The organism is Candidatus Zixiibacteriota bacterium (assembly GCA_017999435.1).
Taxonomy (GTDB): domain Bacteria; phylum Zixibacteria; class MSB-5A5; order GN15; family FEB-12; genus JAGNLV01.
This window is the reverse complement of the sequence record JAGNLV010000003.1, coordinates 173,015-230,685: the sequence shown is the minus strand read 5'-3', so window position 1 is coordinate 230,685 and position 57,671 is coordinate 173,015. Positions and strand designations below refer to the sequence as shown.

Sequence of the window (57,671 nt, the reverse complement as noted above, 5' to 3'; positions counted from 1 at the left end):
CTCGCCCGCGGCGTGAAGCGGGATCTCAACCTCTCCGACGAAGCCCACGTTCTCCTGCTCGCCGGCGTCGCGTACAACGCCGGGCCCGGCAGCGTCAAGCGCGCTACCGGCATCCCTGTGGTGGCGCAGAACGTCGAGTATGCGAACAAGCTGATGGCCTTCCAGCGGCTGTCGCTGTGAGGCGCGCGATCGAGCCCCCAGTTCGCCGTTGACACTGTCAGGGACGGCGCGGTACATTACCGCCATGGTCCACGAGGATCCCCGGCGGTTGACTCAACCGGCCGGCCGGTCCGAGGGCGCGCAGGTTTTGATTCAGGAGGTCGGACATGAAGCGCATGAGAGTACTGTGGCCGGCGGTCATCGGGTTGGTCTGCCTGGCCCTGGCCTGTTCGAAGAACGCCACCGATGACGGCGACAACGGCGGGGAGGACGACCTCACCGCCCCGGCGGCGATCACCGACCTGCGGGCGCTGACGGTCACCACCGGTTCAGTCGTGCTCGGGTGGACCGCGCCGGGGGACGACGGCCTGACGGGGATTGCGAATGCCTACGACCTGCGCGCGTCCGCCGACACCATCACCGACGCCACTTTCGTCTGGGCAGTCCCGCTGGCCGACATCGTATCTCCCGGCGTCGCCGGACAGCCGCAGACGGTGGTGGTGGACGATCTGCTCTCCGACAGCATCTACTACTTCGCGATGAAGACGATCGATGAGGCCGGCAACGCGAGCGGCCTATCGAATTGCTGCCGCGTGCACATTCCGGCCGAGCTTGTCGTCGCTTTCGAGGATACGGCCTTCGAGCGGGTCGTCCGCGAGCATATCCATAAGCCGACCGGGGACATTCACTCTTCCGACGTCGACACGATCGGCGAATTGAACGCCAATGAGCAGCACATCGCCGACATCACGGGGGTGGAATATTTCACCTCGCTCGCCTTTCTCCACCTCCTCGGCAACAACATCACGGACTTGTCGCCGGTGGCCGGACTGCCGGCGCTGGTCTCGCTGAACGCAGTCGGCAACGACATCAGCGATGTCAGCCCGCTGGCCGGGCTGACCGGTCTGCGGGATCTCGCGCTCTCGCAAAACCCTTTGGCGACTCTGGCGCCGCTGGCCGGACTCGGAAACCTGACGCAACTCAGCCTCGACTATGTGTCGGTCGCCGACCTCTCGCCGCTCTACGGTCTGGAGAAGCTGGAGCTTCTCCGTCTCGGCGGCAACAACCTGAGCGATATCGGCTTCCTCTCGGGCCGGTTCCCCCAGCTTCGCGATCTGACGCTGGCCAACAATTCGATCACAAACCTCGCGCCCCTGGCCGGCCACGCCGCGCTTCAGGATATCTACTTGCCGGGAAACAACATTGTCGACCTGTCGCCGCTGCGTAACCTGGCCAACCTCCGCATCATTCACTTGAACTACAATGCGATCACCGACCTCCAGCCGCTGGTCGACAACGGCGGCGTGGGGCAAGGGGATGCCGTCTATCTCAAATTCAATCCCATCCCCGACCCCTCCACCAACGGCCAGGTGCAGGCGCTGCGGGACCGGGGCGTGGAGGTTGACATTTAGACAACCTGAAATCGGCCCGGAGCGGTTTCGGTGCGGCCGCTGCTCCGGTCGAATACCCGGCCGTGGGCCGCGTAATATGTCACATGAGGAGATGACACGATGAAGCGAGTGCGGGCGTTCTGTGTCCTGGCGGCGCTGGCGTTTTGCCTGCCCGCGGCGGCCGCCGATGGCGGCGATCAGCTCACACCCGAGCAGCGCCGCCTGTGCGAGCAGTCGTTCGACCAGGTGTGGCAGATTGTCTACGACCGCCACTACGATACCACGTTCGGGGGCGTCGACTGGCCGGGCTTGAGGATCGAACTGCGGCCGAAGCTGGACACCTGCGAAACCATGGCCGATGTCCGGGTGCTGCTGGCGGAGATGATTCACCGCCTCGGGCTGAGCCATTTTGAAATTCTCCCGGGCGAGATTCTCTCCACCATGGACATCCCGGACAACCCGGTGGACCAGGCGGGGGTCACCGGAATGGTGGTCCGGGTGGTCGGCGGTGCGGCGCTGGTGGCGCGCGTGCGGCCGGAAACACCCGCCGCCGAGGCTGGGATCCGGCCGGGCTGGGAAGTGGTCACGGCCGGCGGCGACAAGGTGACGGAAGTGTTGGCGCCGCTGCAGGAGCAGTACGCGGACCATATCCGCTATCCCATCTATGCCGCCACCGCCGTGCTCAACCGCCTCGCCGGCAAGGTCGGCGACACGGTGACGGCGACCTTCCGCGATAGTTCCGGGAACCTCGTCACCGACAGCCTCGTCCTGGCGGAACGGGTCGGACAGCGCACCGTGTTTGGCAACCTCCCGCCGTTCTACCTGACCATTGACACGGCGACGCTTGAAGGGGGGATCGGCTACTTTGCCTTCAACTGCTTTTTCGACCCGGGAATGCTGATGGGGCGTTTCCAGGAATTTGTGGCCGCCCACCGCGACGCCCCGGGGTGGATTATTGATGTGCGAGGCAACCCCGGTGGCATTGGCGGGATCGCCATGGGTCTGGCCGGATTCATGGTCAGCGAAAAAAACCTGCTCATCGGCACTCTGACCACCCGCGAGTCAAACCTCAAGATGGTGATCAACCCCCGCGCAGAGACTTACGACGGCAGGGTCGCGGTGCTGATCGACGGGCTCTCGGGCTCGAGCGCGGAGTTCTTCTCGGGGGGCCTTCAGGCGATCGGGCGGGCGCGCGTGTTCGGCTCCCGGTCGATGGGGGCGGCGCTCTCGGCGATGACCGAAAAGCTCGCCAACGGCGATGCGCTCCTGTACGTGTTTGCGGATTTTCTATCGGCCGACGGCACCCGTCTCGAAGGGACGGGTGTAACGCCCGACGAGCCGGTCGAACTGACCCGCGAGAGCCTGCTGGCCGGGCGCGACCGGGTGATCGAGGCCGCCGCCGACTGGATACGGCAACAGGAAAAGTGAACGGCTGAACTAAAGGAGCTATCGATGATGAAACAGTTGGGATTTACCGTCGTTCTGGCCGGCGTGCTCTTGTGGGCCGGCCTCGGCCTCGCCGCCGCACAGGAGCCGGTTCCCCCGGCGCAGGCGGCGGCCCCCGCAGGCATTACTCCGGAAGCGGCCGCCCTCATGGACCGCATGGTTGAAGCCACCGGCGGTCTGGAAACGCTCGCCAAAATCAACAATCGCTACTCCAGGAGCACGCTCGAAATCGCCGGCATGGGACTCAGCCTGAGCATCGAAACCTATTCGGCGAAACCCAACCTCCAGTTTGCCGTGGCTACCTCGGAAGCGACCGGCTCCATCGAGAGCGGCTGCGACGGCGTCACCGCCTGGGAACGCTCGGTCATGACCGGCCCGCGCGTACTGGAGGGAGCGGAAGCCGCCGAGCGGCTGCGCGATGCCCACTTCGACAAGTACGCCGTCTGGCGCCAGATCTACCAGAGCGCCGAACTCGCCGGGGTCGACACGGTCAATGGCGAGGTGTGCGATGTGGTGGCGCTCACCGGCGAGGGCTCGCAGCCGGAAAAACTCTCGATCAGCCGCGACTCCGGCCTGCCCCTAAAAATGGTCATGACCGTCGAACACCAAATGGGGCAGATTCCCATCACCGTCTACATGACTGATTACCGCAATGTCGACGGGATGAAGATGCCCTTCCTGACGACCATGGATGTGATGGGGCAGACGCGTGCGATCAAGGTTGACAGCGTGGCGCACAATGTCGAGCTCAAACCGGGGCTGTTTGATCTTCCGGAGGACATCAAGGCCCTCATGACGAAAGAATAGACCGGCCGGCTGACCGGCGGGTGAAAGAAAAAGCGGCCGCGCGCGGAATCCCGGGCGCGGCCGCAGTTTTTCGGGCCCGAAAGGGAGAAGCTATCGGGGATCATCGGGAGCCGCCGCGAGCACGCGCACATCGTCGGGGAGGCTGAAGATGTCCGCAGGGGGGTCGCCGTTGAGGCTGACTTTGTCGACCTGCATCGTCCGGGTGCGGCCGGAAAACTCCATGAGCGAGCGCCAGGGGAGCACGGTCCCGCCCGTGGCGCGGTAGTCCGAGAGGTAGATATTCACGGCGACGAGACGGGCGCCCATGGCCCGCTCGGTCTTGATCATGACGGGGAGTCCCGCTGAGCGGCTGAGGTAGACGTCCTGGGCGCGGCCCTGGTCCGGGACGAGGCGCACAATGTCGCAGAGTTCGCCGAAAACGCTGTCGGCGCCGATCAGATCGGCGTTGAGGTAGAGGTCGCGCCAGAGGATAAACCGGCCGGGGTGGTACTCGAGAATCAGATCGCCCGCCTCCTCGCCGCTGATTATTCGCGGGCCGGTCTTGGGTTCTCTCTGCCAGCACACGCGGCCGTCAAAACCGCATTCCGCAGCGTCGCCGACAGGCGGCCGGGTCACCGCGCGGAACAGGTTCGGCTGTGCCCACCAGACTTCGATTGTGGCGGCGCGGTCGGAATTGGGCAGGCGGGAATGGCCGACGATGTGCGCCGTCCGGATGCCGCCGACCGACTCCGGCCCGCCCATCAGAGCCGCCATGCGGTTCATGATGTCGGCGACCGTGACGGTCGTGTCCGGGGGAAGCAGTTCCTGGGCCGAGGCCGCCGCCGCCGCCGCCCACAGCGCAATCACCATCACCAGAGATTTGGCGTTCACAGTCTCCTCCGTCGGGGCTTGTCGGGCTTGCCGCCCCTGCCCTTTCTATCGGCGTTCGCCGGGCAGGGCTGAAGGCCCGCCGGGGCGCGGAGGTGCGCTCAATAACTGCTCCGGTCGAGCCGCACTTTCCCCCGGAATACCCAGTAAATCGTGATCGTGTAGGTCAGCACCAGCGGGAGGCCGATGAGGGCGATGATCCCCATGATGCCGAGCGTCCGGTCGGAGGAGGCGGCGTTCCAGATGGTCAGGCTGTGCTCGGTAAGCGGGCTGGAGAGGATCAGGCGCGGGTACATGTCGACGCCGAACAGCACGAGCAGGAAGAACATCGCCGCCGCGCTCGAGAGAAAGGCGCGGAAATCGTGGCCGTGATGGATCTCGCGGGGGATGTTGGCGATCGCCAGCATGTTCAGGAGCGGCAGGACGAACAGGACCGGGTCGTTGCGGATGTTGTCGGTCATGTGCGGCACGAACAACAGCGTCGCCATGGTCGTCGTGGCGTAGCAGATGATGAAGAAAATGATCGTGTTGTTGATCCAGCCGCGCACCTTGTCATGAATCGCCCCCTCGGTCTTGAGCGTCAGGTAGATCGCCCCGTGCATCATGAACAGCGCGACCGTGGTGACCCCGACCAGCAGGGCGTAGGGATTGAGCAGATCCCAGAACGAACCCAGGTACTCGTAGCCGGGGCCGAGAGGGATGCCCCAGGCGATGTTGCCGAGCGCCACGCCGATCAGGAGGCTGCCGAGGAGCGAGGCGGCCGTAAAGCTGACGTCCCACGTCCGGCGCCAGGCGTGCGACGCCCGCTTGGAACGGAACTCGATGGCGACGGCGCGGAGAATGAGCGCAAAGAGCAGCAGCATGAACGGGACATAGAACCCGGAGAAGGCGGTCGCGTAGACCTCCGGAAAGGCGGCGAACAGAGCGCCGCCGCCGGTCACCAGCCAGACCTCGTTGCCGTCCCACACCGGCCCGATCGCGTTGATCATGACCCGCCGCTCCTCGTCGGTGTGCGTGAAGAGGTGCAGCGCGCCGACGCCGAGATCGAAACCGTCGAGGATGGCGTAGCCGATAAAGAGGAGCCCGACCAGGGCGAACCAGAGGCTGTTGAGATCGGTCATCATGCGCGGGGGCCCTCCTTCGCGATTACGGGTTCACTACCGGACGGGGCCGGCGGCTCCGCGCCGTCGGGACCGTGCTGAATCTTGTCGTTGAGCAGGTAGATGAACAGCGCGCCGAGCAGGATGTAGATCACGGCGAACATCACGAGCGACCCCCACACGTGGGCGCCGCCGATGCCGACGCTGGCCGCCGCGCTCGTCCGCAGCAGCCCGTACACGATCCACGGCTGGCGGCCGACCTCGGCGGAGAACCAGCCGAGCTGGTTGGCCAGCTCCGGGAGCACCACCGCGAGCACCAGGATCCACAGAAACCAGCGCTTCTCCCAGAGCGTGCCGCGGCGCCAGTACCACGCCGCGGCCAGGCTGATCGCAATGAGCGCCAAGCCGATCGCCACCATCAGGTGGAACGATTGGAAGGTGAGGTTGACCGGCGGACGGTCCTCGGGGGCGAAGGCGCGCAGGCCGGTCACCGGAGCGTCAAAATCCGAGTAGGCGAGGAACGACAGCAGGCCGGGAATCTTCGGTCCGTACACTATCTCGCCGGCTTCGTCGACCCAGCCGAAGAGGTAGGAATCGCCGGGAGCGGACTCGGGGTAATGGCCCTCGAAAGCCGCCAGCTTGGCCGGCTGGTGGCGGGCGACAACGTTCGCGGAGCTGTGGCCGCTCACCAACTGGGCGAGCGAGGCGACCGCTGCGATGACGACCGCAATCTTGATCGAACCCACCGCCGCCGCGCGGTGCCGCCGACGCAGGAGGTACCAGGCGCTGACGCTCAGGACGAGGAACGCCCCCGCCTGCCACGCCCCCATGAAGACGTGCGTGATGCGGTCGACAAACGACGGGTTGAAGATGACCTGCCAGAAATCGACCACCTCCGCCCGCATCCCCTGCGCGTGCGAGACGAGATGGTGGCCGGCCGGCGTCTGCTGCCAGGAATTCGCCACCACGATCCAGACCGCCGAGAAGTGTGCGCCGAGCGCGACCAAGAGGGTGGCGATGAAATGGGTGCGCGGCTTGACCCGATCCCATCCGAAAAGGAGGATCGCCAGGAAGCCCGACTCGAGGAAAAACGCGAAGATCCCTTCGGCCGCCAGGGCGCTGCCGAACACGTCGCCCACAAACCGCGAGTAGACCGACCAATTGGTGCCGAACTGGAATTCCATGACGATCCCGGTCGCTACCCCGAGGGCGAAAATGAGCCCGAAAATGCGCACCCAGAAGCGCGTGATGCTCTCCCAGAGCGGATCCCTCGACTTGAGGTAGATGCCCTCGGCGATCACCAGGAAGAGACCGAGACCGAGGCTCAGAACCGGGAAGATGTAGTGGAAACCGACGGTGAGGCCGAACTGGACTCGAGAGAGAAGGGTCACGTCATCCATGGCGTTCCTTTCATCAGATGCGGGTCTGGGAGGTAAGGTAGGCAGGGGCCGGGCGAGGTCAAGATTAAAGTGACCGCGCCCGCGGGTCCGTCGCCGCGGGAGGAAGGGGACGCTCGGGGGCGGGGCCGGGCCTACGGCTGCGTCAGGACGCGGCGGATGCGCGCGGCGAGCGTCGACGCCGCTTCGTCGATGTTCGCCATCACCGCCACCGTGTAGCCGTCGTCCCAGTACATTTCGAGCACGGCGTTGATGCCGGGGGCGCCGCCGGAGTGGCCCACGATGCGGTGACCGTTGGTCCTCATGTCGCCGAAGAGGTACGCGTACATCTCGTCCGCCTTGCGCGTGCTCACGGGACCGGGCTCCATGGCCACGCGGCCGGCGAGGACGGTGTCGGTGAAGGCCTGGTTCAGCAGCCGGTACGAGCGCAGCGCCCGGTCGAAAGCCAGCAGATCCTCGACGGTCGAGTAGCCGCCGCCGGCCGGGCCGCCTTTGACGGCATGCATGAAGTAGTTGGCGCGCCACACCGTGTCCCGGCGGCCGCTGTAGTCAAGGCGGGTGTAACCAATCGCCAGGTTGGGCGTCGGGACATCGACCTCGTAGCAGTCGGTGTTGATCATCCCCGCCGGCCGGAAGATGTGATCGCGCACGTAGTCGTAGTAGGACTGCCCGGTGATCCGCTCGATGATAACACCGAGGAGGATCGGACCGCCGTTGGAGTACCGGTACTGCGTGCCGGGCTCAAAACGCAGCGGCTTGTCCTTGATCAGTTGATAGTAACCGTCGACCGATTTGATCTCCCAGAAACTGGTGTCGAAGAGCTCCTCCCAGTAGTCGTCAACGCCGGCGGTGTGGGTGAGGAGCTGGTGGATCGTGACCTTCGCGGCCGCCTCGCGGTCGGGATAGTCGGGAAGGTACCTGATGAGCGGATCCTCGAAGGCCAGCTTTCCCTCCTGGGCGAGCCGGGCGATGGCCACGCCGGTGAACATCTTGTTCATTGAGCCGAGGTTGAATTTGGTGTCGAGGAGGTTGGGCGCGCCGCAGCAGCGGTCGGCCGGACCGACGGCGCGGGAGTAGAAGGGGACGCCGTCCTTGGCCAGGAGAATCGCGCCGGAAAACTGCCCGGCGGCGGCCATCGCCGTGACCACGCTGTCGACCCAGGCGGCGAGCTGCTCGTCGGATTCCATGCGCGGGGGCGGCGGGGCGAACGGGTCTTCATCGAGCATCTCGGCTTCCATCCGGACCCACCGGTGGGGAGGCTGGTCGGTGACGGTGAAGGCGAGACGGAGATAGCCGGAGGCCTGGACGGGGACGCGGCCGCGCAGGATGACGGAGAGAAAGTACTCCGACGATTCGAGAACCTTGACCGGGTCGAGCCCGCCGAAATCGCCGTGGACCGTCCGCATCAGCCCGAAACGGCGCTCCTGGACGGTGGCGCTGTCATTCGCATCCGCCGGCGGATGCTGGGCCAAAAAGGCAATCCACTGCGCGCTGTCGCTGCTGTTCAGTGCGGACACGAATTCGGCCAGACAGCGGCCGGCGGGAGTATCGGGCAGAGCCGTCGGAGCGGCGGGATCCGCGGACGCGACCGCGGGTGCGACGGCGCAGGCGAGCGCAAGAAGAACCACGAGCGGACGGTTCATATCTCCTCCGTCGAGCGGTTTCCGCCAGTATACGAAACGCGCGGGCCGGTTGTTGCAGAAAACGCGGCGGGGATGGGACCGACCGGGCCGCGAAAGAACAAAAACGGCGCCGGCGGATCGGCCGCCGGCGCCGGTGTCGGCTGTGTGAGCGTTCAGGCGCCGACGGCGGCCGCCTGCTGCGCCCGAGGAAAGAGGACGTTGTTCTCCTTGTGAATGTGCTGGTGGAGATCCAGCTCCAGCTCCTGGAGGGCGTCAAGCATCGCCCGGTAGGTGTTGCATCCCCACGCGGGGAGGGCGAAATCATCGGTGAGCGTGCGAATGGCGGCGAGCGCCTCGCCCGCCTCGTCGTGCTCCCGCATCATGACCATCACCGGACCGTCGATCACCAGGCCGCGCTCCCCGGCGTCGATGCGCCGGATCATGGGAAAGAGAATGTGCTCCTCCTTCACCATGTGCGACTGGAGTTCGGCGGCCAGGGCGCGCACGTGCTCGTCGACGCGCTTCAGGTCGGCGCCTTTGGGCGAGGCGGCGTGGGCCTGGGCGACTTTCGCGGCCAGTTGGTTCGCGCGCGGCAGCGCCTGGCGCAGGTAGGCGTGATGGGTGTCGACGATGTGATCGGCCAGCGCTGTGAGACTCATCGAACCATAGTCCGCGTCGGCGTCGGGGCGCCGCGCCGCATCGACCCGGGCGAGTTGAGCGAGAACGTTTTCAGGGTCGATCCCCTTCTCCGCGCAGGCCTCGGTCAGCGGCCGGTGCCCGCCGCAGCAGTAGTCGATGCCGAGATCCTCAAAGACCTTGGCGCGGCCGGGCTGTTCGGTGACCAGATCGCCGACCGTCCGGTCGGCAGAAACGGTATTCATAGTTGCTCCTTTCGTATTGTGCGGGTCGGGGACCGACGAGTGTTCGCCCACGCCGTGCTCCGGCCCGGCCTCGATTTTCTCGACCAGGCCGTGCACGTAGAGAATGAAGCGGACGTAGGCGTCGATCTTCTCCCGCCCCGCCTCCAGTGACTTGTCTCCCTCCTTCTTGGCGCGCATCGCCTCGGTGAAGAGGCTGCGGACATGTTCCTCCAGCGACGATTCGAGCAGCTCGATCACGGGCTCCACGTCGTCGGCGGCGTAGGCCTTGTCGGCCGCGGCCACTTCGGCGGGGGCGGGGAGGCCGGCGGGCTGCAGGCCGGTGTAGGGCATGCCTTCGGCCGCGCGGTGCAGGCGGACGGCGGTTTCGATAAACCAGCGGTCGGCCAGTTCGCGCGCCTCCTCGCTCTGGGACCGGACGGCGCGGGTTTGGTCGAATGCCCGGCGCAATTCATCGGTCTGCGCTTCGCCCACCCAGACGGCGATTTTGGTGAACTCGCCGCCGGCGAGCGCGGCGCGGGCGTCGTTGGCGACCGGACCGTCTTCCCGGTCGCAGTGAGCGGCGGCCGACGCCGCCACCAGCAGCATCACCGCCAGACTTATCGAGAACCCGGACTTGTAGCGCAACATGTGTGTCCCTCCATCGCCGGCGCGGTCGGGCGCTCCGGTCCGACCCCGCCGGCGGACATGTGAGATTTAAGGCCTCGTCACTTCTTCCGGCCGTTCGGGCGCCGCGCCGACCGGGCGATCAAGCTGCCCCGACACGGACCATCCGAATTTGAGCCCGAAGACGAAATAGCCGAGGGCGAAAACGCCCACGGCGAAAATCGTATCGCCGATCACGCGGAGCCAGCGAAACGTATCCATGAGGCCGGTCTGCATGAATTCGGCGGACCGCGCGAACCACATGCCGTGGGAAACACTCGCCCAGGTCTGCATGAGGCCGCGCGGCAGGTCGGACAAGAGCACCATCAGGGCGAGCCCGATGTTGATGCACCAGAAACCCACCGCCAGCCACGTGGTCTTCCACGCGTAGCGCGAGGCCAGCCCTTTCAGGCAGAAGAGGGTCAGACCGACCCCGAGCATGCCGTACACCCCGAAGAGGGCGGTGTGGCCGTGGACCGGCGTCGTGTTCAGTCCCTGCATATAGTACAGCGCGATCGGCGGGTTGATGAAGAACCCGAACAGGCCGGCGCCGACCAGGTTCCAGAAAGCGACCGCGACAAACGCGTAAATCGGCCACTTGTATGCCTGGAGCCAGGGTTTGGCGCGGCTGAGCGAGAGATTCTCATAGGCCTCGAAACCGATCAGCACCAGCGGCACCACCTCGAGCGCACTGAATGTCGCTCCCAGCGCGAGCACCGCCGTCGGCGTGCCCGTGAAATAGAGGTGGTGGAAGGTCCCGATGATTCCGCCGGCGAGGAAAATGGTCGTGGCGAACAGCACGCCGGCCGTGGCCGTCGCCGTCCGCAACAACCCCATGCGTGTGAACAGGAACGCAATCACCACCGTTGCAAACACCTCGAAGAATCCTTCCACCCACAGGTGGACCACCCACCAGCGCCAGTACTCGGCGATCGCGAGATTGGTCTGCCGTCCCCACATGAGGCCGGCGCCGTAGAATAGGGCGATCGCCGCGCTGGCGATAAAGAAGAGCACGAGCAGGTGGCGGTTGGGACCGGGTTTGCGCAGCGCCGGCCACAGGCCGCGGCCCATCAGCCCCAGCCAGACGAACAGCCCGACAAACAGGAAAATCTGCCAGAACCGGCCGAGGTCGACATACTCGTAGCCCTGGTGGCCGAACCAGAAGTTGGCCGTCAGACCCATCTGCTGGCGCGTGCCGTACCACGTGCCGAACATCGAACCGACCACGATAATGAGCAGGCAGACGAAGAGGAAATTGACGCCGGCGCGCTGGAACTTGGGCTCATAGCCGCTGACCGCCGGGGCGATAAAGAGCCCCGTCGCCAGCCAGGCGGTGGCGATCCAGAAAATGCCGAGCTGCGTGTGCCACGTGCGCGTGACCGCATAAGGGAGCCACTCGGCGAGCGGGAAGCCGTAGAACCCGGAGCCCTCGACGCCGTAATGGGCGGTGAGAATTCCCATGATGATCTGCACAATCATCAGGCCGATCACCACCCAGAAATACTTGAGCGTCGCTTTCATGGAGGGCGTCGGCTGGAGCGCCAGCAGCGGGTCCTGCTCCGGGAGCGCCACCTCCCCGACCGGCTTGTGCTTCAGCACCGCGTAGTACCAGGCGAGGGCGCCGATGCCCGCGAGCAGCAGGACGAAACTGATGACCGACCAGACGATGCTCGAGCTGGTCGGGCGGTTGCCGATGAGATCCTCCGGCGGCCAGTTCTGCGTGTAGGTGATGCTCTCGCCCGGCCGGTTGGTCGAACAGGCCCACGAGGCCCAGAAGAAGAAAGCGTTGAGCTTGGCCAGCCGCGCAGGATCCTTGACCGCGTTGCCGGGGATCGCATAGGCCTCGCGGAGCTTGCCGAGCGCCGGATCGCCGCCGAATAGACCCGCGTAGTGCCGTCCGACCGCCTCGATGGCGCGCGCCCGCACCGGGGAGACCACCAGGTCCCCGGTTTTCGGATCGAACGTGTTGGGGCGGATTTCCTCGCGCAGACGCTCCCGGAGAGCCGCCTGATCGGGGCCGCTCAGGGACGTGTAGGCCGACACGCCGTACTCGGTGCGCGCCCACTCATTGAGAATCCACTCCGATTCCCGGTGCAGCCAGTCAGCCGACCAGTCGGGGGCTACGTACGAGCCGTGTCCCCAGACCGTGCCCACCTGCTGGCCGCCGGTGGACTGCCAGACGTTCTGCCCATCCTTGATGTCGCTGCCGGTGAACAGCACCGCGCCGTCGGACGTGACGACCCGGTCGGGCACCGGCGGGGCCTGACGATAGATATCGCCGCCGAAATAACCGAGGACTGCGAAGGAGGCGACAATCACCACACCCATCGCGAGCCACAGTCGGAAGTAGTTCACACCAAAGCTCCTTTCATATATGAGACCTCGCCATGTCGGCTCAGCCGCCCCGGTGCGGGTTGATTCCCCGCACGTATTACGGAGCAGGCGGCGGACAGTTTGTCGCGGACGCCGGGCACGGGGGCCGGTACGCACCGCCGCGCGAAGTATCGACTGAATAGGCCTATGATAGCCTTGACATTAGTCAACGGCCAGTGTTTTTTGTGCGCGGACCCGGCGAACAGTTCGCCGGCGCATCCCTGAGAAAGGACCCGAATAATGAGGACTGCATTCATCTTCTGTGCGGCGCTGCTTTGGGCAACGGCGGCCGGCGCCGCGGTGCACACCGAAACCGTCGAGTACCGGCATGGCAAGGTCGTCCTCGAGGGATACCTGGCCTATGATTCCAGCCTGATCGGCACAGGACCGGTCCCCGGCGTGCTGGTGGTCCACGAGTGGACCGGGTTGGGCGACTACGTCAAGATACGCGCCCGGCGGCTGGCCGAACTCGGCTATGTGGCTTTCGCCGCCGACGTCTACGGCAAAGGGATCCGTGCGAAAAACGCCGACGAGGCGGCGAAACTGGCCCAGACCTACTACCAGGACCGCCGCCTTTTCCGTGACCGCGTTCAGGCGGCGCTCGCCGTGCTGCGCGGGCAGGAACTCTCCGATGATCGCCGGCTGGCCGCGATCGGATACTGCTTCGGCGGCTCCGCGGTGCTGGAGCTGGCGCGGGCGGGGGCCGACGTCCGCGGCGTGGTGAGTTTCCACGGCATTCTCTCGACAACTCAGCCGGCCGAGCCGGGGACGGTCAAGGCCAAAATCCTCGTGCTCGGCGGAGCCGATGATCCGTACGTACCGGATTCGCAGGTGGCCGCGTTCGAAGAGGAAATGCGCCGGGTCGGCGCCGACTGGCAACTGACTGAGTACGGCGGGGCGGTGCACAGCTTCACCAACCCGGACGCCGGCAACGACGCGTCGAGGGGCGCCGCGTATAACGAGGCGGCCGACCGGCGGTCGTGGGAGCAAATGAAGATGTTCTTTGAAGAGATCTTCCGGTAGCCCGCAGGACAGGCATACTCGGCGGCGCTCTGCCTGCTTCAGCGGCGCGAGAACCGATATGGGTCGGTTTTCGCGCCGCTTCTTCATTAATGGATGCGCTGCCCAGAGCGTTCTCGCTTAAGTAAATGGGGAATAATGGCTTGCCGATTGAGAACAAGGCCTGTTGATGAGCGGAGAGGTCTGAATCCACAAATTCTTACAATGAAAATCAATTCTCGTATTAACTTCTACGACTATTGATCGTATACAATATTAAATAACTGAAACAATGGGAAGACACATATGGCCCATGAATGGCAGGAATTGACCCGCCTCACCGGCGATAAAGAAGTGATCGTGGAGCGCGTGCGGCTGGTCGTCGAGGGCATTGCGCTGGAAGGGGAGTTCGAATTGCCGCCGTTGGCGAAACTTACGGCCGAGGATCAGCTGTTTGTCGCCGCTTTCGTGCGCAGCCACGGTTCGATCAAGAAGATGGAGGAGGTGTTCGGGATCAGCTATCCGACGGTCAAGAACCGGTTGAACCGGATCGGGGCCGCGCTGTCATTCGCCCAGGTGCAGGTCGAGCCCGGCGATCGCCGGGAAGAACTGCTCGACCGGCTCGAGCGGGGAGAAATCACGGTTCAGGACGCGTTGTCGCAATTGGAGAAGGAGCAGAATCATGAGTGAGGATCGTCGCCGCATTCTCAACATGCTGGCCGAAGGGAAAATCACGGCCGATGAGGCCGAGCGGCTGCTCGAGGCGCTCGGCCGGACGGCGGAGCGCACCGCTCCGGAGACGACGGGGAGGACGGCCGGCGCTCGGCCCAAATACCTCCGGGTAATCGTGCAGCCGAAACAGGGGCAGCGGGATCAGGTCAATATCCGGATCCCCCTCGCTCTGCTCCGGGCCGGGGTGAAACTCGGCGGCGTAGTGCCGGACAGCGTGAAGGGGCGGATCAACGAGGCACTGGCGGAGAAAGGGTTCACGGTCGACCTGGGCAAGCTGAACATGGAAGATCTCGAGCGGCTGATCGACGCGCTCGGGGAGATGAGTATCGACGTGGATGACGAGCGCGAGAGCGTCCGAGTCTGCTGCGAGTGAAGCGCCGCCGCTCCCGCCCTCTCCGGTGCGAGGAGCCCGGCGGCAGGGCCGGGCTCCGTTGCGCGAACCTGGAACAGAGTGCGGCTAGCGGCCGAAGTAGTAGTGCACGCCGACCGAGGCCGCGAGGACGCCCATCGACAGCGAGATGTCGTAGTCGGCGACCTCGATATCGACCAAATTCGTGCGATAGCCGAGCTCCCAGTCAACCGACATCTCGGGGATTCCGGCGAACGAGAACTCGGCGCCCATGAGCGGGCCGAGCGTGATCACGTCGAATCCCTCGGCCAGCGCGGCCGGAAGCCCCGGGGTCTCGACCTCGACCGACACATGGCCGTAACCGAGTTCCGCGCCGACATAGAACTTGCTCTGGCTGTGATTGGCTACCGCGTAGAGGAACTTGCCCGAAAAGTCCGTCAGCGTGCCGCTGATATCGTACTCGTCGTCTTCCTGCCCTTCCCCACCCTCCATTTTCACGTCCACGCCCACGTGGGCGTAGTAGAGGTTGGCCTCAAGGCCGACTTTGGGCGATGTCCAGATTCGGCCGCTCAGCCCCTGCAGGACGTCGCCGGCCAGAATTCCGTGGTAACCCAGACCAAGCGTCGGCTTTTCACTCTGCGCCTGCGCGGACAGCGCCGCGCCCAGGATCAGCAGGCAGACACAGGCGGCCACAAACGTTGCTTTCATAAGTCACTGCCTTTCGACTAAGTGGTGATTCCCCTGAACCGGCCCGACGAGATCTTCGAGTCGGCACGACGTCAGACCATGGAGCGAATTGGTTCGTTCCCCTCCTTTCCTCCGCTAGTGCGGCGCCCTCGACAAGAGCGGCACCCTTCGGTGATGAACGCTGGTGTTTTCGTCTATGGGTACCTGGTGTTGAGAGACGATGCCGAATACCCCTCTAACCGGGATGCCGGACCGACTGCCGCAGGCTGCCTTCGGACTCTGCCGCGGTAGAGGTACACGAATGAGGAAATTCTACCGTGCCGCGGCCCGGCTGTCAACATATTTTACCCGGTCGTCCATTTTAGTCGACGATTGGCGGGGGGAGCGGGCAGGGCTGGGAGTTCGCAGTTGATGAAGATAACCTGCGGCTGGACGCCGGCGAGCTGACTGCGGCACCGGTCCCCGCGGGGCGGAATCTGAGCCGCGGCGGCCACTTCTCCCATCTGTCGTTCGGCCGAGACGCTGACAGAAGGATAAGGTCAATGCCGCGATTTCGCCGAGCCTGATTGGAACGACAGCAGGCTTAGCGGCTTTCTGTCGGGCAGTTTGAATGGGCGATCCACGAGGCGCCCGTAGGGGAGAGGTCGCTGCCGTCCCGGTGAAGACACTCGCCGGCGATCTTGAACCTCTCACCCATGCGCTTCGCAATCGCTGTTGTTTTCAGACAAACCGTGGTAAGGTGCAGGTGCGGAGTCGTTGCGAGAGAGCCCAAGCCCACCTGCCGCTGCGGAGGTATCAAAAGAACCGGGCTCGAATTGCCAAGCCCGGTTCTCAGTGGACCTATCGTACAGGGAATCAGTTGCCAAAGAGGAACTTCACGCCCGCACGAATCGGCAAGTAGGAGATGGCATCTCCTTCGCTGGCGATATAGGTGTAGCGAACATCCACCCAGGCGCCGGCCTTTGGCGCGAACATGTAGTCAAAGCCCCCGCCGAAGTTAAACGAGAAATCGGTTTCGCTGGCATCGCCAAAAGGCAAATGAACTTCCTCTATGTCATCCTCGTCCTCAGCCGTAATGGTCGCATCCGTGGCCTTGATGTTCGCAAAGCCGAGCCCGGCGACTACGAATGGCTTGAACATCATATTCGCTTGATCAGACATGAAGATATACTTCATATCGGCTCCGAACTCAAGGGAGCGGAAGTCAAGCCCATCGACAGAGACTCCCGCCGGGGCATCCATGTCGTCCAGGAATTTGTCGGCGTCAAAGGGAAAAGTGTTGAAGGACACGCGACCGATGAGTTCAAGGTTAGGCTTGACTTGAATGCCCACGCCGCCGCCGAATCCATATCCCATCTTCCAGTAGTCTTTGAGCAAATCAGGCGACAGGAGCAAGTCAATTCCACCGCCCGCATACACCACCGGTTTTATCTGGTTTTGGGCCCACGTGGGCATGGATACGATCAGCAACAAGGCCAGAGTGAACATTGCAGCACGCTTAAACATGGAGCACCTCCTGAGTGTTGGGTAATGAACCTGACTATCCTTTTCCGGTTCTCGCCTATGGCCAGACTTCCGTGTCAAACTACTTTCAGTATTCAGTCAAAGCTACAAAAAAACCGGGCGCCGCGATCGGGGTTCTGAGGACAAACAAATATAACAAAGGGGCAGGATCGGATGACCCTGCCCGTGTCGTTTGCACTAATCACCTCAGCGAAGGGGACGGCCTACTTGAAGTAGAAGTGAAATGCGAAGAAGACATTGTCGGCTGAGAAGGTCACGATGCTGGTCTCGGTCTCGCCGCCAGCATCACCGTAGTAGTACTCGGCCGGGTCGCTTCCGGGGATTTTGTCGTCCGGGAACTTGAGCATCTGGATCTTGATCCCGTGGCCGGCCTCAATCGAGAAATTGTCGCTAATGAACCACTCAGCTGCGGGAGTAAGGCTGATAGTCATCTGGGTAAACTTGGCGTCGAGGCCGACATCGTCCATCCCCTGTTCCTCGAAGTCGTCATCTGCATCATAGACTTTCGAGTCGGGGCTGAAGATGCGGTCGTCCAACGAAGCGAATTGGAATCCCGGGCGAACCCAGAAGTTCACCTGATCCGTCGCAACGACCACATACGGGAATCCAACCTCGAACCAGAAGCTGCTAGCCGTCTCCTTGGAGTACACCGTTCTGTCTTCGGTTTCGTCGTACTCGCCGACCCAAGCCGCATCGGACTTGAACCCTACTCCGACATCGATACCCAGTTTGGGAGTGGCCCAATACCGGAAGCCGATTGGGGCGTCAGTTGTGAAATAGCCGAGGCCGTACTTGCCGGTCATGTCCTTGGCATTGGAGAACGCCGGCGCGACCAGCAGCGCGACCAGGGTGAGAAGCGTTAACCGTTTGATCACAAAGCACCTCCTTGATACGTTGGCAGAGAGTCCAGTTTCCGTTTTCTCTCCGCGTTGTTGGTCAATACGGGGCCAAATTACAGACAGGCACAAGTGGTTGTCACCAAAAAAAACGCCGCCTGGCGGAAAAAACAACAACGTCGAAAATACGGCCCCACCCGCACCTGCCAAGATCGACCCTCATAGTCCCCGCATCGACCATCCACGCGCCACTGCGGTTGTGGGAAAAAATTTCCTAGTGTTGCCGCGGAAGCGTCGTCGCCCCCTAATAGCCCCTCCGGGGATCCACCGGATTGGGTATCGGCCGCCCATCGGCCGCCGCCTTCAGCATCGCCGCCGGCTCCGCAATCTGCGCCGATGCGGGCAGATGATCCGCAGGATGGATTTCGAGGTCGGCGTCGCCGCCCGAGGGGACCTCGGGATCGCCGCGCCGACCGTCAGCTCGATGCGGCGGTCGAGCTGCCCGCGCAGGCACCGTACGTAATCGGCGCCGCGGTCTTGCAGGTAGCGTGCGGAGAGATGCCTCACACGTGGTTCCGGAGCATGAGCTCTTTCGGATGCGGGTTCAGATACACTTGGTCCTGGATGTAGGCGATGCGATGTTTGTCGACGTAGTGGCGCAGCAGCGTGAGCGGGACCACCAGCGGGATCAGCTCCCGATGATAGTCGGCGATGACGTTCAGGATATCCTGCTTCTCCTCGGGGCCGAGCCGGTGCTTGAGATACCCGAGGAGATGCTGGAGGACGTTGACGTTCTTGCGCGTGGTGGTCGGGACCGCGAGGGCTTCCATGAAAAGCCGGCGGTACTGCTCCCGCATGGCGGCGGGCGAGTGCCGGCTCACCGCGGCGACGAGCCGGCCGAGCTCCGCATAGTGCTTCGGGCTGTGCGCCATGAGGAGATACTTGTGGGCCGTGTGGAAGGCGACCAGACGCCCGCGGCTGAAACGCTCCCGGAACAGCGTCTGCAGGCGGTCGTAGGCGAAAACGCGGACGATGAAGTTCTCGCGCAGGCGATGGTCGTTGAGGCGGCCCTCCTCCTCGATCGGCAGCAGCGGGAACCGCTGCCGCAGGGCGGCGGCGAACAGCCCGGTCCCTTTGCGCTCGGCCATGCCGGAGGGGGGATACACTTTCACCCGCTCGAGCCCGCAACTGGGGGAGTCCTTCTTGAGGATGTAGCCGGAGATGTCGGCGAGATCGGGCCGGGCGGTGCGCTCGCGCGCATAGCGGTTCATCCGCTCCGTCCAGTCGGCGCCGCTCCGGGTACCGACCAGGCGCGGGGCGTCGGGCGCCCCCTCCAGCCGGACCGATTCGCGCGGGACGCCCATTCCCACCTCCAGCTCCGGGCACACCGGGACAAAGCGAAAGTAGCCGCCGAGGACGTCCGTGATGTAGCGATCGTGCTTGTGCCCGGCATCGAAACGGACCTTCTGGCCGAGCAGGCAGGTGCTGATACCCACCTTGATCGGGCGTTCGACAGGAGCGGAATCGGGCATGGGCGTCCTCTGATCTCGATGTGAACCGGCGGGTCCGGCGAACCGTCCGGAGCACGGCGCGCTTCTGCGGGCCTCCGGGAGGCAAGGGTCGCACGCCAAGGTAGCTTGCGCAGAGCCGCAACGCAAGCGGCGAGGAACGCCCGCCGGCGGCGCCGCCGGCTGTGAATCACGTCCGCCGGGCCCGCGCCGCCCGCGCCTCGTCGATCGCCGAATAGAGCACCGGCACCACGAAGACGGTGATGATGACCACGGTCATGCCGCCGAACGACGGAATCGCCATCGGCACCATGATGTCCGAGCCTTTGCCGCTTGACGTGAGCACCGGCAAAAGGGCGAGGATGGTCGTGGCGACCGTCATCAGAGCCGGCCGGATCCGGCGCTTGCCGGCGGCCACCACCGCCTCGCGCACCTCCGCGGCCGTCGTCGGGCGGGTCCGGTCGAGAACCTGGCTGATGTAGGTGCTGATGATCACGCCGTCGTCGGTCGCGATTCCGAACAGAGCGAGGAACCCGACCCACACCGCCACCGAGAGATTGTAGGGGTGGACCTGGAACACCTCGCGGAGGTTCGCGCCGAACAGCGAGACGTTGAGGAACCAGTCCTGGCCATAGAGCCAGAGCATGAGGAAGCCGCCGGCCCAGGCGACAAAAATGCCGGAGAATACGAGGAAGGTCGCGGGGAGACGGCGGAACTGGAAATAGAGAATCATGAAAATGATGAACAGGGTGAGCGGCAGGACGATGCGCAGCTTGTGTTCCGCCCGTACCTGATTCTCATAGCTGCCGGCGAAGGCGTAGCTGACGCCGGCCGGGATGTCGAACTCGCCGGCGGCCGCTCTGGCCGCGAGGGTGCGCCGGGCCTCGTCGACCACCTCCACCTCGGCCCGCCCCGGCCGCTTGTCGAAGATGACGTAGCCGACGAGGAAGGTGTCCTCCGATTTGATCATCATCGGCCCGCGCACGTAGGCGATCTCGGCCAGCTCACCGAGAGGGATTTGGGCTCCCGCCGGGGTGGGCACGAGGATGCGCGCGAGCGACTCGAGCGAGCCGCGCAGCTCGCGCTGGTACCGCACCCGGACCGCGTAGCGGGCCCGCCCCTCGACCGTGGTGGTCAGCGGGAGGCCGCCGATCGCCACCTCGATGACGTCCTGCACGTCCCGAATCTGGAGGCCGCAGCGGGCGATCGCGGCGCGGTCGATCGCGATTTCGAGGTAGGGCTGCCCGACGATGCGGTCAGCCACCACGGTGGCGGGATCGATCGACGGCACCTCCTTGAGAATTCGCTCCACCTCCAGCCCGACCCGCTCGATCGTCTCCATGTCGGGGCCTTTGATCTTCACGCCCATCGGGGCGCGCATGCCCGACTGAAGCATCACCACGCGGGCGGCGATCGGCTGTAGTTTCGGCGCCGACGTGGTCCCGATGAGCTTCCCCGCCTCCTGGATCTCCTTCCAGATGTCGTCGGGCGAGTGGATGGCGTCCCGCCACTGGCGGAAGGGGCGCCCGCCGTCGTCGGGGATCAGTTGCCCGCGCTGGTCGCGCACAAACTCATCCTTCTCCTCGTCGTAGCGGAATTTCATCCGCCGGCCGCGGGCATCGAGCAGGTATTCGGTTTTGTAGGTAATGACCGTTTCAATCATGGAGATCGGCGCGGGGTCGAGCGGCGACTCCGCCCGGCCGAGCTTGCCCACGACCGATTCGATCTCGGGAATGGCGCTGAACGCCATGTCCTGGGTCTGGAGCACGTCGAGGGCCTCGCCGATCGACGCGTGCGGCATCGTGGTCGGCATATAGAGAAACGAACCTTCATCGAGATCGGGCATGAACTCCTGGCCGAGGCCGGGGAACATGTGCCGGAGCGCCACATACGGAGAGGTCCGTTCGACAAACTGCGGGACAAATCCGAAAACTGCGTCGAACCCGATCCAGATGACCAGACCGGTCAAGACGAGGGCCGCGGGAAAGGCCAGGAACATCTTCTTGTGGGCGAGACACCAGCGGAGTATCGGCTCGTAGGCGCGGATCAACAGGTGGAACAGCAGCAGGATGCCGCCGAGGAGGACCGCCACGAAGAGGAAGTTGAGAAACAGCCCGGCCTCGACGCCCAGCGGCTCCCAGTGGAGCGCGGTGATCCAGCCGACGACGGCGAGGAGGAGGTAATTCGCATACCGGGGCGCAGCGGCCTGGGCGCGCGCGGGGAGTCGGTGCCTCAACCGGTAGAACGCGGCCAGCCCGAGCAGGCCGAGGCCGGTCAGCCAGAGCTGCCAGACGAAGGCGGCCGCGGCGGCCGCCGCCAGGCCGAGGGGGAGGAGCCGCCGCGAAACGCCCGACCGGCGCCCGCGCGTGAAGAGCAGGTGGGCCAGCGGCGGAAGAACCGTCAGCGCGATCATGATCGACGCTACCAGCGCAAAGGTCTTCGTGTACGCCAGCGGCTGAAACAACTTCCCCTCCGCCGCCTCCAGCGTGAACACCGGCAGGAACGAGACCACGGTCGTGGCGATCGCCGTGAGGACGGCGCCCCCGACTTCGGTCGAAGCGCGGTAGATGACGTCGCGGCGGTTGGCCTCGGGCGGCGCCTCGTCCAGGTGGCGCAGGATGTTCTCGCACAACACCACCCCCATGTCGACAATCTCGCCGATGGCGATGGCGATCCCGGAGAGGGCCACGATGTTGGCGTCGACACCGAACAATTTCATCCCGATGAAGGTCATCAGCACGGCCAGGGGGAGCATGCCGGAGATGAGGAGGGAACTGCGCAGGTGCATGACGAAGAAGAGGATGACGATGATGGTGACCAGGATTTCGTCGACCAGCGCCATGTTGAGGGTGTCGAGCGTCTCGTAGATGAGCCCGGTGCGGTCGTAGAAGGGGATGATCTTCACCTGGCTCGTGGTGCCGTCGGGGAGCGTCTTCTTCGGCAAACCGGGTTCGATTTCCGCAATTTTGGCTTTGACGTTTTTGATCGCCTGCAGGGGGTTTTCACCGAAGCGCACGACTACCACGCCGCCGACCGCCTCCGCGCCTCCCTTGTCCAGCGCCCCGCGCCGCGGCGCCGGCCCGAGCTGCACCGTGGCCACGTCGGCGATGCGGACCGGGACGCCCCGCACCGACTTGACTACCGTTGCGCGGAGGTCGTCGAGGTTTTCGATGAAGCCAAGCCCCCGGATCGCGTACTCGACCTTGTTGATCTCGATCGTGCCGGCGCCGACGTCGATGTTGCTCTTCTGCACCGCCTCGAACACGTCTTCGAGCGTCACTCCGGCCGCGCGCATGGCGTCGGGACTGACGTCGATCTGGTATTCGCGCACGAACCCGCCCACCGACGCGACCTCCGAGACCCCGTCGGCGGACTGGAGAGCGTAGCGGACGTGGAAGTCCTGAATGGACCGAAGCTCTTCGAGGTCCCACCCGCCGGCGGGTCGTCCCTCCGGGTCGCGCCCCTCAAGCGTGTACCAGAAGACCTGGCCGAGCGCGGTGGCGTCGGGTCCGAGCATCGGTTGCACGCCTGCGGGCAGAGTCCCCGAGGGAAGCGAATTGAGTTTCTCGAGCACGCGGGAGCGGGACCAGTAGAACTCGACATCCTCCTTGAAGATGACGTAAATCGTCGAAAACCCGAACATGGAGTAGCTGCGGACGGTCTTGACGCCGGGGATGCCGAGCAGCGTCGTGGTCAAGGGGTAGGTGATCTGGTCCTCGACGTCCTGCGGCGACCGACCCATCCACTCGGTGAACACGATCTGCTGGTTCTCGCCGATATCGGGGATGGCGTCAACCGGGATCGGGGCGCGGGCGAGACCGGGGATGTGCCAATCGAAGGGGGCGACGATCACCCCCCAGGCGATCACCGCCAGGGCGACGAGGATCACGACCAGCTTGTTGTCCAGGCAGGAGCCGATCAGGCGGTCCAGCAGCGACGCGCGCGCGCTGTGGTCGGGCGGTCGGGAGTTGCTCATACGTCAGCGGCCCTGTCCGGAGTCAGGGGCGGTGATCCCGGCTCCGGCCGAGAGCGCGGGAAGCGTGTCGCGGATTTCCCCGCACTGCAGCATGGCGGCCCCCCAGTAGGAGTTCCAGACAATCCCTTCGGTTTGCAGCCAGTAGGCGCCGGTGTTGTGGAAAGCCATCGGGCAGTATGTGAGGTAGAAGGGGCGGTCGTCGGCGTGACCGAACGCCCGGTGCAGGTCGATGGCGGTGGCGGAAAGATCGCGGAAAGCGTTGCGCACGGCGGCGATGTCGCCGGCGGCCGCGCCCGCCCGCGCGGCGGTCTGCAGGCGCCGCGACAGGTCCATCCACAGTGCGTGTGCCCGGCCGGCGAAGAGGCTCATGTCAACCGCCGCCGTCTTCGCCGCCAGATCGTCCAGGCCGCGCCGCGAAGCCTCGAATTGATCCTTCGCGAGAGCCATCTGGACTTCGAAATACGCCTCGTAGAGCGGGGAGAGGGATGCCCGGGCGTCCGGCGAGATCGCGACGTCCGCGCCGGCGGCGGGATGGTCGCCGTGCACAGACGCGCTGTCGGCCGCCCGGCGGGCGAGCGGCGCAGGGGACATCATCGAAGGTTTCGCCTGAATCTGCAGCTCGGCGTCGATCTTGAACGCCCCGCGCGAGACCACTTCCTCTCCCTCGGCCAGCCCGTTGGCGACGACATAGAAATCCCCTGCCCGCGGACCGAGGACTATGTCGCGCCCTTCGTACACCGGGCCGTCGCCGTCCTCGGCCGTTTTGACGTAAACCACCGCCCGCGTGCCGGTCACCAGCGGCGCCGAGGTGGGGATGAGCAGGGGGGCGTCCGGCCGGCCGGTGGAGCGCGCGAGGCCGCTCTCGGAGCCAAGCCGCGCCGCAACCTCGCCCGAGACAAACATCTTCGGTTTCAGCCGGCCCGCAGCGTTGTCCACCGCCGCCCGGACGCGCGCGGTCCGGCTCTCCGGGTCGATGACCGGGTCGATGAACGATACGACCGCGGAGAACGTCTCGCCGGGTAGCGCCTGGGCAGTGAAGGTGAACCGCTGCCCCTCGCGCAGCCAGGGGAGATCGGACTCATATGCTTCCAGAATCACCCACAGCCGGGAGAGATCGGCGACCGTATAGATGCGCATGCCGGTCTCGACATATTCCCCCTCGAGAGCTTCTTTCTCGATCACCGTGCCGCTGATGGGCGAGAGAATCGTCAAGTGGTCGCTGGGTTGGCCGCCGGCCTCGATACGCTCGATCTGCTCGGCGGTCAGTCCCCAGAGACGGAGCCGTTCGCGGGCTGCGGCCAGGGTCGATTCGGCTGTCGCGCGCACCAGTCCGGCGCTCTGCGCCGCTGCGGCCAGCGCTTTCTTCGCCTGCAAGAGCTCCTGCTGGGTTGACAAAAGATCGGGCGAGTAGAGCGAAACCAGGGGCGCCCCCCGCCGCACGGTGACCCCGGTGTAGTCGGCGAAAAGCGTGTCAATACGGCCGGGCACGCGGGCCGCAATGTACGCCAGGCGGGTTTCGTCATAGTCGATCTGCCCGACCAGGCGAATGTCCGCCTCGGCGTCGGCGCGCCGGACCGGCGCGGTCTCGATGCGGGCCAGCCTCCGGGCCGCCTCGCTCATCGCAATCTGGCGGGGACCGAGGCGGCCGCTGCCGCGCCCGGTCTCGACCGGGATAAGATCCATGAAGCAGATCGGGCACTTCCCCGGTTTGGGCAGTTGAATCTGCGGGTGCATGGAGCAGGTCCACAGCACTGGGGCGTTCGCCTCTTCGGCGCCGGGGCGCCCGCTGTCGGCGGAGGGAGCGGGACTCCCGCCCCCGCCGATCATCAGGCCGAGCGCGAACACGCCCATGACCAGCGCAATCTGCACCGCGAGGCCGAGCCGGGTTCGGCGGAACCGGTCGATTCGGCTCCGGGGGGAGCGGCCGCCGGCAGCCTCAAAATCGTTCATAGCTGTTCTCTCTGTGCGAAGTTTTCGGAATCATCGTATGTCACCGTTCGGTCGCCGGCGTCTCGCCGGTGAGTCGGCCGCCGGCGAGCATCTCAAGCTCCGCCAGGCGGACGGCGGCGGCGGCGACAGCCTCGCTGTGGGCCAGTTGAAATTCGAGCAGTTGCCGCTGGGCGTCCAGGAGACTCAGAAAATCGAGCGCCCCGGCCTGGTAGGCTGTGTAGGCGGCATTGAGCCCCTCCTCGGCTTTGGGCAGAAGGCCGCCGGCGTACAACTCGACCCGACGGCGCGCGTCGCGGTACTGGTACATCACGTCGGCGGCATATGTACGCAGCCGGTTGCGCGACTCGGTCAGATCATAAGCGGCGGCCCGTTCGCGGGCCTCGGCCGCGCGCGACCGGGCCTGGTTCTTGCCGAGCCAAAGGGGGAGGGAGACGGATGCACTGAGCACCCAGGTGTCCGCACCGTCGCCGGTCATCCCCGGGTCGGCTGACCGGCCGGCGAAGAGGTAGTCGGCGCCGACGGTCAGGCCGGGATACCGTGCGGCATTCGCCGCCCGCACCCCGGCCCGCTCCTGCTCCACCATGGCCGCCATCGCCCGAAGGTCGGGATTGGCCGAGTCAATCGCGGCCAGCGCCGTCGTTTCGTCGATAGTAACCGCCGGGGGAACCACGCCGGCCGGTACGGGAAGTTCAGTCGCGGCGGGCAGATTGAGCTCCGCGAGCAGTTGCTGTCGGGAGGGCCCGAGGCGATCCTCGAGCGAGTGCACCTGGTTGTCCATGGCGGCCAACTCCACCTGGGCCTTGATTACATCGGGATGCGAGGCCAGGGCGGCCCGGTACTTGGTGCGGACAACCTCCTCCCAGAACGTGAGGAGCTGCAGGTTTTCGCGCATGAGCGCAACCTGCCGGCTGAGGTTCCAGTAGTTGTAGTAGGCCGCGGTCGTGCGGTAGATCACAGCCAGGCGCGCCGCCTCGCAGCGGTCGTACGCCGCCCGGGCGGCAGCCGCCGCCATCGCCTTCTCGGCCCGAAGCCCGCCAAGCCACGGAATCTCCTGGCGCGCCCCGAGCCGCGGCTGTTTGGGATCGACCATGTACTCGAACATCAGCATCGGGTCGGGCAGCGTTCCCGCGTAACCCGTCTGAGCCGCTTCGGCGCGCCAGCTCTCATAGGCCCGACGGACATCGGGACTCCGGTTGAGGGCGACCCGAAGGTAATCGTCGAGAGCCGGGCTGGCCGGCAGAACCGTGTCGGCCAGTGCCGGCTCGGCGCCCCGGGACGCTCCGGAGATCGATAGAACGAGCAGCAGCGCCACGATGAACCAACTGGTGGGAGCATGGAGTACTCGGCTCTTCATGCCAACTCACAAAACAACCGACGTGCCGACCTGATAATGGTATGATTAGCAGCAACTTAACATTTGAATGTATGGCTGACGAATGAAGTCATTGAAGAATATTATTCAACGGGTGAAGAATATTGTTAACAAGAATGCCGAATGAGACTATAAGTTGGTGTATGGATCGGTCGATCACAAGCCGGCCAATCCGCCGGTGATACCGTTTTCAGGAGGAAACGTGCAGAAGACGCCTGCCCATCCGGAAAGCTCCCCTTTGGCGGGCCCGCGCTCCGGCTCGCTCACTGAATCTCTGCCTGAGAGAACGCGCTACCGTCTGGCGATCATCGGCGGCATCATCCTGGTTACGGTCAGCATTCACTACGGCTGGGTGCTGGAGCCGATTTTTGGTCCCCAGCACTGGATCCATGCCATCCACGGACGGCTGTGCTACATCCCGATCGTCCTGGCCGCCTCCTGGTTCGGCCTGCGGGGGGGGTTGGGGGCGGCGGCAGCGATCTCGCTGCTCGTGCTCCCGTTCATCTTCGTCAACGACCTCGGCGCGCACAACACGGCCGGAGAGGTCACTGAAATCGTCTTCTACTTCGCCCTCGGCGGCCTGATCGGCGGGATCGTCGACCGCGAGCGCAGGGTCCGCCGCCGCCAGCAGGAGACAGAACTCGCGCTCGAACGGTCGCAGCGCCAGGCGCTGGTGGGCCGGATGGCTTCGACCGTGGCCCACGAGATCAAGAACCCGATCGCCAGCATCAAGGGGGCGGTGGAGATCATCTGCGACAAGGACACGCCGGAGGCGGACCGGGCGGAGTTCCGCGAGATCGCGGTGAGCGAGATCCGGCGGATCGACGGGACGCTCCGCGATTTCCTCGAGTTCGGCCGCCCGCGCGAGCCGCACCTGGCGCCGATGAATCTGTCGGAGACGGTGGCGGCCGGACTGCGCCAGATCGAGGCCCCGGCGGCCCACGCCGGCGTCCGGCTGGTGCGGCACATCCAGCCGGACGTCGCCATCGTCGGCGACCGGGAGAAGATCCACCAGGTCATGCTCAATTTGCTGCTCAATGCGCTCGAGGCGTCCGCCCCGGGAGGCGCCGTGCGCGTGGCCGTGGAATCCGAGGCCGGCGGCGCGCGCCTCACGATAGCGGACGGCGGCCACGGCATCCCGCCGGAGGCAGTCGGGCGCATTTTCGACCCGTTCTTCACGACGAAATCCTCGGGCAGCGGTCTCGGGCTGGCCGTGGCCAGGCAGATCGTCGAAAGCCACGGCGGGTCGATCGCGGTCGAGAGCACGGTCGGGGCGGGGACGACGTTCACGCTCCGGCTGCCCGCGGGGGAGGTGCGATGACGGTGCGCATTCTTTTGGCCGACGACGACGCCTCACTGCGCCGCGTCCTCCAGTTCAAGCTGGAGCGGCAGGGGTTCGCGGTCACGGCGGCCGGCGACGGCGCCGAGGCTCTCGACCGCCTCACCCGGGAGCGTTTCGACCTGCTCCTCTCGGACATCAGGATGCCCCGGCTGTCCGGGATCGAACTGCTCGAGCGGGTGCGCGGCGTACAGCCGGATCTTGAGGTGATTTTCATCAGCGCCCACGCCGAGGTCGCCCAGGCGGTGCAGGCCGTCAAGCTCGGTGCCTTCGACTATCTCACCAAGCCGTTCGAGGACGAGCAGTTGTTCGTGGCCATCGACAAGGCCCTCGAGCATCGCCGGCTCGCCGAAGAAAACCGCCTCCTGCGGGGACGACTCCGGGGGCGCGACGTAATGCGGAAACTCGTGGGCGTCTCCCGCCCCTTCCGGGAGATGATGGCGCTGGTGGAGAAAATCGCGCCGACCGATGCGACGGTGCTGATTGCGGGAGAGTCGGGCACCGGCAAGGAGATGATCGCGCGGGCGATCCACTACGGCAGCCACCGGGCCGACCGGGAGTTGGTGGTCGTCAACTGCGCCGCCATCCCCAGGGATCTGATCGAATCGGAGCTGTTCGGGCACGTGCGGGGGGCGTTCACCGGGGCCGTGCGCGACAAGCGGGGGAAATTCGAGCTGGCCGACCGGGGGACGCTCTTTCTCGATGAAATCGCTGAGTTGTCGATCGACCTGCAGGCCAAGCTCCTCCGGGCGATTCAGGAGAAAACGATCGAGCCGGTCGGCGCGGAAAAGCCGGTCGAGATGGATGTCCGCCTGATCGCGGCGACCAATGTGGACCTCAAGGAGCGAGCCGCCCGGGGGAGATTCCGGGAGGATCTCTACTACCGGCTCAACGTCATTCCCCTCCGGGTGCCGAGCCTGCGCGAGCGGCGCGAGGATATCCCCATTCTCGTCAAGGAGTTCGCGCGCGCTTTCGCCCCCTCCGCGCCGCTGGCGGTCGATGCCGAGCTCATGGCGCGGCTGGCGGCGTACGCCTGGCCGGGCAATATCCGCGAACTCGAAAACCTGATCGAGCGCATGGCGATCCTCCGGCGCGGCGAGGTGCTCACGACCGCGGATTTGCCTCCGGATTTCGGCCGCGACGTCGGCCCGGCCGAGGCCCGCCCCGCCGCGGGCGACCCGGAACCGGAGCGCACCCTGCCGGAGACGGAGAAGCAACTCATCATCAAGGCGCTGACCCGCACCGGCGGCAATCGGTCGCGGGCCGCGCTGCAGCTCGGAATCCCGAGGCACGTTCTGGTGTACCGGATGAAGAAGTACGGCCTGCACGGCCCGGACGCCTGAGCGGTCGGCGACCCGCGCGTCCTCGGGGGGCCCCGTCGTTCCTCACACAAGTCTAACGGAAAGTTAGTGGTTTCCTTACCGGGGGAGGCGTTTTACCTTAGTGCGGAAAGCGACCGTCGCAGCCGGTGGAGAGGCGCCATGGCGAAGGAACCGATTCTCGTCATCGAAGATGAACAGGACATCCAGGAGCTGATTGCCTACAACCTCGCCCGCGAGGGGTACCGCGTCGTGCGGGCGGTGACCGGCGAAGACGGTTTGGCCTGCGCCCGCCGGGAGCCGCCGGCGCTCGTGTTGCTGGACCTCATGCTGCCCGGCGTCGACGGTTTGGAGGTATGCCGCCAGTTGAAGCACAGCCCCGCCACCCGCGCGATCCCGATTGTCATGCTCACTGCCAAGGGGGAAGAGAGCGACATCGTCGCCGGGCTCGAAATGGGGGCCGATGACTATATCGCCAAGCCGTTCAGCCCCAAAGTGCTCATCGCGCGCATCCGGGCAGTGCTCCGGCGCAAGGCGACCGGGCCGGAGGACGCCGCGGCGCGGCTGGCCATTCACGGCTTCATCATCGACCCCGGGCGGCACGAGGTGAGCGTCGACGGCCGCCCGGTCCAACTCACGCACACCGAATTTCAGATCCTGCACCTCCTCGCGCGGCGGCCCGGATGGGTCTACACGCGGTACCAGATCGTCAACCAGGTGCGCGGCGAGGATGTGATCGTCACCGACCGGTCGGTCGATGTGCAGATTGTCGGTCTGCGCAAGAAACTGGGCGCGGCCGGCCGGTATATCGAAACCGTGCGGGGCGTCGGCTACCGCCTCCGGGAGAACTGATGCGGCAGCGGCGGATGTTGTGGCAGTTGTTCCCCTCGTTTGTACTGGTCGTGGCGCTGGCGGCGGGGGGCGTCTACCTCTACACGCGGCAGGCTTACCGGACCGCCCATTACCATGAAGCCGTCCACGATCTGGAGATGCGGGCGCGGCTGGCGGAGAGGGTCATCACCCCCTACCTGGATGCGCACGACAACGATGCTCTCGATTCGCTCGTGGTCGCGCTCGGCCGCGCCGGCCGGACGCGGTTCACGGTCGTGGGGGCCGACGGCCGCGTGCTGGCCGACAGCGAGGAAGATCCGAAACACATGGAGCAGCACCGGTTTCGCCCGGAGATTGCCGCCGCCCTGCGCGGAGAGATGATGGCCTCCCGGCGCTACAGCAGCACGCTCCAGCGCCACATGCTGTACACGGCGGTGCCGGTCCTTGCCGACGACCGGGTGGTCGGCGTGGTGCGGACGGCCATCCCGGAAGACGCGGCCGAAGGGGGGATCGGGACGGTGACCGGGACGCTGGCCGGTGATGTGGTCGTCGGCGGACTGCTGTTGGTGCTGCTCGCGGCCGTGATCAGCCGCCTCGTTGCCCGGTCGGTGGTGCGCCCGATCGGCGACCTGCGCGCCGGCGCCGACCGGTTCGCGCGCGGCGAGTTCGACTATGCCCTTCCGGCGGCCGGGCATCAGGAAATCGCCGGGCTCGCCCAGGCGATGAACGAAATGGCCGCCCAGCTCCACGAGCGCATGGAGGCGATCGGCCGCCGGCGCAACGAACAGGAGGCCATTCTCGCCGCCATGGTCGAGGGAGTCCTGGCGGTCGATACCTCCGAACGTATCCTCACCCTGAATGCCGCCGCCGCCCGGCTGCTCCGCATCCGGCCCGAGGAGGCCGTCGGGCGGAGCGTGCCCGAGGTTGTGCGCAACAGCGAACTGCACCGCCTGGTCTCGGAGACGCTCCACTCCGGAGCGCCGGTGGAGGGGACGATCGAATTGGCCGGCGACGACGAGCGGCAGCTGCAGGTCCACGGCACCACGCTGCGCGACGGGTCGGGCAACGCCGCCGGCGGCGTGATCGTGCTCAACGACATCACCCGCCTGCGCCGTCTGGAAAACATCCGCACAGATTTCGTCGCCAATGTCTCCCACGAACTCCGCACGCCCGTCACCTCGATCAAGGGTTTTCTCGAGACGCTGCTCGACGGGGCGATGGACCGGCCCGAGGATGCGCGGCGCTTTCTTGAGATCATCAAGCGCCAGGCCGACCAGTTGAACAACATCATCGAGGATCTCCTCGCCCTCTCGCGCCTTGAGCAGGAGCGCGACGGCGAGGGGTGTGAGGTCACACGCCGGCCCGTGGGAGGCGTGCTGCGGTCGGCGGTGCAGAGCTGCGAATCCCGCGCCCGGGAGAAAGGGATTGCGCTCCTGTGCGAGGGCGACCTCGATCTCGTGGCCCCGATCAACCCCAGCCTGCTGGAGCAGGCGCTCGTCAATCTCCTGAGCAATGCGATCACCTACGGCCCGGCCGGCAGCACGGTGCGGGCGGGGGCGCGCCGGTCGGTCGAGGGCGTCGAGCTGTTCGTCGCCGATGAGGGGCCGGGGATCGAGCCGCGCTACCACGAGCGGATCTTCGAGCGGTTCTATCGCATCGACAAGGCGCGCAGCCGCGACCAGGGGGGAACCGGGCTGGGTTTGGCCATCGTCAAACACATCGCCCGCGCCCACAAGGGGCGGGTGACGGTGCGCAGCGCGGTCGGACAGGGGAGCACGTTCAGCATCCATCTGCCGCACTCGGCCTAATTCATTGCGCCGTAGCCTCTTGTCATCGTGCAGCGCCCGTAGGTGCGGAGACGGTGACGAGAAAATTCGCGGCCAATTAACCCGGCGCTAACCTCCGCCTAACACTGAGTACGTTCTGTCGCCATGGAATAGAGAAACCGGACGCCGCACGTCCGGCCCCTGTGCAAACCGTGCAAGGTGAAAGGGACTTGAGAACATGAAGAGAGGGATAATCGTTTTTCTTGCCGCCTCCGTCGTCGGCGCCGCCTCGGCCGCGGAGTGGACAGACAATGTCAAGGTCAAAGGGGATCTGCGCTACCGTCATGAAGTGCTCGACCGCAACAGCGATACTTCGCCGGCACGCAACCGCCAGCGCCTTCGGGCGCGCCTGGCGATCGAGGGCCGGGTCTCGGAGACCGCCAAAGTGGTCGTGGGGTTGGCCTCAGGTTCCGATGATCCGGTCTCGACTAACCAGACGCTCGGGGAGTCGTTCACGACCAAGAATCTGGGGCTCGACCTGGCCTCCCTGATGTATCGCCCCGCACGCCTGAGCTTCCTGACCCTCACGGCGGGCAAGATGGAAAAGCCTTTCATCATCCCCGGCCATTCCGAACTCCAGTGGGACGGCGACCTCAACCCGGAGGGGGCGGCGGCCGCACTGGAGCACAACTTTGAAAAGCTCACTCTGGCCGCGGTTGTGTCCGGTCTGTGGATCCAGGAGCGATCGAAGACGAAGGACAGCTGGCTCGGCAGCGGGCAGGTTTCCGCCCGTCTCTCTCTCAACGAGGACAAATCGGGCCTGCTCGTTGGCGCCGGCTACTTTGACTACCAGAATATCAAAGGTTTCCCGCTCTTCTACGACGAAGAGGATGCTTTCGGCAACAGCGCGGTGGAAGCGCAGTTCGGGGGCGAGACAGTCAATGTCTACGCGCATGACTACAACATCGTGGAGGCGTTCGTGGAATTGACGCACCCCCTGGGCGCGGTGCCGGCGGCGCTGTTCGGGCACTACGTGAACAACATCGAAGCCGACAGCCTCAATGCCGGCTGGTCGCTCGGGGCGTCGGCCGGCAAAATCAAGAATCCCGGCTCGTGGACGGTGCGGTATGTCTACCGCGAGCTCGAGGCCGATGCCGTCGTCGGGGCGTTCACCGATTCCGACTTGGGCGAGGGCGGCGCCAACGCCTCCGGCCACGAGGTCTCAGCCGCCTGCCAGGTGGCCGGGAACACTACGTTCAGCGCCACCTATTTCTATAACACCATCGGAATCGGTGCGTCCGACAAGGCCGAGTACTTAAACCGGCTGCAGGTCGACCTGCAGCTCAAATTCTGAGGGGCACACCCGTGCAAGAGGCATCCTCACAAGATCCTAACAATGCAAATGTTATGTCATCGGAACGCCAGATGGAAGGCAGAGGAGAGAACACGATGAAGAAGGTACTGATCGGCGGCGCCCTGCTGCTCGTGGCCGGAGTGGCGCTGAGCGCCGGCGCCATCACGATGAAAGGGTCCGACACGCTCGTCCGCCTCGGCCAGCGCTGGGCCGAGGAGTATATGAAGCAAAATCCGGGGACGGTGATCCAGGTTTCCGGCGGCGGCTCGGGCACGGGGATCGCCGCCCTGCTCAACGGATCGACCGACATCTGCCAGGCCTCCCGCGACATGAAGGAGAAAGAGTACCAACTGGCCGAAAAGAACGGCAAGGAGCCATTCCGGGTGGCGGTCGCGCTCGACGGCATCGCCGTGTTTCTCAATGCGAAGAACCCGGTCGGCGAGCTCACCGTGCCCCAGCTCAAAGGCATCTACACCGGCGCCATCGTCAACTGGAAAGAGGTCGGCGGACCGGACGCTCCGATCATTCTCTACGGCCGCGAAAACAACTCCGGCACCTACGTGTTCTTCAAGGAGCACGTCCTGAATGATGAGGACTACGCCGATCGGACGCAGACGCTTCCGGGGACGGCCGCGGTGGTGAACGCGGTGGGGAAGGATCCCAACGGGATCGGCTACGGCGGTCTGGCGTGGGCGACGGGCGTGAAGTTCGCGGCGGTTCGGCAAAACGATACAGCCGCCGCCGTGATGCCCTCGCTGGAGACGGTCTCGGACGGCCGGTATCCCATTTCGCGCGACCTCTACTGGTTCTTCAACGGCCCCCCGACCGGCGAGCTGAAGAAACTGCTCAACTGGGTGCTCTCGCCCGCCGGTCAGACCATGGCGGCCGACATCGACTACGTGCCGCTGCCCGCCGAGAGAGCCAGAGCCAACCAGGTTCCGTGAGCCGTGAGACGGCGACGACCGCCGGCGGAGAGAGCAAAGCAATAGCCGCGCGGCGGCGGGCATCGGCCCGCCCGCCGCGGCGCGCTGCCGGGTGAGTAAGTATGCAGCCCTACCAGTTCCGACCGAAATCGAAGATCAGGGAGTTCCTGGGCGAGCGCCTCATCCAGGTCACGGCGCTCACCGCCCTGGTCTCGGTCGCGCTCATCTTCATCTTTATCTTCAAGGAAGCCGTCCCGATTTTCACCGATGAGTCCGTCCGCGAGGAAGTCACGCTGGAGAAAATGGTCGTCAAGCAGGAGTGGAAGGCGGGGCGGGAGGCGTCGTGCAAATGGCAGCCGGAGTCCGGGACGCCGAAGTACTCGCTGCTGCCGCTGTTTGTGGGGACGCTGAAGGCGGCGCTCATCGCCATGCTATTCGCCGTCCCGCTCGGCGTGGGGGCGGCGATCTACTCGGCCGAGTTCGCCTCCCGCCGCCTGCGGGAGTTCATCAAGCCGGTGGTGGAACTGCTGGCGGGCATTCCCTCCGTTGTCCTCGGGTTCTTCGCCCTGCTTGTTTTGGCGACGGTGGTGCAGAACGCGCTCGGGTTGACTTACCGGCTGAACGCGATCACCGCCGGCCTGGCCCTCGGCCTCGCCGTCATCCCGATTGTCTTCACGGTGGCGGAGGATGCGATGACTTCGGTGCCGCAGTCGCTGCGCGACGCGGCGCTGGCGCTCGGGGCCAACCGGTGGCAGGTCTCGCGGACAGTCGTGCTTCCGGCCGCCCTGCCGGGCATCGCCGCCGGCGTCATCCTCGGGTTCGGGCGCGCGATCGGGGAAACGATGATTGTGCTGATGGCCTCGGGGAACGCCGCGGTCGTCTCGCTCGCGCCCGGCGATTCGGTGCGGACGCTCTCCGCGACCATCGCCGCGGAACTGGCCGAAGTCGTGTTCGGGAGCGCCCACTACAGCGTGCTCTTTCTGCTCGGAACCCTCCTGTTCGTTTTCACCTTCCTCATCAACCTCGGGGGCGACGTGGCGCTGCGCCGGATCAGGACGCGCCTGCAGGGGAGGACGTCATGAGCGCCGTCCCCCGCGGCCTCGCGGCGCGGCCCGGCCCGCCGGCGCCCGACTTTCAGTTGAAAGCCAAAGGCACGGGGCTGCTTCCGAAGTCCTTGACCCTGGCGGCCGTCGCGATTATCGCGCTCATGCTGGCCGTCATTCTCGCCAACATTCTGATCGGCGGCCGGGAAGTCCTCTCGGTCGATTTCCTTACCCATCCGCCGGAGCAGGGGATGCAGGCGGGGGGTATTTTCCCGGCGATCTTCGGGACCGTGGCGCTGGTGCTGCTCATGACGATCGCGGTGGTGCCGATCGGGGTGTTGACGGCCGTCTACCTGCACGAATACACGCGGCCCGACTCGAAGATCACGCGGCTGATCCGCATCGCGATCAGCAATCTCGCCGGGGTGCCATCGATCGTCTTCGGCCTGTTCGGACTGGGGTTTTTCATCGGGTTCGTCGGCGGCGGGCTCGACGCGGTGTTTCATGGCGGGGCGCCGGGCCCGGTGTGGGGACAGCCGGCGATCGTCTGGGCGGCGGCCACGCTCGCCCTGCTGACCCTTCCCGTGGTGATCATCTCGACCGAGGAGGCGCTGCGGACCATCCCGGGAGAGCTCAAGGACGCCAGCTACGCGCTCGGGGCGACCAAACTGCAGACGATCCGGCGGATCATTCTCCCGCAGGCGATGCCGGGGATTCTCACCGGCGGCATCCTGGCCGTGAGCCGCGGCGCCGGGGAGGTCGCGCCGATCATGTTCACCGGGGCCGCCTACTACCTGCCCTACCTCCCCACCCGGCTCAACGACCAGTTCATGGAGCTCGGCTACCACATCTACGTCATGGCGACCCAGTCGCCCGACATCGAGGCCACCAAGCCGATCCTCTACGGCACTGTTTTGGTGTTGCTGGTGCTGACCTTTGTCCTTAACTTCACCGCGATCATCATTCGATCGCGACTGCGCGCGAGGCGTCCGAATGCCTGAAGACACACCGCCCACCGCCGACAACCGGCCGCGGCCGACGCCGCCTGCTTTGCCCGACGGAGAACCGGCCCGCCCGGGGATGGCCGATCCGCTCCGCGCGCCGCAGGTGCGGTTCGCGCGTCCGTCCGAGCCCGAGGGCGAGACCGCCTGCAAGATCACCGTGGATCACCAGAACTTCTTCTACGGCCACCACCAGGCGCTCTTCGACATCAACCTGCAGATTGCGGAGAAGCGCGTCACCGCGCTCATCGGACCCTCCGGCTGCGGCAAGTCGACTTTCCTGCGCACCCTCAACCGGATGAACGATACGATCCCGGGCACGCGCATGGAAGGCACGGTGCGGCTGGGCGGTCTCGACATCTACCGCGACATCGCCGACCTCTCCACCCTGCGGACGCGGGTGGGGATGGTGTTTCAGAAGTCCAACCCGTTTCCCAAGTCGGTGTTCGACAACGTCGCCTACGGCCTGCGGGTCAACGGCGTGACCGACAGGCAGATTGTCGCCGCGTCGGTCGAGGATGCGCTCCGGCGGTCGTTTCTGTGGGACGAGGTGAAGGACAAACTCGATCAGAGCGCCTACATGCTCTCGGGCGGGCAGCAGCAGCGGCTGTGCATCGCGCGGGCGCTCGCGGTCCGGCCCGAGGTGCTGTTGATGGACGAGCCGGCCTCCGCCCTCGACCCCATTTCCACCACCAAGATCGAGGACCTGATCGGCGATCTGCGCGACAACTACACGATTGTCATCGTCACCCACAACATGCAGCAGGCGGCCCGCATCTCCGACTACACCGCCTTCTTCTACGAGGGGCGCCTGATCGAGTACGGGCCGACGCGGAGAATATTCACGAAGCCGTCGCTCAAGCGGACCGAGGACTACGTCACCGGCCGATTCGGCTGAGGCGGCCCGACGCAAACCACACACGCCCGGAAAAAGGGAACCCGATCGCATGACCCGACACCTGCAGAGAGAAATCGAGCGGATCAAGAAGAAGATCCTGTCGCTCAGCGCGATGGTCGAAGAACGCCTCCACCTGAGCGTGAAATCGATCGCCGAACGCAACTCCGAGATGGCGCTGCGCGTGTGCGAGTCGGACTGGGAGATCGACCGCATGGAGGTGGAGGTCGAGGAGGACTGCCTGAAAATTCTCGCCCTCCACCAGCCGGTCGCGATCGATCTGCGCTTCCTTATCGCCGTCCTCAAAATCAACAGCGACCTCGAGCGCATAGGAGATCTCGCCGCCGGCATCGCCGAGCAGGGGATCTTCCTCGCCGCCCGGCCCAGGGTCGTCCTCCCCTTCGACTTCCCCCGCATGGCGGAGATCGCCAAGGACATGCTCAAAGGGGCGATCGACTCCCTCGTCTCTATGAACCCCGACCTCGCCGCCGGAGTGTGTCTCCGCGACGACGAGATCGACGGGCTCCACCGGGAGATGTACCGCCAGGTCGAGGCCGGCATGCGCGCCCAGCCCGACCAGATCGAAACTTACATCCACATGCTCGCCGTCTCCCGCCAGCTCGAGCGGATCGGCGACCACGCCACCAACATCGCCGAAGACGTCATCTACATGGTCGAGGGCATCATCGCCCGCCACCGGATGGACCAGTACAATCATTCCGAGGAGAGCGGGGGAGATTCCGGGACAGCCGGGCCGTCCGGATCGGACTAGCCGGGGGACCGGGCGGCCGCCCGAACGAGAAACCGGGGCGCTTGCGGCGACAAAAACCGCCGCGCCCGGTGGGACGCGGCGGCCGGCTTGTGTGCGAATTGCGGTCGGGGGCTGAGCCGCCTTACTGGCACGGCGTCAGCGGCGGACCGTTGCGGAACAGGTAGTTGATCAGCATCGTCACGTCGGCAACCGCCACCGCCCCGTCGCAGTTGAGGTCACCCGGCGGGAGAGCCAGTCCGGTTACTTTCAGATACATGCGGATGGGGCTGTGCTCGACATAGACGCCGGGCGCTGCCGGAACGACCAGCATTTCCCCGACATACTCCCCGATCGGCAGGCCGGTATGGTTGACGGTCAGCCCCACAGTCGCGGGCGAGGTGAACGGCGCCGCGGCCGGGTCGGCGAGCTTCACCCAGCTTTGGCCGGGCAACAGGTTGAACTGGAGCGGGTTCAGGGAGTGGCTGAAATTCACATAGACAATCGGGTACGAAGGGACGCCCGCCACCGCCTCCAGGCGGACTGAATCGGTCGAGACAAACAGCGTGTCGACCGGCGCCTGGATCGTGAGGTTGACCTCGATGGCGCTCGCCGGCAGAATGACCTCGGGGTCGGTGGTGGAGATGTTCAGGTGCCCGGTGTGAAGGCCGCCGGGGAGACCGGCAAGATCAACCGTCACCTGCACCGTTGCCGGGGCGGTCCACGGAGATTCGGCGCCGTTCACGACCCGTATCCAGCTCTCGTCCGGGGAGATCGTGAAGTCGACCGCAGCCGGCGCCGAGGTGAAACTGACCGGCAGCGTGTCGACGGCCGGATACCCGTAGACGGCGTCGAAATCAAGCGCCGTGGGAGCGGCGAACAGCGTGTCAGGCGGCCGGGCTGCATCGAGATACGCGACGGTCGGCACGTACAGATCGCCGTCGCGCGCCACGGCGTTGCGGTACGGATCGGCCCGGTTGACCGGGACGGGAATGATGTCGGCCACTCCCGACGAATAGCGCTCATAGATCAGATTGGCGACGACGATGGTGCCCGTGAATGGGTTCGGGTTGAACTCAAGGCCGATGGCCCGGCACGAATCGTGATTCGTGTAGTCCCGGCCCACGAGGAGGAGCCCGACTTCCGGGGGGTAGGTGACGTCGGCCAGTCGGAAGGCCGGTCCAGCGGTGTTTTCCAAAAATGACAGGTTGAAGGCCCGCACCCCCGACTGCACGTGGATCGTCAGCGGGAGCGTAACCTCATTGACTTCCGCCGCAATGCCGAGCATGCGGGGGATAAACAGCGTGTCGCCCGGCGAAGGGGCGAAGGTGTAGGTATCCGTGGCGCCGCACGTGGGGACCGGCCCGCCCTCGAAGACGTATTCGAGCAGCGGCACTAGATCGCCCACCGTTATGCCGGCGCGGCCGTCCATTTCGGCCATGGCCGGGTTGGGCAACGGCGGGGCACCCTCAATGCCGAGCCAGTTGACGAGAGCGGCGAGGTCTCCAAGGCTGACGCCCCCGCTGTTGTCCACATCGCCGCACAGCTGTGCTGCTGCCTGGGGCGCTGCGAGCAACAGCACGCCGAGGATGGCTGCCGCCAATATTCGCGGCACGATCATCACAGTATCCTCCTGCGCGAAAGCGCGCTCATGATAAATGGTTTGAGTAAGGGGATCGGCGCTTGTGTGAGCAGGGTCGGGCGATCCCCGATGACTACTTTAACATGCAGGCAAAGGTGCCGTTTGTCAAGCGATAGTTGCGCACTGCGAAGGCCGGGGAAGCGATCCCGCCGGCAGAAGAACGCCGCGCCCGGCGGGGCGCGGCGGCGCACCTGCAACTGTTAACGAAAGAGTCTCTCAAAAGGAGGTAGTAGTGGTATCGGCCGCGGCGCGGAATGCTTTAGCCCGCCCGGCGGCCGTTCATACCCCTTGCGAAGATTCACCGGCGGCGTTAGTTTCCCGGACAACCCGAAACGTGGCGAAAAGAGTGTGATTTCCTGGCGTGAAATAGGGCGCCTGCCCAACCTGCTGAGTCTGTCGCGGATCGCGATGACCCCGCTGATCGGCTATTTCCTGTGGCTCGACACCCCGGCCGCCCCGTTTGTCTGCGTCGGTTTCCTGTTCCTGGCGGCTGTGACTGACGGACTCGACGGCTACCTGGCGCGGCGGCGGGGGCTCACCAGCGACCTCGGCCGGGTGCTCGATCCGGTGGCCGACAAGATCATGGCCGGGGTGTTGGTACTCCTGCTGGTCGCCTACCGGGGTTTTCCGCTCTGGCTGGCGGTGGTCATTCTTGGCCGGGACCTGCTCATCATGGCCGCCGGGCTCTTCCTGCTGCAGGGGCGGAAGGTCGTCCTCGGCTCCAACATCACCGGGAAATACACTTTCACCGCGATCGCCTTCCTGCTGGGCAGCTATGTCATCCGCTTCCCGTTCGGCATGTTGGTGATGCCGCCGATTACGCTCGCCCTCATTGCCTTTTCGATGATCCTCTATGCCCGCGTGTTCCTGCGGGTTCGCCGAGGCGATCGGCCTGCCCCCGAGCACGACCGCCCGGGCTACAAGATGGTGCGCGTTACTCTGCTGGTGCTCTTTCTGGTTATCTTCGCCGTCCAACTCGCCGAATACCTTTGGTAATTCCGGCTGAAGGCGCCGGCAGAATCGGGACCGGATAGCCTGTTCCGAAAAAGGCGGTCATCGGAGGCAGCCGCTTAACCCTGGAGGGATTGGACGTTCACCCCCACCGGGTGGTAGCCGTTCTCCTCGATTGCCCCGTCGCGGATGCGGACAATGCGCGGCGCCTGTTTGGCGATGTTGACATCGTGCGTGATGATGATGACTGTCTTGCCTGCGTTGCGGAGCTCGTCGAACAGGGCAATGATTTGTTTTCCGGAAGCGGTGTCGAGATTGCCGGTCGGCTCGTCGGCGAGGATGATCTCCGGCTCGTTAGCCAGCGCGCGGGCGATCGCCACACGCTGCATTTCGCCGCCGGAGAGCTCGGTCGGCTTGTTGCTGACTTTGTCGGCGAGGCCGACCCGGGCAAGCAGCTCGAGCACCCGCCGTTTGCGCTGCCGCGCCGGCACCCGGGCGAACAGGAGGGGGACCTCGACGTTCTCAAACGACGTGGCGTAGGGCAGCAGGTTGAACGCCTGGAAGACGAAGCCGATGGTTTGGTTGCGGATGTCGGCGAGCTGATTGGAGGTCATGGCGCCGACCGGCCGGCCGTCGAGAAGATACTCGCCTGCGCTCGGCACATCCAGGCAGCCGATCAAATTCATGAGGGTCGACTTGCCGGAGCCGGAGGGCCCGACGATGGCGAGGTATTCGCCCCGGTCGACCGCCAGCGACACCCCCTTGAGGGCCTTGAACGACACCGCCCCGGTGCGGTATTCCTTCTCGACGTTGTGCAGTGCGATCAGCATGTGGTTTGTGCTCCCTGTCTCCAATGGTTACTCGTAGCGCAGCGACTCCACCGGGTTGACCGAGGCCGCCCGCAGCGCGGGGAAAAAGCCCGACAGCAGGCCCATGACGCCGAGGATGGCGACGACAATCGCGCCCACGTCCAGCGAGATGGTCGGCCGTCCCATGAAATCCAGCACCTCCGATTCGATGGGAAGGCGTTTGAAACCCTCGGTGAGGATGTAGCTGATCGCCAGGCCGCCGAAGCCGCCGAAGAACGTGATGATGATCGCCTCGATGAGGAACTGGGCGAGAATGTACGACCGCCGCGCCCCCACCGCCATCTTGATGCCGATCTCCCGCGTCCGCTCCCGGATCGACACGTACATGATGTTGGCCACGCCGACCCCGGCGATGAGCAGCGTCAGTCCGCCGACAATGCCGAGGAAAAGCTTCAGCCCGATCATGAGGTTCTCGAACTGCCGGGCGGACTCGGCGACGTCCCACACCCACAGAGCGCGCTCGTCGGCCGGGTCGAACGTGTACTTCGCCGCCATCGCCTCGTACACGGCCTTCTCCACCGCTTTCATGTCCTCGACGCGCTCGGGCTGGTACACGATGTTGTCGAGGTAGCGGTCGCCGAAAATCGCCTCGAACGTGGTGGCGGGAAGAGAGAGCTTGTCGGCATCCTGGCCGCTGTAGGAACTCATCTGCATCTTCTCGATTTCGACGCCGACGATGGTGAAGGGGATCCCCTTGACGAGAATCTGCTTGCCGACCGCATCCTCGTCGCCGAACAGCCGCTCCTTGAGATTGTGGCCGAGGTAGGCGACCCGGCGTTTGAGCCGCATGTCGAGGTCGTTGATCATCCGCCCCCCCTGCATGGGGATGTGCGAACGCATGAATTCGTAGTTGGGCGGAATGCCGTTGGCGTGCTCGCTCAGCACCTTGTCGCCGTAGCGGATCTCGGTCCCCCAGCGGTGGTACTCCCCGCCGATGTAGCGGAGTCCGGGCACGCGCTCCTCCAGGTACCGCACGTCGTCCTTCTTCAGCCAGATCGGGCGCCCTTTGCCGTATCCCTTGAACGGGATCGTTGTCTGGCCGCCCCAGACGATCGCGATGCCCTCGCCCAGCCCCTTGCCGTTGATCGACATCTGCCGCTGGAGTCCCTCGCCGAACGCCAGCAGCAGCACGATCGAGATCGTCCCCCAGCCGAGCGCGATCAGCGTCAGCGTGATCCGTTTCTTCTGCTTCCGGAAATCCCGGATGAAGACGTTGTAGACGGTCGCGAGGTTGATCATAGCCGCTCTCAGAACAGCTTCAGGGCCTGCACGGGTTGGAGGTTGGCGGCGCGGCGCGCCGGGAAGATGCCGGCGATGAAACCGACCAGACCGAGGAGCAGCGTGGCCACGAGGCTTCCGAACCAGTCGATGCGCGGCGTGCCGATATAGTCTGCAACCTGGAACATGGGCACGGCGGCGATGATGGCGGCGGCGAAGAGGAACCCGCACAGGCCGCCGAACCCGGTGATGAGCAGCGTCTCCATCACGAACTGCGACACAATCAGGCTCTTGCGCGCCCCCAGCGCCATCTTGATCCCAATCTCCTTCGTCCGCTCTTCGAGCACGACGTTCATGATGTTTGAGACGCCGATCCCGCCGGTGATGAGCGTGGCCGCGCCGATCCCGACCAGAAACGCCTGGAAGGCGAGGAAAAACGTCTTGAGAAACGCCATCCCCTCGGTCGTGTCCCACACCATGAGCGCCTCGGTGTCGCTGGGATCGAACCGGTAGCGCGCCCCCAGGATTCCGTAAATCTCCTCCCGGGCCTCTTTCATCGTCCGGTCGGGGTACGACTGGACGACGAAATCGTTCAGGTAGCGGATCGAGAACATCGCGCGAAAGGTCGAGGCCGGGATAAAAGCCTTGCTGTCGTCGCGCCCGTTGTACGAGCTGTCCTGCTTCTTCGACTTCATCACGCCGACGACCGTGAACGGCACGTTGTTGATGAGGACCACGCGGCCGACCGCGTCCTGGTCGCCGAACAGGTCGGTCTTGAGCCGGTTGCCGAGGAACACCACGCGCCGCCGCTCGGCCATGTCGGACCCGTTGAGGAACCGCGAGCCGACGTCGGCGATCAGGTTGCGCATCTCGCCGAATTCCGGCCAGACGCCCACGATGTTGCGGACGGTCTCGTTGCGGCCGTACTTCATCGGCGCGTTCCAGCGCGAGTACTCCGGCGAAATGCGCTGGACCGCCTGCGCTTTCTGCTTGATCAGGAGCACGTCGTCCTCGGTCGGGCGGATACGGCGCCCGCGCGGCAGCCCTCGGTACTCCTTCGAGGTGATTCCCGGCCAGAAGATGGCGATGTCTTCGCCGAGCCCGCGCTGCGACTTGATCTGCGCCTCGCCGATGCCCTGGCCGAAAGCGAACAGCAGGACGATCGCGCAGGTCCCCCAGAAGATGCCGAACATGGTCAGGGCGCTCCGCAGCTTCTGGCGGCGCACGTCGTTCATGAACTGGCGGAATACCTGCAGCGGGACCATCACATCCTCCGTCCGCCTCAGTCGCCGGTGATCTCGCGCGGCGGCCGCTCCACCAGCAGCTCGCCCTCCTCAAGGCCGTCGGTGATCTCGATCTTGATCCCGTCCGATAAGCCCGTCTTGACCTCACGCTTCGTCACCACACCGAGAGTATCCTGAACCTCGACGGTCGAGACGGAGTCCTCTGTTTTGACCAGCCGCTCCGGCACCGTCAGTATCCCCTCCTTCTTCGTAATGATGATGTCCGCGTTGGCGCTGTACCCGGCGCGGAGGAAGGTGTCGCTCACTTCGCCCAGAGCGATTTCCACCTCGAACAGCGTCGACCCCTCTTTCTGCGAGGCCTTGGGGGAGATCTTCGTGAGGCGGCCGGTGACTTTGCTGTTGGGCAGGGCCCCGACCTCGATTTCCGCCCCCATGTCTTCGTGCAGCTTGCCGACGTCGATTTCGTCGACGTCCCCCTTGAACACGAGGTTGTCCATGCGGGCGATCGTCATCAGCTCGGTGCCGGCCTGGTAGGAAGTGAGCGGAACGACCGGATCGCCCTCCTCGACGAGAATGGAGAGCACGGTCCCCGAAATGGGGGCCTTGATCGTGTTGTCGACCTGCAGGTCGGCGACCGTGGTCCGCCCCGACTGGATGAGGGAGAGGCGCTCCTCGGCCAGTTTGAGCCGAAGTTCCGCCTCCTCGTACGCGGCTCGCGCTTTGTCGAACTCCTGGTTGGAGATGAGCTGTTTGTCCTTGAGCGACTGCGTGCGGTCGAATTCCCGTTTGGCGTTGTCGAACGTCACCTGCGCGAGCTCGACCTGGCGCTTGGACTCCGCGAACTCCAGCGGCGTCGGGTCGGGGGCGATGTCAAAGAGCGGGTCGCCGACCGCCACGGTTTCGCCGACGTCGACGTAGCGGCGTTTGACGATGCCGGAGATCTTGGACTTGACCGCGATTTCTTTCTCCGGCACGATCCGCCCTACCGCCAGGGCCTTGTCAATAATGTCCCCCCGCTCCACCGGCACCGTTTTCAGCCCCTCCTCCTTCTTGGCCGAGCCGTCGATGGCGAAAAACAGAACCCCTCCGACGATGACGACGATGAAGGTGATGAGGAAGACCTTCTTGACCATTGGGCCTGACTCCCTGTAACGTGAGATTTGCGTCGCTGTTCAACTTCTACGTCAGGCAATACGGGAGGGCCGGCGAATTGTTTCGGGCGCCCTCGCCCTGGCGCGGCCCCCGGGGCCCCCGGGTGAACTTCGTGCCCCCCCGCGCGTACAAGAAATACCGGGCCGGCTCCCCCGCGGTCCCGGTCCTTATCTCAGCGGAGGCAGCAGCAGCGATGGCGATGACGCAAGGATACATAGTCGGCCGCCCGGCCGCGGCGATAGCCCGCCCGCCGACCGCGCCCCCGCACCTCGCGGCGGCCGCCCCCGCGGACCGCCGCCCCCAGCCCCAACCGGCGACTCTGCGGGCGGGCCGGGACAGTTCGCTGTCGATGGCGCTCCCGGCTTTTGCCGCCCGCACCACCGTCTTCCGCTGGCTCCGCGACTACTTCCTGGGACTGCGCCTCCTGGTCCGGTCGCTCCCCCGCTTCGCCTCGCTGACCGTCACTTACCACTCCGATCTCTCGTTCGTCGACCAGGTCGCCCCCGTGCTACTGCTGGCGAAATTCTTCGGCGTCCGGACCACCGTTCTCTACCGCAGCAACAAGGCGGAAACCGAGCTGGACGACTACGCGCGGGCGATTATCCCCTTCCTGCGGCTGAGCGATCGGGTGGTCGTGTCGTGCGCGTATCTGGCGGAGGTGTTCTCCCGCTACGGGCTGACCGCCGCGGTGCGGGCGGATACGGTCGATGCCGAGTTGTTCCCTGCCAAACAGGTCACCGCCGTGCAGCCGCACATCATCATGACCCGACGGCTGGCGCCCGGAAACGGTCTGACCGGCGCGCTGAAGGCGTTCCACCTGGTCAAACAGAAATACCCGCGGGCCGAGCTGACGATCGTGGGGGATGGTCCGTTGCGCCCGTGGCTGGAGGAGTTTGTCCGCCGCGAGCGCATCTACGGCGTGACCTTCACCGGCCGGGTCGACCATGCCGAGGTCGCCCGCCGCATGGCCGCCGCCGATATCTATCTCAACAACGCCACCATCGACGCCCTCCCGACTTCGCTGCTGGAAGCGCTGGCCTGCGGGCGGTGCGTCGTCAGCACCGCGGTCGGGGAGATCCCGAGAGTGATCTGCGATGGCCGTAACGGGCTGCTCGTGGCGCCGAACAATTTCGCCGGCCTCGCCGACCGGCTGCTCGAACTGATCGAAACGCCCGCCCTGTGCGCCCGGCTCTCGCGCCACGCGCCCGCGAGCCTGGCCCAATGGGCGGCTTCGGCAAATGCGCCGGATCCCGCCACGCCCGATCCCAGGACTGACCCGTGATTGCAGAGCCGACCGGCAATGGCGGAACCGATCTCCGGTGGCGTCCCGAAGGCGTGACCGTACGACAGGTTCCCAGCGGAGGGCCGGGCGCCGACTGGCCAGTGTGTGGCGGGGAGTGCCGGGGCGGCAGAAAAAATGGCTTGATCGGGGGGCGGGGCGCCGATATATTCCTATGTACGAATCCGCAATCCTGAACGGAGAGATGGCCGAGAGGCTGAAGGCGGCGGATTGCTAATCCGTTATAGGGCTTAATGGCTCTATCCAGGGTTCGAATCCCTGTCTCTCCGCTTTCTAATTGTCAACGACACTTGATTTGACACGTCACCTCCCTCCAGGCAGTGTGGTTTGCGTGGTCAGTGTCACCGGGCCTCGGCCCGCAGTTGGCTCTTCCCGCGACTCTCGGTTCGTCATGTTTTTCCTCCATTTTCCCCAAAACCTGCTATCTTGCGGTATATGACACTCGGCGGGCCGCCGCTGATAACTCGATTTCGTGGGGTATGGACATGAAGCTCTCTTACCGCGCCGCTCGTTTTTCTCACCGCCTGGTTCTTCTCGCCGCCACCTCGCTCCTTGCCACAACCGCCCCGACCGTGCGCGCCGAACGCGCCTCGTCGTCGGAGATGTCGCGCGCGTGCGAAAACTGGCTGACCCAAGTGGTTTTCACCCGGGGCGCGTGGGCCGGCGCGGCGGCGCCGACCGTGCTCGGCGCCCACGAGCTCGCGGTCGGCGACACCCTGCTGGCCCGGTACTACGACATCAGCCCGCGCGGTTTCGTGCTGGTCGCGGCGCTCAAAGAGATGACGCCGGTGAAAGCGTATTCCGACCGGTACAACCTCGATGACTCGCAGTCGGGCGGATTTCTCGCCATGATCACCGAACAACTGGCGAACCGCACGCGCCTCTATGCGGAGATGTTCGGCAGCCTCGAGGCGGCGCAGCCGCCCGAGGGCCCCGCCCTGTTCGGGCGCGGCCAGAAAGCCGAGTGGACCCGCCTCACCCTTCCGGCTGGCGAATTCGGGGCCGACCTGGCGGCTCAGGCGGCCCGGGCGACCCGCGACGGCGGGCCCCTGTGCACCACCAGCTGGGACCAGGGGTATCCCTACAACAAATTCTGCCCGCAGGGCCAGTACGGCACCTCTGTGGTCGGCTGCGTGGCCACCGCGGCCTCGCAGGTGATCGCCTACTGGCAGTGGCCGCCGAGCGGCGTTGGATCCCACACATACTACTGGGACGGCGACCAGTATTGCGGCGGCAATTACGGCGGCGGCTACCTCACCGCCTCCTATTCCGATTCCTACGACTGGGCGAACATCGTCGACAGCTGCAGCCTCGGCTGCACCCCGGCCCAGGAAGACGCCGTGGCCGAACTCTGCTACGAGGTCGGCGTCGCCTTTGACATGGACTACTCCTCCTGCGGTTCGGCGGCCTACACCGGGCAGGCCGTGCTCATCTACCCGCAGTATTTCAAGTTCAGCCCCGATGTCCGGCGCGTCGACCGCAGCGCCTACAGTCTCCACGAATGGTTCGACCTGGTGAAGAACGAGATCGACAGCGGGCGGGTCGTCCAGTACCGCATCAACCTGCATTCGATCGTCCTCGACGGCTACCGCGAGCAGATCCCGGGCCGCTATGAGTACCACATGAACTACGGCTGGGCGGATGCCTTCAACGCCTGGTACGTGTTCGACAGCCTGTACTGCGGCTGGATCGAGGGGGACATCTGCCCGGCCAGCGAGGAGTACATGATCACCCACATCTTTCCGCAGACCCAGCCGGTGCTTCAGAAAGTCGGCGAGGAGATCATCGAGGCGGGCGGCGACGGCAACGGGCGTCCCAACCCGGGCGAGGCCGTGGACCTGAACATCCAGGTGGTCAACAACGGCTGGGATGCGGTCAATCCGGCCGTCACTCTTTCCACCGACGACCCGTATATCGCGATCGAGGCGGCATCGGCGAGCCTCGGCGACACGCTTGCCTGGGGCGAGACGGGATTCACCCAGACGCCGCTCAAACTCGCTGTCGATGCCGGCTGCCCCGACCCGCACGTGGCTGTCCTGCACGTCACCATGGCGGCCGAGGGCGGCCACACGGCCTCCGACTCGATCCGCATCTTCATCGGCAACAGCGCCGGACTGGCGTCCGATTTCGAGGTCGATGACAACCGGTGGTGGCACCGGCCCCACACACAGTTCTTCGGCGACCAGTGGCACCGCGAGACCTACCGGAAGCACTCCGGCGCGACGAGCTGGAAAGTCGGCGGGACGGGCGGCAACTATTACGACAACGCCCTGGATGCGGCGCTGACGAGTCCGCCCTTCCTCCTGCCCCCGAACGCGGTGCTGAGTTTCTGGCACTGGCGCAACATCGAGTCGCCCACCGATGCCTGGGACGGCGCCATCGTCATGATCTCGGTCGCCGGCGGCTCCTGGCAGCAGGTCTTCCCCGAGGGGGGGTACCCGGACACGATCGTCGACAACCCCGCCAACGCCCTTCCCGGCGGGACGCCGTGTTACTCCGGCGACGCGGAATGGTCGGAGGCGGTGTTCGATCTGAGCGCCTATGCCGGAGTCGCCCAGGTGATGTTTCGGTTTGCCTCGGACGGGGCGCTCACGTATGAGGGGTGGTATGTTGACGATGTCGCGATTGTGTCGACCGGCTGCTGCCTCGGCCTGCGTGGCAACGTCGACGGCGATGCGGAGGACGAGGTCGGGGTGTCCGACCTGACCGCGCTCGTGGCGTTTCTGTTCCGCGGCGGTCCCGCGCCGGCGTGCGACGAGGAAGCCAATATTGATGGGAGCGGGATATTGAACGTGGCCGATCTGACCACGCTGATTAACTACCTGTTCCGCGGCGGTCCGCCGCCGGCCGCCTGTCCCTGAGGGTGCGCCGCGCCGGCGGCTGCCGTTCCGACCGCACAAAAGGGCCAGGGCTCGTCGCCCTGACCCTCTGCGCACGGATCGATGACCGGCGGACCGTCAATAGCACGGTTCGCTCGCGCCCCCGAACAGGTAATTCATGAAGAACACCACGTCGGCGAAATTCACGTAGCCATCGCAATTGGCGTCCCCGCGCCCGGCCCCCCCAATCGGCGCCGAACCGCCGCTCACTACGAAGCGGAGGAGGTAGTCGGCGTCAATGATATCCGTCGCCCCGTCGTTGTTGTAGTCTCCCTTGGCGTAGTTCCCGGCGCAGTTGTACTGCAGTAACAGGGTCGTGACGCCCCGCATGTTGTGGCCGTCGCGCGCTGCCAGGTCGAAGAAATAGAGGTCGTCTTCGGTGAGACCCGAGGGCGTCCAGGAGATCGACCAGCCGTTGCTGCCGTTGAGATCGGCGCCGATGGCGTAGCGGGTCGGATTCCAAGCCTTGGTCGCCACCGATACCATGAGATCCACCGGGCGCCACGCGCCGCCGACAAACACCTCCGCGGTCCCCATGTTGTGACGAAGGCTCACCGGCGCCGCCGTCCCGGTGAGCGGGTCCATGATCCTGACCAGATAGGTTCCATCCACCTGGAGCCATCCCGAGAACCCGTCAACCACCACCCACTGCCCCGGTGTGCCGGCCAGTCCCAGCAGCACCGACCGCTCCCAGTTCTCCGCCCAGTCGCGGATCTGGAAATAGTTGGGGCGGCGCCGATAGGCGGTGTAGAGGTCGTCCCCCTTGACGTGCAGGTATTCATTGAGCCCGGCGAGAAACCCCTCGTCCCAGGTGCCGGTGTTGACCGTGGTTTCCATCCAGTAGGCCAGGCGGGCCGCCAGGGTGTCCAGCGACAACTTGAGGTTGTTCTCGGTCATCGGCCGCGTCGTCCCCCGGTCGTACCACAGCTCGATGGCCGCGGCCGCCGCGTAAGGGGCATTCCAGTGCGGACCGCGCGCGGGCGGGCCGGCGACAATGACGCCGGCCGAGTACTCATCGAGCGCCCCGCGTCGGAACCCCTGGGTGTAGTCGACGTCCTCATCCGAGCAGACGAGGTTGAACGTCAGGGGCGTGCAGAAACTCCCGCCGTCCTCATGCGAGATCACCGTCGGCACCGGCGGCGTCGGTTCAAGGTAGACCGTGACGCTGTCGCGGTCGAAGCGGCCGAGGGTGTCGTAGACCGTCGCGCGCAGCGTCCACATCCCCTCGGTGAGCGCGCCGAAATTGAACGCGTACGACAATCCGGCGGCGCTGGCCGCCGTGGCCGAGGCCCCGTCGCGGAAGGCCGCGGTGGGGTCAAAATCCCGACCGATCTCGACGTAGGCTCCGCCGCCGGCGGGACGGTACTCGAACACCGCATAATCGAGAATGGGCGAACCGCCCTTCTCCTGGATCCAGATCTCGGTCGGGCCGAACAGGGTGTCGGATGGTCTCGGGCTGAGGAGCCGCACGTCCGGCGGATTGGCCGTCCCGATCGGCACGCCGGCCGCGTACAACACGAGGCGGCCCGGGAAATTCCAGATTTCGTTGTCGCCCAGATCGATGAAGCCCACCGCGGTGTCCCAGATGTTGTACGAGACGCACAGCTCCGGGATCGTGTCGATCACCACCGCCGCGCCGTCGGCCTCCGCGAACGGCGTGCTGAGGAAGAACCCGGCAAAGAACGGCCCGGTTACCGTCACCGGCGTGTCCAGCGGTATCCAGATGTCGTAGAGACCCTCGGCCGGAACCTGCAGCGTGTACTCCGACGAAATCGCCACCAGCGGTCCCGGCATCGGGCAGGACGGATCCGAGTTGTCCGCCAGCTCAACATCCACGGACACGCCGAAAGTCGGCGTCCCGGTGAAATACATCGGCATATTGATTTCGGTCACGATAAACGGGTAGGGGTTGGGGCAGGTGAGCGCCGGGTCGCAGTACCCCTTGTACAACTCGTTGCCGGTGACCCAGCCGTCGATCTTATAGTAAATGCCGGCGTCGTGGCGAACGATGCAGGTATCTGCGGTGGCCAGACTGGGGACGGGACGGAGTTCGGCGCGGGCAGCGCCGTCGGGAACCGGCACCAGTCGGGCCTGGCCGCGTTCGGCGCGCGGACTGCTGGCCAGAACCGGAAGGAGCAGACACCCGACAACCACAAGCAGACGACGCATAGGCTCTCCTTTGCGGTGTTTGCACACGTCTACTTGAATTATCGTGCAAATTTCGGTATACTTGATTGGTAAAGAACTGATTGCGGCGAAACCTATGGCAGACTCCCCACCCTCCCGCCCCCCCGGAGGCGGTCCGCGCAAGCCCGCCTGGCTCCGCGTAACCGCCTTCTCCGGAATGGGTTACGAAAACGTCTCCCGGCTCCTGCGCCACTATGGGCTCAACACGGTCTGTCATGCCGCGAATTGCCCCAACCGCGGCGAGTGTTTTAACCGCGGCACCGCCACCTTCCTCATCATGGGGCCCACCTGCACGCGCAACTGCCGCTTCTGCGACATCGAGCCGGGGCGCCCGCGCCCTCTCGATCCCACCGAGCCGGCCCGCGTCGCCGCCGCGGCGGCCGACCTGCAGCTCCGCCACGTGGTCGTCACCTCGGTCACGCGCGACGACCTTCCCGACGGCGGCGCCGGTCATTTCGCCGATGTGGTCGCGGCGCTCCGCGCGCGGCTCCCCGCGGCGGCGGTGGAAATCCTCACGCCCGATTTCCGGGGCGTTGCCGGCGCGGTCGACATCATCATCGCCGCCCGCCCCGACGTCTTCAATCATAACGTCGAGACCGTGCCCCGGCTCTACCCGGCAGTGCGCCCCGGCGCGGACTACGCGCGATCGCTGGCGCTGCTGGCCGAAGTGGGGCGCCGCTCCCCTATTGCTGTCAAGTCGGGCCTCATGGTCGGGCTGGGGGAGACCCGCGAGGAACTTCGGACGGTCTTCCACGATCTCGCCGGCGCCGGCGTGCGCCTGCTGACGATTGGCCAGTACCTCGCTCCGTCGGCGGCCCACCACCCGGTCGTCCGGTACCTTCCGCCCGGCGAATTCGCCGAACTGCGGCAGGAGGCTGAGGCGGCGGGGATCCCGCTGGTGGCGGCTGCCCCGCTGGTCCGCTCCTCCTATCGAGCTGACGAATTCTGTCGGTGACTGTCCTCCGCTTGCTCAGCGCAAAAATAAAACATTGTCGGCGGGCGGCTGTGCCTTTTGCCCCGTTGTCCGATAACAGAGGAGAAGATCCGCTGAAACTGTAAAGAGGGCATCCATGGCTGAGAGACCGACGACCCACATTGTGGTGATCGACGACGAGCAGTACATCTGCAACATCATCGAGGAGGCCCTGGCGGCTCCGGAATTCCAGGTCGCGGCGTTCTCCGATCCGCTCGCGGCGCTTGCCCACATCGACGATCACCCGGTCGATCTGGTCCTGACCGATCTGGTGATGGGGGACCATTCGGGCACGCAGGTGCTCGAAGCGACTCTCACGCGCCACCCCGACGCCGTGGTGATCCTGATGACCGCCCACCCGACCGTCCAGACCGCCATCTCCGTGCTGCGCCGCGGCGCCTATGATTTTCTCGTCAAGCCCTTCAAGCTCGAACTGCTCAAATCGACGATCGAGCGCGCCCTGGAGCACCAGCGTCTCGCCCGCGAGAACGTCCGGCTCCGCGGCCAGGTCGAGTTTCTGAAAGTGGCCAACGCCCACAAGGCGCACATTGACATCGAACGCTACCTGCGCCTCGTGATCGAGTCGTGCAAGAAGGAGCTCGGCGCCGTCGCCGCCGGCATTATCGAAGTCGACCCCAGTTCGGGCGACCTGCTGCGTAAGCTCTGTGTCGTCGATGACCCGCTCCTTGAGCCGCTCGCGCTGGATCCCACGGTGCTGGAGAAGTTCTCCTCCGCCGGACGGGCCGAGCCGGTCATCGAGGCCCGCCGGACGCAGTCCAAAGCCGGGCGGGAGGTGCGCCTCTCCATCCTCCAGCCGATCATGGTCCGCCAGCGTTTCCACGGCGTGATCACCCTGCTGGTGGTGTCGAAGTTCGGGCGCGTCACCCCCGGGCAGCTTGACGTCCTCGCCATTCTCACCAACTCGGCGGCGGCCGCCATCGCCAACGACAAGCTCTACCGCGACCTGCGGCGCTCCTACCTCGAGGCGATCCGCGGCCTGGCCAACGCCATCGAGGCCCGCGACAAGTACACCGCCGGGCACACCGACCGCGTCTCCCGGCTGGCCGAGATGATCGCCCGCCGCCTCGGCTGGAGCGAATCGCGCATCTTCGATCTCCACATGGGCTGCACCCTCCACGACATCGGCAAGATCGGCGTGCCCGACCGCATCCTCAACAAACCCACCGCCCTGACCGAGGAGGAGCGGACCCAGATGCGCAGCCACCCCGAAGTCGGCCTGCGCATCATCCGCGGCATCGAGCTCTTCAAACCCGCCGTCCCGTACATCAAGGCCCACCACGAGTGGTACGACGGCACCGGCTATCCCAAGGGGCTCCGGGGCGAAGAGATCCCCGTCGAGGGCCGCCTCCTCGCCGTCGCCGACACCTTCGACGCCATCCTCTCGGACCGTCCCTACCGCAACGGCAACTCCCTCGCCGTCGCCGTCCGCGAACTCCTCACCTACCGCGGCCGCCAGTTCGACCCCGAGATCGTCGACGTTTTCCTGGAAATTCTGCGGGAGGGCCAGATCGACTTCCGCCGGATGTACGGGCGCAGCGAAGACGTCTCCTGCCTCATCGACGAGGCGCGCGCTAAAAGGGAGAAGGAAACGGCATCGGCGTAAACGACAGCGCCATGATGACGATGGCGGCGATGCCCATGCGCCGCGCGGTCGGGCTCAGCGGCCGGTCGTCGTCGAGCGTCGGCGGGTGTTTCACGCCGAAGAGCAGTCCGAACGCGCCGAAGAGCCACCAGAAGGGGGAGAAGTAGCCGAGCACGAGCAGCGCCGCCAGGCCGATCATGCCCAGGACGTGCTGCGCCCGCCGGAACAACCCGTAGAGGACGTGCCCGCCGTCGAACTGCCCGATCGGCAGGAGATTCATCGCCGTCACCAACAGCCCCACCCAGCCCGCGAACGCCCCCTCCGAGAGTTTGAGAAAGTGCTCCGGGGCCGGCGCCCCGACCAGCGCCTGCACCGCCGCCCGCATCAAGAGCGACTCCCCCTCCAGCCCGAAAGCCCACTCCCCCGGCACCACCAGGCCGGCCGGGATCCAGCGCGACTGCGTCAGCCCGAAGATCAGCCACCCGAGGGCCACCACCCAGCCCGCGATCGGGCCGGCCGCGCCGACTTCCACCAGGTCGCGGCGGTTGTAGAACGGCGACTTCGACTTGATCACGGCGCCGAATGTCCCCAGGAGATTGGGGGCCGGGAGAAAATACGGCCAGGATGTGACGATGTGCCGGCGGCGGCTCGCGATGAAGTGCCCCATCTCGTGGACGAGCAGGATCGACATGAGGGCCGCGGTGAACTGGAGCCCCGCCCCCCGCCGCAGGTCGGCCAGCGTCGCCGCCCACAGGTGGGGCGCCCCCGCGTTGGCCAGGAGCACCGGCAGCAGGTAGACCGAGAGCACAGTTGCGGCGAAGAGAATGATGTTGAGCGGGGGGATGCGGAGCCGCCGCCGCGGATCGACCACTAGCGTCAACTGGTCGCCCTCCGCCAGCCGGTAGCGGTACCCCGCCGTGCGCAGGCGGTCCTCGAGCAGCTTCCTCGACTTGACCGGCGCGTAGCGCCATGACAGGCTGAAGGCCAGTTCCTCCCCCTGACGGTAGACGGCGTTGATCTCGTAGAGATCGCGCAGCAGGGGGGAGATCGCCTCGGTCTCGCTGTCGAAGTCGCGCGGGTCCATACGCCGTATTATACCCCTGCCGGCGGCGGCCCGGAACAAAAAAAGGAAGCGAGGCCGAACGGCCCCGCTTCCATGAAGAACTTCGGCTCTCTGAATCTTAGAAGATCCAGTCGCCGGTCGGGCACGGCCCGCAGTTGAAGTAGTAGTCGATGAGGAAGTCGACATCGACCACGTCGATGTTGCCGTCCGCATTGACATCGGCCAGGTGCTGGAACGGAATCGCCCCAGGACCGCCGTTGACCGTGCCGGCCAGGTAGATAATGTCCGCCAGGTTGATCGCGCCGTCGTTGTTCACGTCGCCGCGGCCAAAACCGGCCCACTGGTTGGCGATCTTCGCCAGCGCAATGATGTCCGGATTGTTCGCATCCAACGAATTGGTCAGACCGAACAACTCGAACGTGGCAATACCCACCGTATAGGTTTCGTTCGGAGCGAAGTTGTGCTGATCCAGGGTCACGTGCGCTTCTTCGTCGCCGCCGTGCATGCCGGTCGCCTCAGTCTTGGCGCCGTAGCCCTGAGTGCAGTACCAGTACGCCGTATCCCAGTACTGGGTCCAATCCCAGAAGCCGTGGGAGCCGCTCACCCCGTAGGTGCCCCAGATGTTGACGATCGGCGTGTAACCGCAGCCGAACGGGATCTTCACGTTCCCGATCGCTTGCGCGGCGCCGCCGTCCAGCGTCCAGGCCACGGAGTACGTGCCGTTGTACTGGATCGTATCCGAACCGTTGTCGCAATCGAAGAAGTGCGACAGGTACCAGCCGTCGACCGCATTGCCATTGCGCTCCGTGATTTCCATCACGTCGATGGTCATGTTGGCCAACTCCGGTACGTCGAGCGCACCCACCGCGCGGCAGTTCGCGTACAGACCCATGGTCAGGGCATTGTCGAACGGCGCGTCGTACCACGTCCAATCCCAGCCCGTGCCGGCATCGAAATTCTGCACGGAGTCGAGGATGGTGTAGCACACGCGGTTGCCCAGGATCGGGTCGTACGTCAGACCACCGTCGCCGGTGATGTAGCCGAGGGTCACACCCGTCTGAAGCGCCGGCTTGCAGTCGTCGTCGCACCAGTTCGGGTCGCCCTGCATCGACACCATGGCCGTGCCGCCGCCGCCCCAGTCGTCGGTGTTCGCCGCCACCTGGTACTTGCTGCCCATGAAGGCAAACGAGCCCTGGAAGTAGCTGCTCACGTCACCGTCGATGGTGATACCATTGTAGCCGGCCGGGCCGTCGCCCCAGTCGCCCGTCGCCAGGCGGCCGGTGTTGCTGACCAGACGCTCGTTCGCGCCGCCGACGCCGAAAATCAGCGTCGTCGTATCGGTCAAGCACCCGCCCACGACCACAACGTGCTGCTCCGGCAGCTTGTTGACGTCGTTCAGGAAGAACTCCGGATCATCCGAATCGACTTGCAGGTAGAAGTCCTGCGCGCCGCGGAGGATCATTGCCTGGTTCACGTAGAACTGCAGATCCATCGTGTCGCCGGCGATGAGGACATCGCCGATGGCCGGATGCAGCATCGAGTTAAACCAGGCCGGGACGCCGGCCGCCGCGTAGTTCGTGCGGCGTTCCAGATCGTCGCTCGCGATCACCACGTCCTCGGTCGCGTCCGCTTCACGCAGGAACTTGCCCGAGAACTGGAAATCGGTCAGGCGATCGGCGATGCCGGCAGCCTTCATCATGACGTCGTCCGGCACATACTGCGCCACGATATCGGGAATCCACTGGTTGGCCACCGAGATCTCATCCACGATCACGTTCGTGAAGTGGAGGTCGGCGCAACCGGTGTTCGTGTACACATCCGGGATCGTCAGCAGGTAGTTCGGGTCGGTACCGAACGGACACGGCACCTTCATGTCGTAGTGCTGGATCTCCAGGCGCGGACGGTCGCCCTGCTTGGTCAGGTCGTACAGTCTGCCGGAGTTGTCCGCAAAGAGGAGGTGAGAGGCCCCGTCGTCGTCGACCTGCAACGCGCCGCCGAATCCGCGCTGCGCGACCGGGTTGGTCCCGACCGACACGCGGTTGTAGTACAGGTTGTCGCCGGTCTCGGCGTTATACACGTAGTAGCCGCCAAACGACCCGAAAGCAAACAGCAGGTCCGCCACCCCGGTCGGCTCGCAGCTCAGCACGGCGCTGTTGTAGCAGCCGTCCAGAGAAGCGGTCGTCGGAGCCGGCGGGCTGATGATGTACCCCCACGGGCCGGCGTTGGCCGCCCAGACGCGCACGCCGGTCGCTTTGTCGACCGCGTAGATCTGGCCGCCGAACGGCGCCGCCACGTAGCGGGAGTTACCGGCAACGTAGACGCGGTTGGCGTCCACCGTCGGGCCCGAGTACACGGTCTGCGTGGCCGCCAGAGCCGGGCCGGCCAGCATACCGGTGCCCGCCGCCACGCGATAGAACACACCGTCTGTCGGGAAGTCACCGGAGTACGCACGAGAGGCAAAATACAGCAGGTTGCGCTGCGGATCAAAGGCGATGCCGCCGGTGAAACCTTCGGTCCCGGCGTAGCCGCCGGTCGAAGCATACACCGTCGCGGCCTGCAGGCCACCCGCTGCCGACAACTGCCACACCATGGCGCCGGTGGCCGCGTCGATCGCGTACACGTCGCCCTCGACGCCCGACGCCTGCGTTCCGAAGAACAGCAAGCTGCCGTTGGTCGCCAGCGAGCTGTGACACGGCTTGCCCGGGTTGAACGGGTTCACCGCCCAGCCCCCATACAGCGCGCCGGTCAACGCG

At 65.4% G+C, this 57,671-nt stretch carries 43 protein-coding genes and 1 tRNA gene (2 of these 44 running past the window's edge); 23 read left to right on the top strand and 21 right to left on the bottom strand.

Annotated features, from left to right (window positions below; all coding sequences use genetic code 11):
- The 4 genes from KA261_09100 to KA261_09085 form a co-directional block, all read left to right on the top strand.
- A protein-coding gene (locus KA261_09100) for a transglycosylase SLT domain-containing protein (protein ID MBP7697954.1) crosses the window boundary here: on the top strand, positions 1-180 show its 3' end. 654 nt of this gene lie to the left of the window's left edge; the window shows 180 of its 834 coding nt (coding positions 655-834); its start codon lies off the left edge, out of view; its stop codon occupies positions 178-180.
- A 146-nt stretch (positions 181-326) separates the two neighbouring features.
- Positions 327-1,571 (top strand): leucine-rich repeat domain-containing protein, encoded by a 1,245-nt coding sequence (locus KA261_09095; protein ID MBP7697953.1) that lies wholly within the window; start codon positions 327-329, stop codon positions 1,569-1,571.
- Between the two features lie 99 nt (positions 1,572-1,670).
- Positions 1,671-2,978 carry a hypothetical protein gene (locus KA261_09090; GenBank protein ID MBP7697952.1) on the top strand — a complete coding sequence of 436 codons (1,308 nt, stop codon included), beginning with the start codon at positions 1,671-1,673 and terminating at the stop codon, positions 2,976-2,978.
- A gap of 24 nt (positions 2,979-3,002) precedes the next feature.
- The gene (locus KA261_09085) at positions 3,003-3,803 is read left to right on the top strand and encodes a hypothetical protein (GenBank protein ID MBP7697951.1); all 801 of its coding nucleotides are present in this window, start codon (positions 3,003-3,005) and stop codon (positions 3,801-3,803) included.
- Positions 3,804-3,893: 90 nt separating this feature from the next.
- Here the strand turns inward: KA261_09085 and KA261_09080 are convergent, their stop codons facing one another.
- The 6 genes from KA261_09080 to KA261_09055 all read right to left on the bottom strand — a co-directional run bounded on the left by KA261_09080 (position 3,894) and on the right by KA261_09055 (position 12,667).
- A complete protein-coding gene (locus KA261_09080) occupies positions 3,894-4,673 on the bottom strand; it encodes a hypothetical protein (GenBank protein MBP7697950.1) in 780 nt (259 codons plus the stop codon).
- A gap of 98 nt (positions 4,674-4,771) precedes the next feature.
- The gene (gene cydB / locus KA261_09075; GenBank protein ID MBP7697949.1) at positions 4,772-5,791 is read right to left on the bottom strand and encodes a cytochrome d ubiquinol oxidase subunit II; all 1,020 of its coding nucleotides are present in this window, start codon (positions 5,789-5,791) and stop codon (positions 4,772-4,774) included.
- Positions 5,791-7,170 carry a cytochrome ubiquinol oxidase subunit I gene (locus KA261_09070; protein MBP7697948.1) on the bottom strand — a complete coding sequence of 460 codons (1,380 nt, stop codon included), beginning with the start codon at positions 7,168-7,170 and terminating at the stop codon, positions 5,791-5,793. Before KA261_09070 ends, cydB begins: the two co-directional genes overlap by 1 nt.
- Positions 7,171-7,301: 131 nt before the next feature.
- The gene (locus KA261_09065; protein ID MBP7697947.1) at positions 7,302-8,810 is read right to left on the bottom strand and encodes a beta-lactamase family protein; all 1,509 of its coding nucleotides are present in this window, start codon (positions 8,808-8,810) and stop codon (positions 7,302-7,304) included.
- A 152-nt stretch (positions 8,811-8,962) separates the two neighbouring features.
- Positions 8,963-9,670, bottom strand: coding sequence for an iron-sulfur cluster repair di-iron protein (gene ric, locus KA261_09060; protein ID MBP7697946.1), 708 nt, complete (start codon positions 9,668-9,670; stop codon positions 8,963-8,965).
- A 693-nt stretch (positions 9,671-10,363) separates the two neighbouring features.
- Positions 10,364-12,667 carry a nitric-oxide reductase large subunit gene (locus tag KA261_09055; GenBank protein MBP7697945.1) on the bottom strand — a complete coding sequence of 768 codons (2,304 nt, stop codon included), beginning with the start codon at positions 12,665-12,667 and terminating at the stop codon, positions 10,364-10,366.
- A 258-nt stretch (positions 12,668-12,925) separates the two neighbouring features.
- Between KA261_09055 and KA261_09050 the strand changes: the two genes are divergently transcribed.
- The 3 genes from KA261_09050 (at position 12,926) to KA261_09040 (ending at position 14,789) form a co-directional block, all read left to right on the top strand.
- Entirely contained in the window at positions 12,926-13,708 is a 783-nt protein-coding gene (locus KA261_09050) for a dienelactone hydrolase family protein (GenBank protein MBP7697944.1), read from the top strand.
- Between the two features lie 282 nt (positions 13,709-13,990).
- The gene (locus tag KA261_09045) at positions 13,991-14,374 is read left to right on the top strand and encodes a DUF2089 domain-containing protein (GenBank protein MBP7697943.1); all 384 of its coding nucleotides are present in this window, start codon (positions 13,991-13,993) and stop codon (positions 14,372-14,374) included.
- Positions 14,367-14,789 (top strand): hypothetical protein, encoded by a 423-nt coding sequence (locus KA261_09040; protein MBP7697942.1) that lies wholly within the window; start codon positions 14,367-14,369, stop codon positions 14,787-14,789. The genes KA261_09045 and KA261_09040 overlap by 8 nt, the downstream gene beginning before the upstream one ends.
- An 84-nt stretch (positions 14,790-14,873) precedes the next feature.
- Here the strand turns inward: KA261_09040 and KA261_09035 are convergent, their stop codons facing one another.
- The 7 genes from KA261_09035 to KA261_09005 all read right to left on the bottom strand — a co-directional run bounded on the left by KA261_09035 (position 14,874) and on the right by KA261_09005 (position 26,600).
- Positions 14,874-15,473 (bottom strand): outer membrane beta-barrel protein, encoded by a 600-nt coding sequence (locus tag KA261_09035; protein MBP7697941.1) that lies wholly within the window; start codon positions 15,471-15,473, stop codon positions 14,874-14,876.
- A gap of 834 nt (positions 15,474-16,307) precedes the next feature.
- A complete protein-coding gene (locus KA261_09030) occupies positions 16,308-16,958 on the bottom strand; it encodes an outer membrane beta-barrel protein (GenBank protein MBP7697940.1) in 651 nt (216 codons plus the stop codon).
- Positions 16,959-17,179: 221 nt separating this feature from the next.
- A complete protein-coding gene (locus tag KA261_09025) occupies positions 17,180-17,851 on the bottom strand; it encodes a hypothetical protein (GenBank protein MBP7697939.1) in 672 nt (223 codons plus the stop codon).
- Positions 17,852-18,375: 524 nt separating this feature from the next.
- The gene (locus KA261_09020; protein MBP7697938.1) at positions 18,376-19,344 is read right to left on the bottom strand and encodes a DUF523 and DUF1722 domain-containing protein; all 969 of its coding nucleotides are present in this window, start codon (positions 19,342-19,344) and stop codon (positions 18,376-18,378) included.
- Between the two features lie 166 nt (positions 19,345-19,510).
- Positions 19,511-23,296, bottom strand: coding sequence for an efflux RND transporter permease subunit (locus KA261_09015; protein ID MBP7697937.1), 3,786 nt, complete (start codon positions 23,294-23,296; stop codon positions 19,511-19,513).
- 3 nt (positions 23,297-23,299) lie between these two features.
- Positions 23,300-25,246, bottom strand: coding sequence for an efflux RND transporter periplasmic adaptor subunit (locus KA261_09010; GenBank protein ID MBP7697936.1), 1,947 nt, complete (start codon positions 25,244-25,246; stop codon positions 23,300-23,302).
- Positions 25,247-25,286: 40 nt separating this feature from the next.
- Complete coding sequence (locus KA261_09005; GenBank protein MBP7697935.1) at positions 25,287-26,600, bottom strand: TolC family protein; 1,314 nt, start codon at positions 26,598-26,600, stop codon at positions 25,287-25,289.
- Positions 26,601-26,820: 220 nt separating this feature from the next.
- Between KA261_09005 and KA261_09000 the strand changes: the two genes are divergently transcribed.
- From KA261_09000 to phoU, 10 genes are all read left to right on the top strand, one after another.
- Positions 26,821-27,939: a hypothetical protein gene (locus KA261_09000; protein ID MBP7697934.1), complete on the top strand. Its 1,119-nt coding sequence runs from the start codon at positions 26,821-26,823 to the stop codon at positions 27,937-27,939.
- Positions 27,936-29,300 carry a sigma-54-dependent Fis family transcriptional regulator gene (locus KA261_08995; GenBank protein MBP7697933.1) on the top strand — a complete coding sequence of 455 codons (1,365 nt, stop codon included), beginning with the start codon at positions 27,936-27,938 and terminating at the stop codon, positions 29,298-29,300. The genes KA261_09000 and KA261_08995 overlap by 4 nt, the downstream gene beginning before the upstream one ends.
- 138 nt (positions 29,301-29,438) lie before the next feature.
- The gene (locus tag KA261_08990) at positions 29,439-30,128 is read left to right on the top strand and encodes a response regulator (GenBank protein ID MBP7697932.1); all 690 of its coding nucleotides are present in this window, start codon (positions 29,439-29,441) and stop codon (positions 30,126-30,128) included.
- Complete coding sequence (locus KA261_08985; GenBank protein MBP7697931.1) at positions 30,128-31,915, top strand: PAS domain-containing protein; 1,788 nt, start codon at positions 30,128-30,130, stop codon at positions 31,913-31,915. The genes KA261_08990 and KA261_08985 overlap by 1 nt, the downstream gene beginning before the upstream one ends.
- Positions 31,916-32,111: 196 nt before the next feature.
- On the top strand, positions 32,112-33,227 hold the full coding sequence (locus KA261_08980; protein ID MBP7697930.1) for a putative porin: 1,116 nt from the start codon (positions 32,112-32,114) through the stop codon (positions 33,225-33,227).
- A 95-nt stretch (positions 33,228-33,322) separates the two neighbouring features.
- On the top strand, positions 33,323-34,171 hold the full coding sequence (locus KA261_08975) for a PstS family phosphate ABC transporter substrate-binding protein (GenBank protein MBP7697929.1): 849 nt from the start codon (positions 33,323-33,325) through the stop codon (positions 34,169-34,171).
- 101 nt (positions 34,172-34,272) lie between these two features.
- Positions 34,273-35,232, top strand: a complete 960-nt coding sequence (gene pstC / locus KA261_08970) for a phosphate ABC transporter permease subunit PstC (GenBank protein ID MBP7697928.1) — start codon at positions 34,273-34,275, stop codon at positions 35,230-35,232.
- A complete protein-coding gene (pstA, locus tag KA261_08965) occupies positions 35,229-36,194 on the top strand; it encodes a phosphate ABC transporter permease PstA (GenBank protein ID MBP7697927.1) in 966 nt (321 codons plus the stop codon). The genes pstC and pstA overlap by 4 nt, the downstream gene beginning before the upstream one ends.
- Before the next feature lie 79 nt (positions 36,195-36,273).
- The gene (gene pstB / locus KA261_08960) at positions 36,274-37,092 is read left to right on the top strand and encodes a phosphate ABC transporter ATP-binding protein (protein ID MBP7697926.1); all 819 of its coding nucleotides are present in this window, start codon (positions 36,274-36,276) and stop codon (positions 37,090-37,092) included.
- Between the two features lie 49 nt (positions 37,093-37,141).
- The gene (gene phoU / locus KA261_08955; GenBank protein ID MBP7697925.1) at positions 37,142-37,861 is read left to right on the top strand and encodes a phosphate signaling complex protein PhoU; all 720 of its coding nucleotides are present in this window, start codon (positions 37,142-37,144) and stop codon (positions 37,859-37,861) included.
- A gap of 121 nt (positions 37,862-37,982) precedes the next feature.
- Here the strand turns inward: phoU and KA261_08950 are convergent, their stop codons facing one another.
- Positions 37,983-39,458 (bottom strand): hypothetical protein, encoded by a 1,476-nt coding sequence (locus KA261_08950; protein ID MBP7697924.1) that lies wholly within the window; start codon positions 39,456-39,458, stop codon positions 37,983-37,985.
- A gap of 369 nt (positions 39,459-39,827) precedes the next feature.
- Here KA261_08950 and KA261_08945 point away from each other — a divergent pair, with 369 nt between their 5' ends.
- On the top strand, positions 39,828-40,475 hold the full coding sequence (locus tag KA261_08945) for a CDP-alcohol phosphatidyltransferase family protein (protein ID MBP7697923.1): 648 nt from the start codon (positions 39,828-39,830) through the stop codon (positions 40,473-40,475).
- Positions 40,476-40,549: 74 nt separating this feature from the next.
- Here the strand turns inward: KA261_08945 and KA261_08940 are convergent, their stop codons facing one another.
- The 4 genes from KA261_08940 to KA261_08925 are packed head-to-tail and all read right to left on the bottom strand — an operon-like array spanning position 40,550 to position 44,894.
- Positions 40,550-41,260: an ABC transporter ATP-binding protein gene (locus KA261_08940; protein ID MBP7697922.1), complete on the bottom strand. Its 711-nt coding sequence runs from the start codon at positions 41,258-41,260 to the stop codon at positions 40,550-40,552.
- Between the two features lie 27 nt (positions 41,261-41,287).
- Positions 41,288-42,538, bottom strand: coding sequence for an ABC transporter permease (locus KA261_08935; protein ID MBP7697921.1), 1,251 nt, complete (start codon positions 42,536-42,538; stop codon positions 41,288-41,290).
- 8 nt (positions 42,539-42,546) lie between these two features.
- Entirely contained in the window at positions 42,547-43,782 is a 1,236-nt protein-coding gene (locus tag KA261_08930; GenBank protein MBP7697920.1) for an ABC transporter permease, read from the bottom strand.
- Between the two features lie 17 nt (positions 43,783-43,799).
- Positions 43,800-44,894: an efflux RND transporter periplasmic adaptor subunit gene (locus tag KA261_08925; protein ID MBP7697919.1), complete on the bottom strand. Its 1,095-nt coding sequence runs from the start codon at positions 44,892-44,894 to the stop codon at positions 43,800-43,802.
- A 212-nt stretch (positions 44,895-45,106) separates the two neighbouring features.
- Between KA261_08925 and KA261_08920 the strand changes: the two genes are divergently transcribed.
- From KA261_08920 to KA261_08910, 3 genes are all read left to right on the top strand, one after another.
- On the top strand, positions 45,107-46,195 hold the full coding sequence (locus tag KA261_08920) for a glycosyltransferase family 4 protein (GenBank protein ID MBP7697918.1): 1,089 nt from the start codon (positions 45,107-45,109) through the stop codon (positions 46,193-46,195).
- A gap of 196 nt (positions 46,196-46,391) precedes the next feature.
- Positions 46,392-46,482, top strand: a tRNA-Ser gene (locus tag KA261_08915).
- Positions 46,483-46,698: 216 nt separating this feature from the next.
- Positions 46,699-49,074, top strand: coding sequence for a C10 family peptidase (locus KA261_08910; GenBank protein ID MBP7697917.1), 2,376 nt, complete (start codon positions 46,699-46,701; stop codon positions 49,072-49,074).
- Positions 49,075-49,170: 96 nt separating this feature from the next.
- Here KA261_08910 and KA261_08905 read toward each other — a convergent pair whose 3' ends face one another.
- On the bottom strand, positions 49,171-51,261 hold the full coding sequence (locus KA261_08905; protein ID MBP7697916.1) for a dockerin type I repeat-containing protein: 2,091 nt from the start codon (positions 51,259-51,261) through the stop codon (positions 49,171-49,173).
- Positions 51,262-51,355: 94 nt separating this feature from the next.
- On the opposite strand from KA261_08905, the gene lipA reads away from it, so the two are divergent.
- Together lipA and KA261_08895 are read left to right on the top strand one after the other, a co-directional pair.
- Positions 51,356-52,234: a lipoyl synthase gene (lipA, locus tag KA261_08900; protein ID MBP7697915.1), complete on the top strand. Its 879-nt coding sequence runs from the start codon at positions 51,356-51,358 to the stop codon at positions 52,232-52,234.
- Between the two features lie 115 nt (positions 52,235-52,349).
- A complete protein-coding gene (locus tag KA261_08895; protein MBP7697914.1) occupies positions 52,350-53,876 on the top strand; it encodes a response regulator in 1,527 nt (508 codons plus the stop codon).
- Here KA261_08895 and KA261_08890 read toward each other — a convergent pair.
- Positions 53,845-54,939, bottom strand: coding sequence for a site-2 protease family protein (locus KA261_08890; protein ID MBP7697913.1), 1,095 nt, complete (start codon positions 54,937-54,939; stop codon positions 53,845-53,847). The genes KA261_08895 and KA261_08890 overlap by 32 nt on opposite strands.
- Before the next feature lie 97 nt (positions 54,940-55,036).
- Positions 55,037-57,671, bottom strand: partial view of a PQQ-binding-like beta-propeller repeat protein gene (locus KA261_08885; GenBank protein ID MBP7697912.1) — the 3' portion only. Its footprint extends 2,276 nt past the window's final position; 2,635 of the gene's 4,911 nt are visible here — the last part of the coding sequence; its start codon lies off the right edge, out of view; its stop codon occupies positions 55,037-55,039.

Coding starts and splice junctions, on each gene's coding strand:
- KA261_09095 (MBP7697953.1), top strand. CDS start 327: ATGAAGCGCATGAGAGTACTGTGGCCGGCGGTCATCGGGTTGGTCTGC.
- KA261_09090 (MBP7697952.1), top strand. CDS start 1,671: ATGAAGCGAGTGCGGGCGTTCTGTGTCCTGGCGGCGCTGGCGTTTTGC.
- KA261_09085 (MBP7697951.1), top strand. CDS start 3,003: ATGATGAAACAGTTGGGATTTACCGTCGTTCTGGCCGGCGTGCTCTTG.
- cydB (MBP7697949.1), bottom strand. CDS start 5,791: ATGACCGATCTCAACAGCCTCTGGTTCGCCCTGGTCGGGCTCCTCTTT.
- KA261_09070 (MBP7697948.1), bottom strand. CDS start 7,170: ATGGATGACGTGACCCTTCTCTCTCGAGTCCAGTTCGGCCTCACCGTC.
- KA261_09065 (MBP7697947.1), bottom strand. CDS start 8,810: ATGAACCGTCCGCTCGTGGTTCTTCTTGCGCTCGCCTGCGCCGTCGCA.
- ric (MBP7697946.1), bottom strand. CDS start 9,670: ATGAATACCGTTTCTGCCGACCGGACGGTCGGCGATCTGGTCACCGAA.
- KA261_09050 (MBP7697944.1), top strand. CDS start 12,926: ATGAGGACTGCATTCATCTTCTGTGCGGCGCTGCTTTGGGCAACGGCG.
- KA261_09045 (MBP7697943.1), top strand. CDS start 13,991: ATGGCCCATGAATGGCAGGAATTGACCCGCCTCACCGGCGATAAAGAA.
- KA261_09040 (MBP7697942.1), top strand. CDS start 14,367: ATGAGTGAGGATCGTCGCCGCATTCTCAACATGCTGGCCGAAGGGAAA.
- KA261_09035 (MBP7697941.1), bottom strand. CDS start 15,473: ATGAAAGCAACGTTTGTGGCCGCCTGTGTCTGCCTGCTGATCCTGGGC.
- KA261_09030 (MBP7697940.1), bottom strand. CDS start 16,958: ATGTTTAAGCGTGCTGCAATGTTCACTCTGGCCTTGTTGCTGATCGTA.
- KA261_09020 (MBP7697938.1), bottom strand. CDS start 19,344: ATGCCCGATTCCGCTCCTGTCGAACGCCCGATCAAGGTGGGTATCAGC.
- KA261_09015 (MBP7697937.1), bottom strand. CDS start 23,296: ATGAGCAACTCCCGACCGCCCGACCACAGCGCGCGCGCGTCGCTGCTG.
- KA261_09010 (MBP7697936.1), bottom strand. CDS start 25,246: ATGAACGATTTTGAGGCTGCCGGCGGCCGCTCCCCCCGGAGCCGAATC.
- KA261_09005 (MBP7697935.1), bottom strand. CDS start 26,600: ATGAAGAGCCGAGTACTCCATGCTCCCACCAGTTGGTTCATCGTGGCG.
- KA261_08995 (MBP7697933.1), top strand. CDS start 27,936: ATGACGGTGCGCATTCTTTTGGCCGACGACGACGCCTCACTGCGCCGC.
- KA261_08990 (MBP7697932.1), top strand. CDS start 29,439: ATGGCGAAGGAACCGATTCTCGTCATCGAAGATGAACAGGACATCCAG.
- KA261_08985 (MBP7697931.1), top strand. CDS start 30,128: ATGCGGCAGCGGCGGATGTTGTGGCAGTTGTTCCCCTCGTTTGTACTG.
- KA261_08980 (MBP7697930.1), top strand. CDS start 32,112: ATGAAGAGAGGGATAATCGTTTTTCTTGCCGCCTCCGTCGTCGGCGCC.
- KA261_08975 (MBP7697929.1), top strand. CDS start 33,323: ATGAAGAAGGTACTGATCGGCGGCGCCCTGCTGCTCGTGGCCGGAGTG.
- pstC (MBP7697928.1), top strand. CDS start 34,273: ATGCAGCCCTACCAGTTCCGACCGAAATCGAAGATCAGGGAGTTCCTG.
- pstA (MBP7697927.1), top strand. CDS start 35,229: ATGAGCGCCGTCCCCCGCGGCCTCGCGGCGCGGCCCGGCCCGCCGGCG.
- pstB (MBP7697926.1), top strand. CDS start 36,274: ATGGCCGATCCGCTCCGCGCGCCGCAGGTGCGGTTCGCGCGTCCGTCC.
- phoU (MBP7697925.1), top strand. CDS start 37,142: ATGACCCGACACCTGCAGAGAGAAATCGAGCGGATCAAGAAGAAGATC.
- KA261_08950 (MBP7697924.1), bottom strand. CDS start 39,458: ATGATCGTGCCGCGAATATTGGCGGCAGCCATCCTCGGCGTGCTGTTG.
- KA261_08940 (MBP7697922.1), bottom strand. CDS start 41,260: ATGCTGATCGCACTGCACAACGTCGAGAAGGAATACCGCACCGGGGCG.
- KA261_08935 (MBP7697921.1), bottom strand. CDS start 42,538: ATGATCAACCTCGCGACCGTCTACAACGTCTTCATCCGGGATTTCCGG.
- KA261_08930 (MBP7697920.1), bottom strand. CDS start 43,782: ATGGTCCCGCTGCAGGTATTCCGCCAGTTCATGAACGACGTGCGCCGC.
- KA261_08925 (MBP7697919.1), bottom strand. CDS start 44,894: ATGGTCAAGAAGGTCTTCCTCATCACCTTCATCGTCGTCATCGTCGGA.
- KA261_08920 (MBP7697918.1), top strand. CDS start 45,107: ATGGCGATGACGCAAGGATACATAGTCGGCCGCCCGGCCGCGGCGATA.
- KA261_08910 (MBP7697917.1), top strand. CDS start 46,699: ATGAAGCTCTCTTACCGCGCCGCTCGTTTTTCTCACCGCCTGGTTCTT.
- KA261_08905 (MBP7697916.1), bottom strand. CDS start 51,261: ATGCGTCGTCTGCTTGTGGTTGTCGGGTGTCTGCTCCTTCCGGTTCTG.
- lipA (MBP7697915.1), top strand. CDS start 51,356: ATGGCAGACTCCCCACCCTCCCGCCCCCCCGGAGGCGGTCCGCGCAAG.
- KA261_08895 (MBP7697914.1), top strand. CDS start 52,350: ATGGCTGAGAGACCGACGACCCACATTGTGGTGATCGACGACGAGCAG.
- KA261_08890 (MBP7697913.1), bottom strand. CDS start 54,939: ATGGACCCGCGCGACTTCGACAGCGAGACCGAGGCGATCTCCCCCCTG.